The following is a 57,671-nucleotide window of genomic DNA, read 5'->3' on the forward strand; positions in this document are numbered from 1 at the left end:
CGCTTTCGCGTTGTTGCCGGAAAGAAATTGCTTGCGTGCAAGTTGAAAGTTTTCGCATGGTTTGTTCACGAAAGCAGCTAGGATGTCGGCATCCACCAAAACCTTACTTGCCGCATGATGCATAGCGTGCTCTTCACCATGCGTCACGATAGCTGGACTTGCGAACGCGATGACCATTGCCATCGACGATACAGCCAACTTGACTTTCGATGCTCGTAACACTTTCTTGTCCTTGAATATGTGCAATCGGCGAACCTACTTTGTGCTTAGTCAAGGCATCGTCATTTAGTCGCGAGACGCTCCAATTCGGCAGCATGAGATTCCACGTTTTGGCTGGTGATCGGATGGCGTTTTCGCCCAACCCGCATACTTCCCCAGGGTATTGGCGATTCTGCTCCGATGTTGGCGACGAGTCAAACGCGGTCTTTTGCGAACAGAGTTAGATCGCGAGGTGTTTTCCCATCCTCGCGGTTCGTCACCGCGGTCACGACGCCTTAAAGTATCGCTTCAATCGCAGGAAGTGTTTTTCCAATACATGCCAACTCAACACGGAGACTAGGTATGTCAGCACGAACATGAATGCGACGTAACACAGATGAGCGGAGACTGGGTCCTTACCGCCAATTTGATCGAAGACGCTGGCCGAAAATGGCAGCAAGCCAATTGGTGGAATCAAAGGGCTTTGGAAGATGTACATTGCGTAGCTGCACTTCCCCAGCGAGCGCAGCAGCGACGATCGGAGCAACCGTCCGAGATTCATGCGACTTTTGCGGAGCAGTGTAGTCCAAGGGCACGGACCAGCGGGGCCCTTGAGCCGACGATTCATTCAAGTAGCAAACCAGCGTGCCTCCGTTGCGTCCGATGGTTCGCCAAGACTATATCCTGAACCATTCGCGATGGCGGCGTAACCGGAATATAGCCAGTCAGGGCGGATGGAATACCGTTTCATCGACCGGAACGGTCTATCGGTGTGGATCAGGATCTTCCGTCGAGTCTCGCTTTTCAACGTTTGCATCGCGAAAGATCCATCCACCTGGCGAAAAAAATACAGCCAATACTCCGACGGCAACGGCGAGAATATCGAGGAGTGCTTGAACAAGCGGCGAGAGTCCAAGTTTGTGTGTCTGAAATGAAACCGTGAACGCAACCATTAGTGCAAGGAAAACCAACATCCCCAGACCACCCCTGCTCGCAATCATCGCGCCGCTCGATCGCGTTTTGGCGGACATATAATGCAGGACGATTCCGGCGAAGATCATCACAGCAGAGATGATGAACACGACGAATCCGGTGATCGCTAGCCACACGCCGAAGGTTGACGGATTGTCCACTGGGTGGGCCTATTAATTTGTCGGTGTGCGGTTGGGTCCAGCGGAGCCGCACAAGCGACTCAACCATTTCAATTGTGTTAGCTCGCGACCTCAATCGCAACCCGTGGCTACCCTGTCCGCAGACATCTAGTACGCGCACAAGCGATAGAGCGTGACGAGCAAAATCGCCAAACCTCGAACCCCATCCAATTCTGGAATGTGTTTCGAGGTGGCGTTTGTTGGCTCAATGGGCGAACCACTCATGCTTTCATGCTCGATCCGTCGTGGGTTTGACGTTGGAACCGTCAATCAATGCTGATGACCAGCATGCGGATCAGTCACGACCGGAGCTAAACCGGCTGTGGGCGCGGATGCTGCGTTGGATATGGGCATGGGAGGTGCCTGATTGCTGCCAGGTGCTGCGGGCTGGCCTTGTAAGGGTGCGTTTCCTGACGTGCTGAGCTGCATCATCGTGGGCAATGATGTTGGAGCTTCGCCAGGTTTGCTCTGGCAGCAACTCGAACCGCCATCGGCGCAGCAGCTTGATCCTCCGTTTGCACAGCAGCTCGGCACTTTGCCGGTAAGATTGGTAAACGGCGACGCTGCCAATGACGAAACAGGTGAGTGCTGGCCCGGCATGGTTGTTCCAGCATTCATGGGCATCGCAGCAGGCGGTGCTGCGTAGTTGACGGGCGGGTTCGAGTAGACCGGGACATTCGAGTAAGCAGGGGCAGCGGAATAGCCGCTTGGGCCATACTGACTCGGGGCTGGTTGATAAGCGGGCAATGCGGTTGGACAACCACCTTCCGCGTAGTAGGAGGCGATCGGAGCGCCCGTGGCGACTGGCGTTTGAGCACCACCGGAGCATCCGCAACCGGCATCCGCCTGCGCGGGGACACCGATCAATCCAGCCAATGCTGCCGCTGCCATGAACATTTTCATCATCAAAATCTCTTAGTGGGGTTTTGGAAACGTGAACTTGGCCGGTTGGATGCACCAAGTCGTCGAATCCTTCACAGAAAACTGAGATGGGTCAGACTGCCGCACTTTGCTGGCATTTGCCCTTAGTGGGCTTCCAGGAAATTGACGAATGCTTCGGATGCTCCGGTCTCAGAAAAGATTCTGAATTCACGTGAAGAATCCGGTAAGGCCAAGCATCTAACCCGGCAACGTGCGATATATCGTTTCGTGATCGCCCAAGCGTGTCGATTGACGGCCCGGTCGCGAAAGATTGGTTTCCTAACCCTGAATCGAAGGATTCTCCGAATGACGATCAAACGATCACCTCTCCTGTTTTCGCTGGCCCTCGGACTGATTGCCGGCAGCTTTGGTTCCGCATCCGTTTTCGCCCATGAGGGGCACGCTGAGGCAGCGGGCCACGATCACCAGGCCATGATGAAGGCTGAGAAAAAGATCGAAACGGCGTTGTCGACGCTCTCGGCAGAAGACCAAAAGTACGCGAAGGCTCAGCGTTTCTGTCCGATCATGACCTACGACCGCCTCGGCTCGATGGGCACGCCACTGAAAGTGATGATCGAAGGCAAGCCAGTTTTCCTGTGCTGCAAAGCATGCATCGATGACGCTAAGAAGGGTGGCGAAAAAACGGTCAAGACGGTCATGAAGTTGCGTGAGTCAACGGCGACGCTTGCTAAGCTGCCGATGGAAGAACGGATGGCTGTCGAAGCACAAAAGTATTGCGCCGTCGCGAACACGAGCTTCCTCGGCTCAATGGGCGCACCGCTGAAACTAGAGATCGACGGTAAGCGGGTCTACTTGTGCTGTGGAGGATGCACGAAGAAGGCGCAAGCGAATCCAGCCGGAACACTGGCTAAGGCGCAAGAGTTGATCAAAGCGGGAACGCTGGAAGGCCACGATCACGCCGCTCATGGACACGGTGAAGGTCACAAGCACTGATCTGAGTTTGGGAGCTAGGAGTTGGGAGCCGATCACTCCTCCACTCGTTGTCTCCCACCTCCTCCACTTTCTATGCCGCAGCGACGGGAATCTTCACGGGTTCCACATCGCTGCGGTTTTTTATTTGTTTGGTCTGAAGAATACGCGGAAAGAAGCATCTAACTCACTGAGTACGACGGTTCAATACAGTTTAAGGCGACCGAGATGAAACACTCTTCGCACATGTTGATTGGCTGTGGATTGCCGATCCTCTTGATCTTCGTCTTGCCGCTAATCGGCGTCAGTGAAGGAATCACGCTGACTGTCTTCATCGTTCTGATGCTCGGCTGTCATCTACTGATGATGCGTGGGCACATGACCGACCACATACACCATCAAGAGGAAAGTCATGAATAAGCTAAGTATCCCCAGATTCGGTTTCGCGGTCGCAGCGGCTTGCACGATCGCGTACGTCGGTTGCGTTTTCGTAATGATGACGGTGCCGCAGGATACCGCGATCAAGTTCTTCAATAGCGTCATGCACGGCGTCGATGTCACTTCGATCATGCGATGGGACATGCCGATTTGGGAAACCGTACTCGGGACGATTGAGACATTCGTACTTGGGTGGTTGTTCGGGGCGCTGATCGCAGGGTGCTACAACTGCTGCGGGAAACCCAACAAGGCTGTGTGACCGAACGCTGGTCAATGTTCGTCCACAGAGGAACGGTTCCAACCAACAACTCAGTGGTGTACGCGATTCGCTTCCGTACACCGTACGCCTTGGCCTGGTATTTGCGACAAGTTTCGATTTGGGCATCAACATTGGTTCGCAACAGGACACCGGAACAGAAATGAGTGAATCTGAATCAACAAGTCAATACGAAGAAAACAGTCTCTCGTTGACCGGATCGGTCGCGATGGGCACCGGTGTGATGATTGGGGCTGGAATTTTCGCGCTCACCGGGCAGGTGGCTGAGCAAGCCGGTGGCCTCTTTCCGCTCGCGTTTCTTGCTGCTGCGATCGTTGCCGGCTTCAGCTCGTATTCGTACGTCAAGATGGCTCAAAAGTATCCATCGGCTGGCGGCATCGGAATGTTTCTGATGAAGGCTTACGGCAAAGGCACCGTAACGGCGGGTATGGCGCTGCTGATGTACTTTTCAATGGTCATCAACGAAAGTCTCGTCGCGCGGACGTTCGGAACCTACTCGCTGCAATTGATGAATGTCGAAGACACCGCGTTTTGGACGCCGGCGTTGGGAGTTGGCCTACTGATTGTCGTGTTTCTAATCAACATCATGTCCACGAGTTTCATCGGCAAGTTCTCGCTCGTGACGGCGGCCATCAAAATCGGTGGCATTCTGATTTTCGCTGGGGCCGGTTTGTACGTTTCTGGATTGTCGTTCGAGTCGATCGGCGTGAACGAACGAACGTCGGGTACGAGTTTTCTATCTGCGACGGCGTTGGCATTACTTGCCTACAAAGGCTTCACCACGATCACCAACAGCGGCTCGGAAATCAAAGAGCCAACCAAGAACATTGGTCGCTCAATCATTTGGTCGCTGTCGATTTGTTTGATCATCTACCTTCTCGTCGCATTGGCCGTATCCGGCAATCTGAGCGTCTCGCAGATCATCGAACACCGCGATTACGCTTTGTCGAAAGCCGCCGAACCCGCGTTCGGGCAGTGGGGCCGTTACTTCACGGTGGGTCTGGCCGTCATCGCGACGATCTCGGGATTGCTCGCCAGCACGTTCGCTGTGTCGCGGATGCTGGCGATGCTGAGCGAAATGAAGCTTGTGCCGCACAAGCATTTCGGGATGCCCGGCGATATGCAACAACACACGCTCGTTTACACCATCGTGATCGCCATCGCGCTAACGATCTTCTTTGACCTGGGACGCATCGCATCACTCGGAGCGATCTTCTACCTCGTCATGGACGTTGCCATTCATTGGGGCGTGCTACGGCATTTGAAAGAAGATGTCAAAGCGAATACCGCCATCCTTGTCACTGCGATCGCGCTCGACATTGTCATTCTCGGCGCGTTCGTATGGATGAAGGCGTCCAGCGACATGTTGGTGATCTGGGTTTCCATTGTCGGCTTCATCTTGATCTTCGCCGGTGAACGTTGGTTCCTGGCCCGCGTCGATGATTCCGATGATGAACATCAACACAACGACCAACAGAAAAAGCAACACGCAACATAGGAGTACGCCATGACCACACGGACCAACCATTCACCCTGGCTTTCCATCCTCTGGATTCTTTGCCTTGCGATCCCGCTGGTGTTCCTGCTGACGGCCAGCGGCGGTGGCATGCACAGCGTGCTTTGGATGTGGATCATCCTGTTGCTGTGTTTTTACATGATCGCGAGCATGGCGGTTGCCGGCCGGACAGCGGGAAGGACCGACGAGGAATCCGTCGCCGACGACGGTGTGCGGTTGATTCCCAACGGCGAACACCCACCGGCCATCGCGTCGGTGATGGATGTCCGAGTCGCGACGCGGCAGCAGGGCGTCGGATTGTTTCGCGGCCGGTTGAACATGCCAGCCGACGAAGCGTTAAAGAGACTCGAAAGCGAACTGGGCGAGAACGCGGTTCCGTTGATCCAGCAGGACGACGAACTCGGTACGGCAATCGTATTGATGAATCGACCAACCGAAGAAGCGACGTTGGAGCGTCCGACGCGGCTTTGGCTGCATTGGTTGCTGTTCGCGTTGACGTTTTTGACGACGACCTACGCGGGAGCGTTGCATCAGGGCGTGAATCTATGGGAGCAACCGGGGGCTTTCGCCGTCGGTTTGCCGTACTCCATCGGTTTACTACTAATCCTCGGCGTACACGAACTCGGTCATTACTTCACCGCGAAACATCACGGGCTGAATGTCACTCCGCCGTTCTTCATCCCGATTCCGTTTGCATTGGGGACGTTCGGGGCGTTCATTCAGATGAAGTCGCCAACGCGAAACCGTCGAGCATTGTTCGATGTCGCCGTGGCTGGTCCTTTGGCCGGTTTGGTTGTTGCGATACCGGCACTGCTGGTCGGTTTGCAAAGTTCGGAAGTTCTTCCGCCCGAAACCGAAGTCGTTGGCGGAATGCTCGGCCACGGCACATCCGCCGGATCGTCAATCCTGTTCGCGCTGCTGTCGAAGATCGCATTGGGCGAACAACTGCAAGACGGCTATCTCGTTCAACTCAGCCCGCTGGCGTTTGCGGGATGGCTGGGCTTATTCATCACCGCGCTGAACTTGATGCCGATTGGGCAGCTCGACGGCGGCCACATGGCAAGAGCGATGTTCGGGCGGCGAGTCGGCGAGACGATCGGAAGTGTCGCAATGTGGTCGCTCTTTCTGCTTGCGATCTTTGTTTGGCCCGGACTGCTGTTCTTCGCCCTGTTCATCTTCTTCATCGCCGGACGCGGCACACCGCCGTTGAACGACATCACGCCGATCAGCAGCGGCCGTCAATGGGTGGGTTACGCGACGTTCGTCATCCTGGCGATGATTTTGATTCCGCTGCCGCACAAGTTTTGGCAGGCGGCGGATATTTATTGCCCGTACCTGTAAATTGGAGATTGAAGAATGCCGACTGAAGATTCGTTTGTACGAGACTGCTTTGGAGGTGAAATGATTGCGTTACTGGATGTTGGCGGCGAAGGCCGATACGCGACGGCAATGAACCTTAATCCGAGTGCCGAGAAAACGCTCGGTCTTGACAAGGGACAGCCGATCCCGAATCGAATCGACGGACGAGCGGAGGACATTCCGTTGCCGGATTCGTCGGTCAAAACGATCATCGTCGAACGCACACCACTTCGCAACGAGTCGATTCAAGAACTTGCAAGGGTTGCCACGGACGATGCAACCTTGGTCTTTCGCCATCCCGTTGATGAACACTCCGATCCGCACGCACGGGTGAAAGAGCAAATCAACGGCGAAGTCGATATTGACCAATTGGAACTCGATGGCCAGTTGGTTCAACAACTGACGATCCGACATGTGAAGCAAGCAGCACCGCCCAAACGCTATTCGCATCGTTAGGTGCGTTTATGCAAGATGCCACCGCCCCAGTTTAGTCAATTCAGTAGCCCGCTTGAGCAATTGTCGCGGTCGTTTCAGGCATTGACAAACGTTCCAGTCTCGGGGCTTTCAGTGGCGAATCGCCATCAGCAAATTGTACCGTTCCCAGCAGGAATGCCGCAAAGCGATACAGTCTGCTGACCCTTGACTCACATTTTCACTACGTCCCAACTCGCATTGAGCCAGCGATGCGATTCGAATTGCAACGTTTTGCAACTTGACTGTTTGCATCCGTCGATGTCTTCCGGTTGGTGGAGATTTCAATCTTCTGTTTGGTCGACATCGACTGCCCATGCGTCGCGACCGGCTTCGTAGGCTTCCCATGCGACGTAGGGGACGATCAACAGTGCAGCGATCGGATCGGCCCACCACCATCCTTGCCACTGGACCAAGCCGATGCCGATTAGCACGACGATGGTTTGGTACTCGCAGATCATCGTATCGATCGCGTCGTATTTCAGAGATGGTGAATCCGTTTTTTTGCCATAGTAGTGCTTACCCCATGCGAGCATCGGGTTGACGACCAGCGAGACCAACAAAATGCCGATGCCCCACCAAGACAGCGACGCGGATTCTTGGCCAATGAGCTTACTGATTGCTTCGTAGCAAATAAACAAGACGGCGATTGTGAATGCGGCGGAGAGGACGCTAAGGGCGATCTTCTTTCGCTTTCGCACTTCGCGATCACTGATGCCTTTCTCTTCGCCGTGAAGGCGCCAGATCATGAACGCGGCTGAATTGCATTCGACAATGCTGTCGACACCCCAACTGACCAGCGCGGAACTGCCCGTGGCGAAACCGGCCGTCAGAGAAATCGCGACTTCGGTGATATTGTAAATCAGGCTCGTGATCTCAACGTATCGACCACGGCGGATGCCTTGAACGTTGTTCGTGTCGTTGGTTTGGTCGTCATTTGTGTTAGGTGTTTCGCGGTTGTTTTCCATGTTGAGCTCTCCGCTTAGAATTTCGGTTTGTAGGCTAGCAGACGCAGGGCATTGAAGACGACGACGAGCGTGCTGCCTTCGTGCAATGCAACTGCGGGGCCGATGTTGAGGCCGAGGATTGTCGCCGGGACGAGGAACGCGACCATGCCGAGACTCATCCAGAGGTTTTGGCGGATGATGCTTCGTGTTGCCCGACTGAGGCCGATCGCGAGCGGCAAGTGGTCGAGGTTGTCTGCCATCAAGGCAACGTCCGCTGTTTCGAGTGCGACATCGCTACCTGCGGCCCCCATCGCGATACCTACCGACGCAGATGCCATTGCCGGTGCGTCGTTGACTCCGTCGCCCACCATCGCGACGCCACCTTCGCTTTGCAGTTTCTTGATCTCGTTGACTTTGTCGTCGGGCATCAAGTCGCCTCTTGCTTCGTCGAGGCCGACTTCTTTCGCGACTGCGTTGGCGACTTTCTGATTGTCGCCTGAGATCATAATCATTCGCTTGATGCCGAGTTCGCGAAGCCTTGCGATGGTTCGCTTAGAGGCTTCTCGCGGCGTATCCATCAATCCGATGACGCCGAGGTAACGATCACCACGCCGGACGATCATCGTTGTGCGACCGTTTTGTTCAAGGGATTCGACCATCTCGCGAACGCTGTCTGGCAGCGGTGGCCCGTCGACTTCGGCGAACAGATCGTCTTTGCCAATATGAACGACGTCTCCTTCGACCGTCGCTTGGATGCCGCGTCCCGTGATGCTCTGGAGATTTGTTGCCTCTGGAATTTCTCCCCCACTCCCCGGCTCCCTATCTCCCAACTTTTTCTTCCCGTCGCGGACGACCGCTTTGGCAAGCGGATGTTTGCTGAGGTCTTCGACGGCGATCGCGAACCGCAATAACTCCGTTTCGTCGACGCCGTCAGCCGTACGAACGTCAGTCATTTTCGGTTCGCCTTCGGTGAGCGTTCCGGTTTTGTCAAACGCGATCGAATCGAGACTACCGAGGCTTTCCAGTGGTCCGCCGCCTTTGATAAGAATCCCGCCGCGAGCAGCTCGGGCCACGCCGCTGAGCACTGCACTGGGTGTCGCAATCGCGAGCGCACATGGACTGGCGGCGACTAGCACAGCCATCGCTCGGTAGAACGATTCGCTAAATGTTTCTTTGACAACGAGCGGTGCGAACAGCAACAATACGACGCCGGCGATAACAGACGGCACGAAATAACGCTCGAACTTCTTGGTGAACTTTTGCGTTGGCGAAACCCGCGTTTCTGCTTCGCTGACCATCGTGACGACGCGCGCGAGCGTGTTCTCGGATGCGAGTTTGGTGACTTGGATTTCGAGCGATCCCGATTGGTTGATCGTTCCGGCGAATGCACGATGCTCGGGCGGAAGCGACTCGGGATCGGATGCGGCAGCGGCAACGTCATCGACGGGCCGTTTGTCGACAGGCACGCTTTCGCCCGTGATCGGTGCTTGGTTGATGCTGGACTCACCGGCGGTCACGAAACCGTCTGCCGGGACTCGCTCGTCCGGTTTGATGATGACGATGTCGCCAACGACCAGCTCTTCGACGGAGATTTCTGATTCGTTCCCATCACGTCGAACTCGCGCAGTTTTCGGGGCGAGTTCGGACAAGGCTTCGATGGCACGTTTGGCTCGCCCCATCGCGTAGCCTTCCAAGGCATGACCGATGCTGAACAGGAACAGCAGCAACGCACCCTCGGCCCACGCTCCCAGCGACGCAGCACCGGCGGCAGCCACAATCATTAGGAAGTCGATCTCAAACTTGCCGGCTCGGATTTTCTCGATCGCTTCGGTGACGGTGTAGTAGCCACCGAACAGGTAAGCGGCGATGTAGCACCCCAGCGGAATCCATTCGTTCCATTCGGTGAACGTTTCGATTAGCCAACCGACCAACAGGAATGTGCCGCAGAGGATCGCAAAGATCAACTCTGACTTCGGCCCGAAGATGCCGCCGTGCGAGTGGCCATGCCCGGCATGGTCGTGATCGTCCTCGTTACCTTCTTCGTCGTGCTTGTGATCCGCATGATCCTCGGCGACGACGCTCGAGTTTGCCGCCCACTGCCTGAACGCTGTTTCGATGGCTTCTTCGGACGTTTGCTGCCGATCGTATTCGACGCGGACGGCACCGTCCGGCGCAACGACCGCTTCGAGTACCCCGTGGATTCCGGAGAGTCGCGATTCAACGGCCGATGCTCGGCGGGCGTGCATGGCATCCGACTTGCCAAGCCAATGTCCGTAGCGTTGGTCCAATTGCGCTCCGGTTCGCTTTGCCAGTGCCCTGACGTCGCCGGTGGAAACGACATCGCTATCGTAGTGGATGCAAATGCTCTGCGGATTATCGCCGGTCGCCTGAGTCACGTGAGCCTCGTCGATCCCCGCTCTCGAGACAAGCAAATTGGTCAGTCGCTCGACACAGCGATCATTCGCGTCGGTCACCGATGGCAACAACACGCTCATTTCAATCTTTTGTTTATTCATCTTTTTCGTTGTTCAGGAGGACAAGGTGCGCGTCGGTGCCGGTTTGAATTAGGAACAACGCCCGGTTGGGAAGCCGAGGTTTGGACATGCGATCGCGGTATTCTTCGAGGTTGGTAATGGCATGATCGTTCACGCGGGCAATTCCCATGCCCGCCGCCAAGCCTTCACGGTAAGCAGCGCTTTCCATCGCAACGTAGGTGATTAAGACGCCATGGGTATTCGGCAGTAGATTTAATTCCTGAATCAGTTCTTCACTGAGGTTTGCCAGTCCAAGCCCGAATGCTTTGTCAAAGTGCTCAAATGTATCCTCTGCCGCAGCGTCGATCGGGATTCTGGGTTCGTCGATAGAGGGCTGGTCCTGTTGCATCACCGCTTTGATTTCAATGGTTTCGTCATCACGAACGACCTCAAAACGGTGTCGCTTACCGGGCGTGGAATCAGCGGTGAATGTCTGCGGGTCGAACGAATGGTCAATCTGTTTGTCATCAAAGCTGACAACGATATCGCCCACTCTCAATCCGGCGACGCTGGCCGGGGAACCGGGATAAACATGCTTTACATAGAGGCCAGTATCAGCCGGCAACCCGAGCAGCGTTGCCATGTCAGCGGACAAGGGCTGAGTATCAAAGCCGAAATGGCCTCGTTGGATAAAGCCAAGGCTTTTCAGTTCGTTGGCGATCTCTCTCGCAACGTTCACCGGCGTAGCGAGTCCAATTCCCTGGAACTCTCGGGTGTTACTCAGGCATCCTTCTATAATGCCGACGACTTCGCCGCGAAGATTCAACAAGGCACCGCCCGAGCTTCCCGGGTTTGTTGACGCATCATTTTGGATCATCGGTACTGGAGAACTCGATAGCCACCGGTTTGTTGAACTGACAATGCCCACACTCACTGACTTTTCAAGATTATAAGGTGAAGCTAATGAGACGACCCAATCTCCGACTCGAAGTCGATCAGAGTCCCCGAAGCGAACGGGTGTCAAGTGATCGGTGTCGCTGAGCTGAATCACGGCTAGATCGGTCACCGGATCGCCCACCACTTTCGTGGCGTGTATTTTGCGACCGTCTGCGGTTCGCACGAAGACCGCGTTGGCACCTTCGACAACATGGTTGCACGTCAACACATAGCCTTCGGTATCCATGACAAGGCCAGAGCCTTGATCGTCGGGTGACTCGAACGAGTCCGAAGCATGTTGGCGAGAATTTCCGTGATGTTCCCGGAGTTGCTTAGCGGCTTCTCGCAACCGCCATGCGGGCGTCATGCGTGGGCCGCGCAAAGCATAGACCGTTACAAATCCCTGTGACGCTTCAGTCGTCAAATCGTGAACAACACGCGAAAGTTGATCCGCAGATAGCTGCTCGGCGTCATGGCCCAGCGGTGTCGGTTCCACCGCAACCAGATCGCGTGTGAAAAGCAAACAAAGCATATAAAGAATCGTTGTGGTAAACGGTATGAGTGACTGGTTTATTGATTGCATCGTAAATAACTGGCCTATTTAGAAACGTCTTAGTTACTTGTTAACTGTTATCTCGCTATGGACTTCCTGAACGCCAGGCGTCGTGCGAGCGACCGCGACCAGCAGCGCGCGGTCGTTGATGTCGTCAACATTACCGGACAACGTGATTTGTCTTGCCTTGCCGTTGGAAACGCAGACGTTTGCGAAACCAAACCGATGGACGATTCGTTCTACCTTTTGATGCAGTTGTTCCTTCATGCCTGAGTCTTCTCCGGACAATGTTGCTGGCTTGCCTCGATGCGGCGGCATTCGGCGATCAGGAACGTGACATCGTCCTCGATCGGCGCAGTCGCTCGATGTGAGGCAATTTCTGTTTCCAAATGGGCGACAAATTCTTCGATGTCACGCGAGTAGCTGTTGCTAAACATTTCCGACAATCTTGATCGGCCGAACTGCTGTTCATTGGGATCATGTGTTTCCGCGACGCCGTCGGTGGCCAACAGCAACCGGTCGCCGGGCACCAAGTTGTGATGGCTCGTTGTCCAGCAAGCCGAAGGGTCGATGCCCAGCGGAATGCCAGTCGCGTCCAGTGTGACCAGACGCTGCTGCGTCATCAGCAAAATCGGTTCATGCCCCGCACTGGCGCAAGACAGTTCAGCCTTGTCAGGATTCCAACGCAGGATTGCCGCCGTGGCAAACTCACTGTCGGACAGGTATCGCGGAAGTATCCGATTGACGCGATTCATGATTTCGCCCGGCTCGGTCGTTCCACTGGCGGCCGAGTCGATCACCATCTTCAGAACCGCCGCGCTGATCGCAGCCGGAATGCCATGCCCGACCAAATCCGCGATGTAGATCAACCACGACTTGTCGCGCATTTCCATGACACCGTAGATATCGCCGGCGACATCTTCGGCTGGCTGGAAGTGGGTTGCGAACGCTAGGCCGGGAACACAAATACGTTGCGGCAGCAGGTGATTCTGAATGTCACGAGCGCGTCGCATCGCGCCGCTTCGGTCGGCTTCCGCATGGCGCAGCGATTCCGCCATCTGGGCAATCTGAAAACTTAGGTCGTTCAGTTCGCGACTGCGAAACGAAAGTGGTTCCATCTGGAATTGGTTTGACTGGAGTTGTTCAACCGTTGCGGTCAGTCGCTTTGTGGGGTTGGCGATCAAGCGGACCAAGACGACATCAACGATGATGGCCGCAAGTGATGCCAGCCCCAGGATTCCGCTGAGGTGCATGAATGTTTCCCCTCTCGCACTGCGTCGAATCTCGGCGGCCCGCTCGGTCACGGCGACTTGCAGGTCACCGGCTGAAAATCGACCGACGATCGCGTCTTGCACCCGACCGATCTCCGGTTCAGTATTCTGTTCGCTGTCAGGTCCGGTGTGCGTGTGCAATCGCTTGCCGTTCCACCGCACGTCGATCCAGTGACCTGGCGTATCCGGTCCAGCGGTTTCTGCACAACTGCTCTCCAAAAACGTTGTGATGGCCGTGGCGTCATCGGGTTCACTTAAACGCAACAACGCGTTGCCAATCACGCTCGCTTCGTCGCTAAGCGTGATCCGCCGAGCGTCCGTCGCACGCCGCATCTCCCGCCGATAGTCGGTCACCAGTAGGAGTGCGACGAGAACGGCTAGCGGCACGTTGACAGCAAACAGTAACAGCGTCACCGTCGGATAGGATCGGCGGCGAACCTTGATTGAGTTGTCAACCATCAAACGCTTCCAGCAAGACGTCGTTGCACGATGTAAACGATCTCGTCGCAACGCAACTCTCGCTTGCCGCTTGGGCCAAGTTCAGATGGTTCGTTTGGCGAAGGGAAATTTAGCAACACCACAGGGACCTGCTCCATCAAAGGATCGTGGTGCATGACCTCGATGACTCCGTCTCCGCTGCCCCATATCAGGTGTTGGTCGATGACCAACATGTCGAACACATCCGATCGAAGCGCCGACAGGCAGGACAATCCATCGGTGGCCTCGCTTGCACGGTAACCCGCCGAGCGAAAGGCGTCTGCGTAACGACGGCGCTCATCGGCATTGGTGATGGCCACCAAGATGTTCGCAGGTTCGGGTGTGCAGGCACGAGTTGAAACGGCCTGCGCTGCACGCGACTTGGGCTTTGGACGCCATAAGGTGGCGATGTCTTCTTCGACGACCGTATCTTCATCGTCGGGCGACGAAAGCTCGCCTCGCGAAACCGCAATCTCGCGAGGGGCGTCGATCGCTAAACTCACGCGATTGCGAGTCGCTTTAGCGATGGTGATTGTTGTATCGGAACCGGGCAAACAGATCGACTGACCGACTTTTCTTGAAAGAACCAACATGATTTGAATATCCTTGAAGGGATGGCGGAACTATTCCGCCGTGAATGTTGTGGTGCCGGAATCAATTCCGGGCGACGTGACGCGTTTCTCAATCGAGCGGGTGGCTCAGATCAGAAAACGACACAGTCGCGAACACAGCTTCGGGGATGTTTCAAACCGGACCGCAACGATTTTCTCCGGCTGACTGGACAAGTCAGTTGTCACGCGTTGCCTGTGCGGCAAATGAAAACACTTCGTTGATGGCTCGATCGGTCTTGGCGATGCGACCGACTCGGCATACGCGGGCGAACTGTTGTGACAGCAGGAACATGGGACGCGGGGTGTCGAAGTCTCAACGTCCACCGTCGTCGGCGTCGGGCAGTGGCAACCGCAGCACGTCGCGGTCAAAGTGGATTGGCAACATTCTGCCGCGGCAACTCGTGTGTCATCACACCGGCCATGACACACGGGACTGATCAGGGCCGTGGTGAAAACCATCACGGCGGTTAGACACACCATGATTTCACGGAGAATCCGCACGCTTCGCGACCGCCGAACATTGCCTTTTCCGCTCATCGGAACACCACTCTCGGGCACGAAGGCGCGAAAGAATGACACCAAAATGAGATCACTCGGAGATCAAATTGACTACACTTCGGCAGGTTGATTCTGCCGAAAAACGCATCAAGCCCGTGTTTTACGGAGGTTTCACGCTTTGGCACACCGCCTGCGTTATCAATCAAGCGTTCCCTCCCCTCTCCTCCTAAAGGATTTGAACCATGAAACGCTTTTTGATGATCGCCTTCGCTGGCACCGCCCTGACATTCCTGATTCCATCTGCCGAAACGAGCGCTGCCGACGTGCGTCACGGCGGTGGTCACGTTTACAACGGCGGCCACGGCTATGTCGGAAACTATTCCAGCTACGGCCACGGCTACACCAGTGGCCAAGGGTACTACGGTGGACACGGCATCACGCGCCGCCACAACGCGACTCCCTATTACGGTTCGGCATACGGCAGCCACTACGCACCGAGTTATCGTTCGTACCGACCAGCCTACCGTGGTCACGGCGGTGTCCATCTTGATGTCGGACGCCTGCACCTCGGCGTCGGTGGACATCACTAAACTGAAGATTGTCGATTGAAGATTGCAGATTGAGAATGTGAAAATGGGAAGCGGGCGTCGTTCGTCTGCTTCCCAATTTCTTTGGGATTGCATTTGAATCACGTTATTGCCTCCTGGGGTCCGACCTTGCCCGAATCGCGCCGTCGATACCGGCGTTTCATGTAGCGGGCGATGCCGTACAGCACTACGCCTGCAGCCAAGATGAAATACCAGGAGGTTTCAACGGCGACTTTGCCCTGCTGGATACGGTGCATGAGCAGTTCAACGCCCGGAAAGGCGACGGCAATGACGGCAACGGCGGCTGATTCGGCGCGGATCACCTTGGACCAATTCATGGGCAGTTCCGCGCTCCGCCACCGCTTGAGTCGCGGAATGAATGCCGGTGTTCGGTTCGACCATCGAATGAACTCGCGTCCAAACTTCTGCCGAAGAAAAGCTTCTTCCGTGAACATGATCCGCTCGTAATACAACGCGAACGACATCACGTAGATTGCGACGAGCCAAGGTGCAAGAGAATGCAGGACAATCCCCAAGGCAATCAGGAAGTTGCCTAGATACAGCGGGTGTCGCAGCACCGAGTAGAATCCAGACGTATTGAGCGATTCAGCGATCTGCTGCTTCGTGTTCCGGCCCGACGTGCCGTCGGCGGCATGTCCGACCGTATGACAGCGCACGAACAAACCAAGCAACGAAACTCCCACACTGAAAATGCCCCAAGCCAGATGCAGATTCGGATGGGCCTCGATCACTGGGTAGCGTACGGCAGCAACAAAAATTAGCGGTAGGAACACGAATGGAAGGTAGCTACGCCAGCGGAACAGCCAAATTCCTGATCGTTCAAATTCTTCAATGAGGGGCATGGATTGCGCTCTAGGAGGCTGTCTCTTTGGATTGGTCTGTGTTCGTCACTTCCTTGTCCACTTCGTTGCCATCGTCCTTCGGCTCAAACCAATGGTAGATCGATGGCAGCACGATCAACGTTAGTAGGCTGGACGTGATCACCCCGCCAATCACGACCGTCGCGAGCGGTCGTTGCACTTCAGCACCGCTGCTGGTGGAAAATGCCATCGGCAAGAAACCAAGAGCGTCAGTGGTCGCGGTCATCAGGACGGGCCGCAGTCGATCGACGGCACCGGTGAATACAGAATCGTCGATTCCTTGGCCGCGCTCTCGAAGTGCGCGGATGTGTTCGATCAGAACGACACCGTTCATCACCGCGATGCCGAACAAGGCAATAAAACCGACACCGGCAGATATGGAGAACGGCATGTCGCGAACCCACAACGCGAGAATGCCGCCGACGGTGGCAATGGGAACGTTCAAGAAAATCAGCAATGCCAATTTGACAGAATTGAACGTCAGGTAGAGCAGTGAGCAAATCAGAAACAGTGCCAGAGGAACGGCGATAGACAATCGTCCGACTGCGTCCTGCAAGTTCTTGAATTGTCCGCCCCAAGTGACTCGGTAACCCGGTGGCAGTTCCACTTGTGATTCAACCGCCGCCTGGGCTTCGCCCACAAAACTGGCTAGGTCGCGACCACGCACATTGACTTGAACGAGGAACCGTCGTCGGATTTCATCGCGACTGATTTGGGCGACCCCGGGACCGACCGTGATTTCGGCAAGTTGCTCCAACGGGATTTGCCGGCCGCTCGTGTCGGCGATGCGTATCTTCTTGAGCGACTCTAAATCCTCGCGATACCTGGGTGCCAGTCGGACCATCAGCGGGAACCGCTTTTGACCTTCAAACACTTCACCGGCACCTTTGCCACCAATCGTCGCGACCGCGTCGAGCACGTCGCCGGCATTGATGCCGTAGCGAGCGATTTGGTCACGCAGAATCTTCACTTGAATGTACGGCAAGCCTCCTGTTTGCTCGGGCTGCACATCGGCCGCACCGGGTACCTGGGAAACAACCCCCGCGATCTCGTTGCCGATTTTCTTGAGCGTTTCAAGGTCGTCGCCATACAGACTGATGCCGATGTCACTGCGGACGCCCGAGAGTAATTCCTGAACACGCAGTTCAATGGGCTGAGTAAAACTGAAGTTGTTTCCGGGGATGCGTTTGTTGAGCGCTTCGCTCATCGCAGAAATCAATTCCTGCTTGTCTTCGTACCGCCACTCCTCCCGCGGTTTCATGATCACAAAAATGTCGCTCGCTTCAACGCCCATCGGATCGGTCGCAATCTCGGGACGCCCGGTTTTTGACACGACCGATTTAACCTCCTCGCCGAATTCATCCAGCAACGTTTGTTCGATGTCCGTGGTCATCTCGATCGAACGTTCCAGTGAGACGCTAGGAAGCCTGACGGCCTGAATCGCCATGTCACCTTCGTCTAGCTTCGGAACGAACTCAGCGCCAAAGCGGCTCGCGATAAAGATGCCGATTGCCAGCGACGCGGTTGCGATACAGACAATGGCCACCGGATGCTTCATGCTGCGACGTAGCAGTGGTTCGTATCCACGTTTGGCCCAACGAATCAAGAACGGGTCTTTTTGCGTGAACTTGCGAGCCAAGAACAGCGAGGCCAACACCGGCATCACGGTCAGTGAGACGATCAACGCACCGACCAACGCCGACATGAAGCTGAATGCCATCGGGCCGAACATCTTCCCCTCGATGCCCTGCAGCGACAGGATCGGAATGAACACGATAATCACGATCGCACCGGCGAACAGGATCGGTCGGGCAACCTCATGGCTGGCCTCGCGGAAGACTTTCAACGGTGCCTTTTGCAGATCGGGATTGCGTTGCTTTGCTAATCCGACCTGTCGAATCACGTTCTCGACCATCACCACGGACCCATCGACAATGATGCCAAAGTCCAAAGCGCCCAAGCTGAGCAGGTTGGCCGATACACCGAAGTATTTCATCGCCATGAAGGTGAACAACGCTGATAACGGAATTGCCGAGGCCACGATCAAACCGGCCCGCCAGTCGCCGACGAGCAAGAACAACATGATGATGACCAGGATCGCTCCGCCGCTGACGTTTTCGATCACCGTATCGACCGCACGTTGGACCAACTCCGTGCGGTCGTAGAATGGGTCGATGTAGACGCCTTCGGGAAGAGACTTCTGAATCTCGGCGACTTCCGCCTTGACGTCCTCGACGACGACCCGCGAGTTCTCGCCGATTAACATCATGACAATTCCGACAACGGCTTCGCCACGTCCATCCCGCGTGACGTAACCTTGTCGCAGCAGCGGTGCGAACTTCACTTCTCCAATGTCGCGAATGAGGATTGGTGTGCCATCCTCACGGCTATCCAAAACGATGTTGGCGATATCATCGAGTGATTCGACCAAGCCCTCGGCGCGGATCAATCGTTGTTCTTCGTAGTGCTGGATGTACCCTCCACCGGCGTTGGCATTGTTGCGGTCCAGGGCATCGAAGACCTGCTGCAATGCGATGCCGTAGTTGAGCATTGCGTTGGGGTCGATTTGGACCTCGTAGGTCTTCAGTTCACCACCGAACGTGTTGACTTCGATGACGCCCGGAACACCCCGTAATTGAAACGCAACGTTCCAGTCGAGTATCGTTCGCAAATCCTGTAGGCTGTAGTCGTAACCCTCTTCGGCACGGACCTCGAATTGGTAAATTTCACCCATGCCCGTGGCGATCGGTCCCATGGTCGGCACGCCGATGTCGGAAGGGATTTCAGCACGCGCCTGGGTCAACCTTTCACCGACGAGTTGTCTGGCCCAATAGATATCGGTGCCTTCCTCGAAGACCACCGTAACGTTGGAAAGTCCGAATCGCGTAACGCTGCGAATCTCGGTGACCTTGGGAATACCACTCATCGCGGTTTCGACCGGGAAGGTCACAAACTGTTCCATCTCAACCGGCCCGAGCGCCGGCGAAGTGGTCAGCACTTGGACTTGCACATTCGTCAAGTCAGGCACCGCGTCAACTGGCAGCCGAAGCATCGAATAGATGCCTGCAACGACCAGCAGTACGACGCCCAGCAGGACGACGATGCGATTATTCAGAGAGATGTCAATGATGCGATTTATCATGATGAATTAGTGACCGTGGCCGATCTCTCCTTTCATCAATTCCGACTTCAATGCGAATCCGCCTGAGGTGACAACTTTGTCGCCAACCTTCAATCCTTGGCGAATCTCGATGATGCCGTCGGACAATGTACCCGTGACAACCGGGACTTTACGAAACTCAGTTTCACTCTGCTGAACAAAAACAACTTTCGTGTCCTCAACTTCCTGGATGGCCGACTCGGGTATCGCCAGGATGTTCTGCGAATCCTGAGACGGGATTTCAATCTCGACAAACATTCCCGGCTTCAGGTGCCGATCTTCGTTGTCGGCAACCGCCTGCAGACGCAGCGTCCGCGTATCGGGATCAAGGACGTCGCCTCGGTAAAAAATCTTCGCGGTGTGCGTGTGCAGTGAACCATCACTGGCCGTCGGTGCACGAAACGTCAACGTGTCACTAAGCTGCGCGATCGCGGGCAAGTCTTTTTGATAGATGTCAGCTTGCACCCACACGGTCGACAAGTCGGCCAGCCGGAACATCTCGGTGTCAATTCCAACGCGTTCGGCCAGCACCACATTCTTGGCAATGATGGTTCCCGCGAAGGGGGCGACGACTTCGTAGTGCGAGATGTGCCCTCCCTTTTTGTTCGGCTGAATATCCTCAAGCTCAGCATCGTCATAACCGAGGATATTCAGTTTTGCCTTTGCGACTTCAACCGTTTGTTGAGCTTGTTGGACAGCCTGCTCTGCCTCCAGCGCATCTTGCGGAACAGCAAATCGCAGTTGTTCGAGAACCGCATTGAAACTTGCTCTCGCGGTGTTCAGATTCGCCCTTGCTTCGATCAGTTGTTTACCAGCGATTGCACCGGTGTTGGCAATGGGTTCGATCCGATCGAAATCCGTTTGTGCCTGCACAAGGGCAGTGTAGGCACCGAGTAATTGCTCTCGGTATTTCCCAATCGGCTTGTCACCAAGTGTCTTTTCGATTTCCTCCGCCGATGCGTTGCGGTCGAGCGCCTCAATCAACTGCAGGGCATTCGTTTTCACCCGTTGGGAAAAATCATTGGCTTGTTTGGCAAACTTTTGCTGCAACCGAGCTTGGTACAGTTCGAGTTTTGCCGTGCCCACTTCGCGGCTGTCGATGATTGCCAGTGTTTGGCCTTCGTCGACGCGATCACCTAGATTGACCGACACCTCGTGTGCCCGTCCTTCGGTGATGGAATAGATGTTGGCACTGCGGTCTTCGTTGAGCGTTAACTTGCCCGTTGCCCACGTCTGGATATTGACGGTTTGTCGAGTGACAGGCTCAACCTTTAGTTTGGAGGCCTCCCACATTTCCTTTGGCAGCGTGACAACGGCTTCTTGGCCTTCCTCTTCGTGGCCTTCTTCCTCCTCTCCCTCATGGCCGTGGCCATCGCCTTCACCGGCGGAGTCCTGCCCCTGAGCCACCGAAGCACTGGACCAATAGGGGACGCTAAAATAGACGGCACCACCGGCTAACGCCGCAGATGCGAGACAGGCTCCGATGAGGGTCCAATTTGGAGACGCTTTCTTGTTCATGATGGCAAACGATTCGGGCAACGGATGATTTCGTGTCGATCGAAGTCCTTTTCGTCGAAAATAGTAGAAGCAATTCAAAAAGCGGTTCCCGGCCTCACGAGGCTAGTCGTAAACAAGGCCGGGAACCTTGCCGATCACGGTGACACACCGCGAGCGACTGGGGCACTCTCATTAGTGGTTGTGTCCTTCATGGCTACCATGGTCATGTCCTTCGTGGTCATGGTCGTGCGAAATCTTCCCGGTGAACGACTTGCCATCAATCTGCAAGATGACGGCTCCCTCGGCTCCGGATTCCATCCACTGGTCCATCTCGATGCTGGTGGACGTGAAACGCGAGGACTTGCCTGATTCGTCTTCGGCCTGTGGGTTGGCAGGAAGCTCGAACGACTTCACTTCGCCATCATGCTTCAGACTGACGGTAAGTTTTTCGGCTTCGATCGCGACCGGTTTGGTTGCAGACCCATCCAGCACATAGAGTGCTACTGCACCGCTGCCGTGCATCATTTCGATGTGAAACGCTTCTTTACCGAGTTCGACCAGCTCGCCGCCGTGTGGTCCATGTTCGGGATGTCCACCCATGTCCATCATCGGCGGCAACTCATCCATCACGATCGGTTCGGATGATTCCGGTGCTTCAGAGACTTGAACGTCTTTTTCCGAGCAGCCGACGAAGGTAGTGCAAGCAAGGGCCAGCGTGAGTAGATGAGTTTTCATTTTTTCTTAATTGGGAATGAGGAATTGGGAATGAGGAATGGAACGGGGGATAGGACGAAGTTTCCTGTCCCCCATTCCCGGTTCCCCATTTCTTAATGAGCGTGCTTGGTCTCGAAGCCGTGCTTCTTCAACCAGCTCTCCCATTGGTGGGCTTCGTTGTGACTCTTGAGAGCCAACTGCTGCCACTTCGGGCAGCGGTAATTGACGTCGGTGTGACCGCCGTGCGAGCCGACCTTCACTTCGCAGCGAAGCGTCTTCAGCGTTTTGACCAGTTTGTCGCCCTGGTCACCTTCGGCATGCGTGGTTTTCCACTTTTCCAAGCGGTATTCGACCAGTTCTTTTGCCGCCGCGTTTGGCTCGTTAGCGTGAACCAACATGCTGCCCATCGCGACCGATGCGACCAGAGCTGCGACTGCGAGTATCCGTACATTCAACATTGACATTCCTCCGTGGGAGTCTTCTCGAAACAAACAACCATCGTTTCGGCAACGCACCGAAACGGCAAACTAATTTGCCCATTGAAGCGGGCAATCACGAGGAACCGTTCCTCGTACCAGTGTTTCATCTTTCACGTCGCGACCACTGGTTCGGCAGGCGTGTGGACGGTGCCGCTGGATTCCGTACTCTCCAACCCTTCCAAATGGTCTCGCACGATTTGCTTTCCGGCACCCTGACCGATCGTCCAAAACAACGCCGGTCGGACGAAGAATTCCGCCAGCGTGCTCGTTAGCAATCCGCCGACAATCACAGTCGCGATCGGGTACAGAATCTCTTTACCGGGTTCGCCCGCCGCGAGTGCCAGCGGCAACAATCCGATGCCAGACGTCAGTGCGGTCATCAACACCGGAGCCATCCGTTCTTGGCCCGCTCGGCGCACCATTTCGCGAGTCCATGATTCGCCCTCGTGCTCGACCAAATGGATGTAGTGATTGAGCAGCAAGATGCCGTTGCGACTAGCAATCCCGCATAACGAGATAAAGCCGACCATTGCCGCTACAGTCAGGTTTTGATCCGTGATGACCAGCGCCGCGACTGCTCCGATGAAAGCGGTTGGCAGCGCAACCAAGACTTGCATGGAGAAATTGATGTTACCAAATAGCGTGTATAACACCAGGAACATACCCAGCAGCGCAACGCTCGAAAGAATCAACAAACGACGCGAAGCTGATTGTTGGCTCTCAAACTGTCCGCCGTATTCGAGAAAATAACCAGGCGGCAATTCCATATCGGCGAGTTCGGTTTTAATGTCTCCCACAGCGTCGACGACTCCGCGTTCGGAAACGTTGGCTTGCAGCACGATCCGGCGACGAACCTGTTCTCGCTTGATCATGTTTGGACCGCCGCTTTCATAGATATTGGCGACCGAATCGAGCGGCACCATCCCGCCGTCGGGAAGCGGGACCGCGAGACGTTTGAGCTTGCTGACATCTTCGCGGTACGGTTCGTCCATGCGGACCATCAGGTCAAAGGTTCGCTGACCCAGCAGCACTTGGCTGACGACCGTCCCGTTCATCGCTGTTTCGACCAACTCCATTACGTCAGCAGGCTGCAAACCGTTCTGGTTCAGCGCCGCACGATTGAGTTCGATACGAAGCTGCGGAATATTGGTCTGTTGTTCAATGACGACGTCGGTCAATCCCTCGACACCGGCGATGCGTTGCTTCATCTCTTCGGCTTTGTTCCGTAACACGTCCAAATCGTCACCGAAGAGTTTGATGCCGATCTGAGCTTTGACACCCGAGATCATGTGGCTGATCAAGTGCGCGAGCGGTTGCTCGGTGCTGGAGACAACGCCGGGAATGTCCTCCATCGTCTCGCGAATTGTTTCGAGCGTCTTCTCGCGATCGGCATCGTCTTCCATTTCCAGGAACAACTCGGTCACGTTGACACCTTCGGCATGCTCGTCTAGCTCGGCTCGGCCCGTTCGGCGAGCGACCGACTTGACCGACTCAATTTCCATCAATCGTTCTTGCACGGTGACGCCGATCTTGTTGCTGGTGGCCAACGATGTTCCCGGCGCGAGCAGAGCGTTCACCTGAACGGCACCCTCGTTGAACGGCGGCAGAAAATCACTCTCCAGTTGTGTCACCGCAAACACCGCGAACGCGACCATCACAGCAGCCACACCAAGAACAGGGCCGGCGAATCGCGTGCTGAATCCGATAGCGAGTCCCGCCAGTCCCTTCAGGCCCTCAAGCAATCGGCCCTCTTCGGCCTCCTCGCCGCCGAGCATCCATTCCGTTACCAGCAGCAGCACCCAAACCGTGGGCGTCAAAGCGATCGTCCACCAAAACGGATCACCGGGCATTTCAAATGGCAAATGCAAAATGTGAATCGCTCGCGGCACGACCCAGTACATGGTGAGTGCGGCGATGCCTAACGCCAAAACTGGAACGACAAACCGCCAGACCTTTTTGCCGACAAGCAACAACGACGCCAGCACGGGTGTGACCGTCAATGAAACGCCCAGTGAGGCGACTAGCGAAACCACATAGCCCATCGCAAGCGGCACGAACAGCTTGCCTTCCATTCCTTCGAGTGCGAAAAGTGGAATGAAGACGAGCACCACGATTGCCGTTCCGTACACCACGCTACTTCGTACTTCGATGCTGGCTTCGTAGACGACTCGCAGCACCGGTCGCGGATATTCCGCATGGCGATTCTCTTTTAACCGCCGGAAGATGTTCTCAACGTCAACGATCGCATCATCAACCAATTCTCCGATTGCGACCGCAAGGCCACCAAGCGTCATCGTGTTGATTGACAATCCGAACGCAGCGAATACGCAAGCAGTGGAAATGATCGAAAGCGGAATCGCCGTCAGCGTGATGAACGTGGTGCGGAAGTTCAGCAAGAACAGGAACAAAATGACCAGAACCAGCACACCCCCATCGGCGAGAGCTTCAATGACGTTTTCGATTGCTCTGTCGATGAACGAACGCTGCGAGTAAACGTTGGCGATCCGAATATCGTCTGGCAACGAAACTTTCAGTTCTTCCAATGCTGCGGCGATCGCGGTGTCGACCGCACGTGTGTCACTGCCAGGCTGTTTGTTGATGGTCAAAACGACGGCTGGCCCACCTTCGACCGTACCATCTTCGGTTCGCAGGAAGGTCGACGAGTCACCTCGCATGACTTGCGGGCCTTCGATGACTTTCGCGATATCGGCCAGGGTGATCGGACGACCTTCGCGCATCGTGATCGTGACCTGACGCAGGTCTTCAAGGCTGCTGATTCGCCCCAACCCTCGGACCAACAACTCGTTCGCACCGCGTTCGTCAAGATATCCGCCGGTCGCGTTCAAGTTTGACCGCGAGACGGCTCGGTGGACTTCATCCATCGAAATGCCAAAGTTTCGCAGTGCATCCGGATCAACCAGCACTTGATACTGCATCCGCCCACCGCCCATCGTGAAGACTTGCGAGACACCAGGAATCGTCAGCAAGCGTTGACGCACAGCCCAGTCCGCGAGCGTGCGAACTTCCATCGGTTCGGTCACATCGCCTTCACTCCACATGCCGTACATCAGAATCTGGCCCATGATCGACGAGATCGGCGCGAGCGTCGGCTTCACACCATCAGGCAGATTCTCCGAGGCAAGCTGTAACCGTTCATTGACGATCTGACGATCGTTGTAGATGTCGGTATTCCAAGCGAACTCCACGTAGATCACGGACAATCCGATACCGCTACTGCTACGCACCGCTTCGACGCCGCTAGCTCCATTGAAAGCGGTCTCCAGAGGAAAGGTGATCAGCGCCTCGACCTCCTCAGGAGCCATTCCAGGCGCTTCGGTCATCACCACCACGCGCGGACGGTTCAAGTTCGGGAACACGTCAATCGGCAACTGCAACGACTGCCACGCCCCCACACCGAGCATGATGGCCGCGACCGCGAGAACAATCAGGCGATTGTTCAACGAAAATTGAATGATTCTGTCTAACATTTTGATCCCTCAGTAGTTTTGGTTTGGCAAAGCGAACAACTCAGTGGTTGTGCCCTGCGTGGGGATCAATGGCACCGCCAGACTTATTCTTCAGCGCCATTTGCAACTGGTGCGCGCCGCTGACGGCGATCGACTGTCCCGGCCAAACTTGGCCATCGTTTTTGATCGCGACGTTAAGGGAGTCCGACGCTAAAACCTCAACCGCGACACGGTCGAAGTGATCATTGTTTTCAACGAACACAAATCGCTCGGGACCTTCCTCGGCGACCGCTTCCTTAGGGACAACAATTGCATTGTCAAAACCAGCGACCGGAACACGAACCTGCAACCGTTGGCCAGGTTTGTAACGCCAACTGACATACTGTTGCTCACCAATCTTTTCTGACCGCTCGATCTCATTGGTTAACGAAACGTAGAACGGTAAAGCCCGCGAAACGCGATCGACCTCGTTGCCGATGTAGACGATCTTCAAACCTTTGATGAGTTCGGGCTTACCTTCTCGCGATTCGATGACGGCTTGCAGCTCCGCTCCGCTTTGCGAAGCTTCCTGCAGGGCGAGACCGTCTCGTTGGTAGGCGTGTCCTTCGATTAAAATCTGGCTGTAGTCAGAAAGCTGGCCGAGCTTCTGGCCCGCTTGGACCGATTCACCTCGGCTGACATCCAATTGGGTTACCAGGAATTCTGCGTCGATATGTGCCGGATGCGGTATCGGCGGCGGCTGCATGGAAGCAAACCTCGCACTCGTCGATACAGTCCGATTCTGTGCTTGGGAGTTTGCCGACGGCCATTGCGGCGAAGACTCATGCAGCGATTCATGATGCAGTGAACGATCGGCATGGAGCGTCGGAGCGAAAATCGTGACCTCGCGAATCAGCTCTCGCGTTTGCTCGATACTCTGAACTTGGCTTTGAGTTAAACCGTGCAGCAGCATGGATTGTTTCGCCGCACCCAAGTTGGCCATCAACTTGTCACGCTCGTATTCACGTGTGAGCAGGGTCTTTCCGGCGATGGCCCCCGTCCCGGAAAGGGAAGTCAGCCGAGTGATCTCGCGTTTTTCAACATCCAGTTCGCCTAGTGAGGCTAAGAATTGTTCTTGCGTTTCGACAAGGTCTTGATGGGTCAACCGCAGGGTAAACATCGGCCGGCCGCTTTTGAGCAACTCACCTCGCGACACGTTGATCGCGTTGATCACGCCAGTCAGGGGTGAAGTGATCGCGACGTGTGTTCGCCCGGGCCAGTCGGCTACCGCGGCGGGAACCTCGATGTATTCATTGAACTGACCGACCGAAACGGCTTGCGTCGTGAGCTTCAAGTTGGCACGAGCTTGAGCACTCAGTTCGATCGAATTTGATTCGTCGTGGCCTTCGTGCCCATGGTCATGTCCCTCGTGGTCATCATGCCCCTCGTGATCGTCGTGACCGCCTTCGCCGTGGTCGTGTCCTTCATGACCGGCTTCTTCGGCCGCAGCCACCAGCCCCAACTTTTGCGGAAAGTCGGTGAAGGCAAACCCACCAACGACGATCGCGATCGCAATCGCGAAGACCGTCAACACAGGGCCAAGCAAACGCTGTAGCCAATTTTTCAATTTGGACATGGGGAAACCCTGCAATGGGGAATGAGGAATTGGGAATGAGGAATGGAGAACTTGCAACGCGAGTGCGAGTTGCAATGCGCGCAGCGAGGTCCTCGATTCATTCATTCAAAAGGATGATCGGGGTAAAAAGATGGAACGAGTTGAGTTCGAGAACGGTTTCCCTATTCCCTATTTCTCATTCCCTACTTCCCCAACTCAAATGATCCACGTGCAGAGAGAAGCACAGTGGGAGAGCGAGTCCGTCGCGACATTTACCGATCGCTGTTGCAACCGACGGGCCGCGAGCGAACTGACGAAACTCATCATCGGATCGTGCTCGTAGCACACAAACGCAACCACAGGAGCGTCGATGATGAAGACGACGTCACTCGAAGGCACAAAGCTGCATTCTACTTCGCCGTGGCACCCCGGATGGTTTCCATCACAAGGCTGTGACTCGCAAGCACAACACGGAGCCACCAATTGGCTAACATTGTCGTACGCTTCGACCGTCTCGTCCTCGCCCGAGCAATCGTGGTCGTGACTACAACAATGGTCGGATTGGACACTTGGTAAATCGGTGCTCACACGAGCATGATCGCACCCGCCATGGCCATGGCTCCCACAAGCAGCAGCGTGATGCAGCGAACACCCGAAAATCAGGTGCAGCAGCAATGCGGCGACGGTGGTGAGACGACAAACGGCGGACACAAAAAGCCTTTCTATAGTGAGATTCCTGGTATTATCGGATCTTACAGCGAAAAGGTCCATACCGATCAGGTGACGGCGGAAAATTTTCGCTGAACTTCCCAGACCTCCGGATTAGCGAACGCATTCGCTCGTCGAAGCAGACGGGCCAACGGGCTACTGTTGACTGAACGTTAGGCCCCGTAGGCTGTCATCGCCGCTGTTGTCGACGACTGGGTCCAATGATCCCGTCAGGACATAGCCGTCAATGCGGGCACGGGCTTGGCCGAGCAATGCTTGGGCGGCGATGTATTGCAGGTTGGTCTCGAAGTACGTCCGCTGAGCGATCAGCACTTGCACATAGTTGGTTTCGCCAGCCTTATAGGCGATCTCCGACAGATCGAGCCCTTCTTGTGCGTTGGGCAGAATATCATTCGCATATTGATCGACGGCGGCCAGAGAGGCGTCAAAATCGCCGGCGGCGGTCGCTAACCGTGCCTTGATCGCGTTTTCAATCCGCTCGACTTCACGCGACGCGCGAACATATTCTGCTCGGGCCGCAGAGATGTTCCCCTGGTTCTTGTTGAACACCGGGATCGGTGCACCAATCTGAAAATTGATCAAACCGTTGTCGGTTGCGTTGTCATAACCACTACCCAACGAGACATCCAGGTTGGGAATCGGCTGAACTTCGTGACGACAGATCAACGCTCTGGCCCGAGTCACTCGCGACTGGGCCGCTTGGTACTCGGGATTAGCAACGACAATGTTCGCCGCGACGCTATTCCAATCCATCGGCACTTCGTTTCGCGGCAACTCACCTTGCAGGTCGGTTGGTGCCATCTGGGGTGTTCCGGCGAATGCTACCAACTCACGCCAAGCGGCGTTAAAGCGGACTTTGGCTTGACGCAGTTGCAGGTCAATCTCGTTCTTCAGCACTTTGGCTTGCACGACATCCAGTTGTGACCCTTCCTCCGCTCGCTTCCGCAATTCAGCGAATTCAAGCCCCTGGTCCGATACTAATTGAAACTCTTGGATCAATTGCACGCGACGCTGTGCCGCCAAAGCGTCGTAGAATTTAACGCGAATATCTGTGGCAACTCGGTATTTCTGGGCTTCCAGATAAAACAGTTGAGCACGCATGGATTCATTCAACACGCTGCGATTGAGTGCCAACTTGTTGGCCGTGACGATTGTTTGTGAAATGAAAAACGTGTGCTGGTCGGTTCCCTGATCGGCGAGTTGATTCGCTTGGTATCCGATGCTCGGATTGGCTCGCAGGCTCACTTGCGTGCGATATCCGGCCGCTTTCTGCGTGGTCGCAACCAACTCAGCAATGGTCGGGTTGTTCTGAAGGGCCAGCGACTCGAATTGCTCCAGCGTCATGCCGGTAGATTGGCCGAAATCTACAACCGGGCTGTCCAAAAAGATGGGTTCAGCCACTGTTGCCGTCCCGGAGTCTTCAAGCGACATCGCATCACGCAGAGACATCGGCGTGTCGTCCTCGTTGCTGTCGTCTCCTTCACCGTCCATGCTTTCGGTGTCGATTTCGGTATAAGCGACGGTTTGCACGCGGGGCTTTTGAGATGGAGAATGTGGTACCGGAGGCTGCAGCTCGCTGGTTGCAACTGCCACTGCGGTCACATCGGTCGCTTGCCGCAAACTCGGCGTCGAAGCGACATGTTGCCCAAGAGTCTGACAGCCGGTCGTGAAACCCAATGCGGACAACAACAGCAGACGCCTAGCCCGCTTCGCCGTGGCAGAAATTGTCCTGCCGCGGGTTGTCTTGATACAGAATGGTCGTGTATTGGTCACCGAGTATTCCTCCTTGAAATAGATAAAACGACCAGCCTGCGGTACCCATCGGTTCCGCAACTACCGAATTTCAAGCAGAATCGTCCCAATCCGACATCGGACGCTATAACCAAGTACCGGTCATGAGGATTGCATCAGTCGCAAGACCGGATGGAGGGGCGCAGGACAGATTCTGTTCCAATCCCTTGCAATCGCCCAACAGCAAGCAGTCGGCGAACCGCTGCCGTCGACCGGCTCAGTGATGGCCGCCGTGGACGTGAGTCGTCGCGTGAGGGACGGCATCAACATGCGTCGTCGTATGAGGTACCGCGTCGACGTGTCCACCGCGTTGCCGATAATCGGTGTGCGTTGTGGTGTGCGGCAAGTAATCGGTGTGGGTTTGAGTATGCAGGTGCGGCTGCGGATAACTGGGGCGGAAAGACTGATAAGGTTGAGCGTATCCAGACTGCTGCACGCCGTTGTGAATGTGGGTTTGGCCCTGACTGGGATAGGCAGTTTGCTGCTGTGGATAACCCTGCTGGACATAGCCTTTCTGCTGAATGTAATGACCTCGAGGGTAGCTCGGTTGCACATAGCCTTGCTGAACAACCGTGCCCGGCTGAATTACCGTGCCCGGCTGAATTACCGTGCCCGGCTGAATTACCGTGCCCGGCTGAATTACCGTGCCCGGCTGAATTACCGTGCCCGGCTGAATTACCGGTCGTGCCGCGCGACAAACGCTGGGTCTGGTACGGCTGCGTAGCAATCGGGTGACTGCCGTGCGGTGTGACATGATCGAAAAGTGTTTGAGTGTGCGGAACACGATCGACGTGCGTCGTCGTGTGAGGAACCACGTCGACGTGCCCCTGGTGTCGAACGTAGTCGTTATGAGTGGTGGTTTGTTAAACGTTGTGCCCATGCGTCGTCGTGTGAGGAACAACCCACTGAGCGCTAACTTGGGAAGTTCCCAAGAACGCCATCACCAATCCCACTGCCGTTGAGAAACATTTCATCTGATCGATTCCCTGAAAAGTGTAAATGGGGTTGGGTGATACAGTGCCGCCGTGGAACACGCCCCCGCGAGTCCTACTATGCCCTCGCGGGGGGAATGTCGCTACCAGCCCACAATCTAAGATGCATTGGATTCGTCCGCTGTACGAGTGTTGCTGGGAGGCAGTTGCTCAAGACTTGACGCGGGATTCGTCGATTGAGTAATTAAACAAATTCTGCGTTGGCATCGCGAAAAAAGATTGTTCCGGCGTGCCATCCATGCCGATTCATCCCTAAAACGCTTCCTATCCGATGAAACAACAAGAAGCTTCTTCATGTTGAAAAGGTCTCACAAACGAGTCGCTCGCACAGCCATGATGTGGCTGATGGTGGCGATGTTTGCGATGCCGACATCGTTAGTCCCAATCTGCCCCTGCACAACGGTCGCCGGCGAAAGCCAGTGTGGATGCGGTGCACTGGTCACCCAGTGCGACTCGACACAGGGAGCAGGTTGCTGTCACAACAGTCGCGCAAAGCAATCAAGTGAGATCGCCGCCGAGCGTGAATGTGGGATTGCTCTTTTCGGTTGTCACTGCGACGAACATTCCCCATGTCAGTGCCAGTGCGATCAGCGGAATGAGCAAGCCATCAACAGCGGCGATCGAATCGTCGTTCGCCAAGCGGCTGAGCGTGTCATGGCGGTATCAGCGACGCTGCTTCCGTCATCAAATTTCAATGGTTCGTCCATGCGGACGCAGCCTTCGCCTTTGACGCACGCCAAAACGGCGCAGCAACGCTGCGCCACTCTCTCGCGTTTTCTGATTTGAACGCCGCTCTCTGAGCTTTCTGTCGCGTCAATCAATCAGTGGTCAATAAGACCGCTGATTCATGCGCTTCGATAATTGAACCTGCCCGCCCCGGCATCGGTTCACACGAAGCGAGCGTATCGTGAACCGCATATTGCGTATCGTGCTGCGTTCCAAGCAATCACCGATAGCGTGGCAACTCTGCCACGGACTATCACCGTTTCAGTTTTGTAATTCCAAAATCGAAGGAAAGGATTCTCGATATGACCAAGTTACTTTTTAGTTTGATGTTGGTGGCCGCCTTGGCCGTTGTCACGTCCGTCGGCTGCGCATCAACCGCCGGAGGAGGTGGTGGCGGTGGAAGCCACGCTGGACATAGTCACTAGCGGTTGCATCACGAACGAGTCGGGTTTGTCCATCGAACGACGCGCCCAATCTCGATTCCCCGGCAGCTCAATTCGCCAGTGGCTCGATTCCCCAGTGGACCAGCCGATCGTTGGCGGCCAGGACGCCGTGTGCTCCAAGCAACGGAGTGCTGGCGGTCGGTTGGTCCCTTTACCTCTTTAACAAATCGCCAAGCTCTTCTCTCACAAAACAAATCACATGACCAATTTTCATCGGGCGACCTATTGGTCATCCATCATCAAGTCACCGAAGCAGGACTTCCTGGCTTCGATCGTTGTCTTCCTGGTCGCCTTGCCGCTGTGCATGGGAATCGCGATCGCCTCGGGGGTTCCCGTCGCTGCTGGATTGATCACCGGCATCGTCGGCGGTCTTGTCGTCGGCTGGTTCGCGGGCGCTCCGCTGCAAGTCAGTGGCCCGGCGGCGGGGCTTACCGTGATCGTCTATCAAGTGGTCAATGAACACGGCCTGCTTGCCCTCGGCGCGGTTGTGTTGATTGCGGGGACGTTGCAGTTGATCGCCGGAACACTACGGCTCGGGCGATGGTTCCGAGCAGTTTCACCGGCGGTGATTCATGGCATGCTCGCCGGCGTTGGTGTGCTGATCGTTTCGAGCCAATTCCACGTCATGTTAGATGATTCGCCCAAACAAAACGGGCTAGCCAATCTCGCCTCGATCCCCGCCGCCGCTTACGAAGCCCTGGTCCATCGAGATCCGGCTGCGGGCATTGGTGTGATCGCGATCGCTTGTCTGATGGCATGGAAAACGCTTGCCAAAGGACGTTTCGCATTGGTTCCCGCACCGCTGATTGCCATCGTGGTCGCGGCGGTGATGGCTGGAACGATGGGACTGCCCGTCGCTCGTGTGCAAATGCCAGATTCACTGAGCAGCGCGATTCATCTTCCATCGCTCGAACTGCTTCAATCTGTACCGCTCAACGTATTGCTGCAAGCGGGTGTTTTAATCGCCATTGTTGCCAGCGCCGAAACGTTGTTGTGTGCAGCGGCCGTGGAGAAAATGAAACCGGAAGTGAAGACCGATTACGACCGTGAACTCGTCGCTCAAGGGATAGGCAACATTGTCTGTGGCGCACTGGGTGCATTGCCGATGACGGGCGTCATCGTTCGCAGCAGTGCCAACGTCGAATCCGGTGGACAAACTCGATCGTCGGCGATTTTGCACGGAGCATGGTTGCTCGTCTTTGTCGTCGCGTTGGGTTCCATGGTTCGCTTGATTCCCACCGCCGGGCTTGCCGCAATCTTGGTCTACACCGGATTCAAACTGATCAACGTGCAAGAGATCAAGCGACTGAAAAGTTACGGATGGAGTGAAGTCGGCGTCTATGCCGCCACGCTGTGCACGATCATTGCGACTGATCTGTTGACAGGTGTGATCGTCGGAATTGCGTTGTCCGTCGCAAAGTTACTGATCCGCTTTTCGCACTTGAATGCATTGATTGTTCATGGCGAAGGTGATTACTGCCTTTTGCACCTCAGTGGAGCGGCAACGTTTCTTCGCCTACCCGTCCTGGCGTCCTCTCTCGATCGCATCATGCCCGGTCAAGAAGTCCATGTGGATTTCGAGCAACTCGATCACATTGACCACGCCTGCATGGACCTGCTGATGTCGTTTGCACAGCGACACGAGCAAACCGGCGGCACGTTGATCATCGACTGGGGAACCCTGCACGCTCAGGTCCATGGTATTAGTCAATCAACCAAGGTCGATTCCGAAAGCGACCACCATTTGCGTCGTCGCATCGCGGCGTAACCGACCTGCTTACCAACCTACCTATAGGAGACTCTGATGCAAAAGATCAACGAAGGCGTGTACCGATTTCAAGACGAGATATTTCCAAGCCATCGAATCCTTTTCGGGCGGCTTCGTTCCGGTCAACAGCCTCGGACGCTTTTGATCACCTGTTCGGACTCCCGCGTCGTCCCGAGTCTCGTGACTCAGTCCGATCCTGGCGACCTGTTCGTTCTACGCAATGCCGGCAACCTAGTTCCCCACCACGGTGTCGACGGAACAAGCGATGATCGTGCCGCAGCGGCAACCATCGAGTACGCCATAGACGTACTGAAGGTCCGCAATGCGATCATCTGTGGCCACTCGCACTGCGGAGCCATGCAAGCGGCCATGCAACCAAGCCAATTACACCGGTTGCCTGCAATGCGGCGTCATTTGGCAACACTAAATATCGAATACTGCCTCGCGGAACTGGATCGGGACGGAATCGAAGATCCCACGCAACGCCTTCAGGCAGTCGTCGAAGAAAACGTGCTTGTGCAAATGGCCAACCTAGCGACACACCCTACGGTCGCGCTCGCGGTGAAGGAACGACGACTTGCCATCCACGGCTGGGTCTATCACTTCGAGAGTGGCCGTGTCGAAACTTACAGTCCCCAACATGCCGCTTTCATCCCCATCACTCGCGCCGAAGGCGATCATTCAGCAACAGTAAAAGCAGCGGCTTGACCACAAGCCTTTTCATTCATCTATCCAGAACTCAATTTTCAACGGCCAACGGAATCCAAAATGAACTACACACCAAAACTGATCAGAACCACGCCGCTGTTGTTGGCCGTCGCGATGCTTGCATCCAGCGCCGGTTGCTCGACCTTGCCGTGGCGTTCCAAGAAGCCTGTCGAGACCGCCGACTACCAAGCCTACCTGGATCAGTCGGTTTCTAACGCATCCTATGAACCTTCCTATCAAACCACCGCCGTCGACGGCTCAACACTGCCGCCGCCGGTCATCAGCCCTTCGGATCGCGTCGCTGACGCGGGCGGTGGTTGCAATGACGGTTGCTGCCACTAACACCCGGTAACCCTGATCGCATAGTCAGATCACACGCCCGATGACAGAGATGGTGGCGGTCCATCCATCTGGATTGGCTCATTTCGCGATCCTGCAGGCTCAGGAGCAATTGTGATCGGTGTGCCGCCGAATCGGCTGACGAGTTCGGCAGCCAATTGGTCGCGGCTCTCTAGTTCCAAAGCACGATTCAGATCGCGGATGGCGACATCCGTTTGCCCAAGGTAACCGAATTGGTAACCGCGCAAGAAGCGTGCGTAACCGGCTTCCGGGTTTGATTTAAGAAAACTCTCCAGCCGTTTCATCTGGTCAACGAATCCGTTCCCCTGATAGTACTTACCATAGTTCTTGACGACATAGCCCCAGTCCTCTGGATTCAGCAGCGACGCCGCTCGATGAATCGCACCGGCCGCGCCCTGATAGTCCCCGACTGCGAACAATCCCTGAGCATACAGCAGCATCAGTTTCCCATCGTTTGGTGATTCAACCAACGCATGATTTGCTAATCGCACCGCTTCACCGTAGTTGGAATTTCGGAACGCTTCTTCGGCCTGCCCACGGTACGCGTTATCCCGACTTTCAGCGGAACCGACTCTTGTAACCGCATCATTGGAATCAAGTGAGATGGCGGGCTTCGCCGCCGAATAATTTGTCGTGCTGGGCGTGCTTGTCACAGCACTTGGCGGAGCGATGACCGACGGGACAACGCTCGATGGCGTTTGGGTGTAATAGTCGTAATAAGGAGTGTGGAGATGCGTCGAACCAACGGATGAATAGCCGAAACCGGAATAGTAAGGCGAAGCATAGACGTCGATGTGCGGATGGAAGGAATGCCCGATCCCATAGTGCTCATGACCGATCCCGTGATGGCCGGAGTAGTGGTTGACATGTCCACCGTGATGCACGCTTCCATGTCCGATGCCGTGACCGATGCTGTGTCCGATTCCGTGACCAATGCTATGACCGATTCCGTGGCCAATGCCATGACCGGCATGTCCGAAACCGTGGCCACCGTGACCAATGCTGTGGCCGCCGTGGCCGAAACCATGCCCTCCGCCGTGATGACCATGCTGGGCTTGCACGCTCCCGAATCCGGCAATCGACACCACGAGCGACGCAATGATCGCAAGAGAACTTCGGCTCAATAGATGAATCGTTGTCATGGTGGTGTTCCTTATGCTTGCAGAATGGCGGCTGGCTGAATCGGGCCACCAGCGTGATGTTGTCTCGCGTTCATCCGAAGTGGCACAACTTCCAGTATACCGACATCAACGTTTAGCGTGGTGGATTTTGCCAAGCGATTGACAGCCAATCACTTTATCTAACCGGCAAATCACGGACTGTTCGCACAGCGATGTGTGACTGTGTGGCAACCGACTGATTTCGACAGGTACGCAACTTGCTCCGCTTCCTTGGTGCAATTGGCGTCTGAACAGATTCCGCCGCCCGTCAAACCAACCAATCACGTCGTCAACTAAGCACTGCTTCTCAAACCGCGATTCCTGCAACGCCAAGACATTGAACTGCGTTCATTGATCGGACGGAATCACTTCGTGGCCACCTCGGGTGCCCAATGCGTGCCAGATCGTTAGGTCGATTGAATCTGTATAAAATTGAACCGATCCGTCCACCAAGCTGGCCGGCACCCCGCCGGGGTGATAGCTTCGCGCCGTTACTGAGGCGTAAGTCGGTTCCGTAATCGTCTTGCCCTCGCGGGAAGAGTTGAAATCAACGTCGTACTCTGCCCCTCCCGAGTTATAGAGCAGCTTGGTGTTGGGACCGAAAGTGGTGGTGAACCCGCTCTGGTGGATACGCGAATCGATCCATTCAGTGTGTCCCGAGTTCATTTTGAAGTTACCGCCATAGGCGACGACCGCTTGGGGCAGCGTGGGTGTCGCTTCGCCAAGCGCCGACGGAGTTAAGCCATCACGAAGGTAAGGATTGAACGCCTTGACTTCCGCCAGGGCAAGCGTGTTGCTGGTGCCGTCAAGCACATCTCGAAAACCCGTTTTACTGTTGGGAAAAACCAGCCCGGTTCCCGAACGCTTGCTGACCGGATCATAGATGAACCACTCGCCCATGTTGACGACGTAATTCATTGGATAATAGGCGAAGTCCGGGTCGGTGGCCGAAGGCGACGGCCGGGACTGGTCGTTGACTTCGCTGGGACAAAGGTAGGTGGGAACCCTAACGCCCGCGACCTCGCCTTGCGCGCCATAAGGCACTGTCCAGTCGATCAAGTCAGTCAGGCCAGATTGTTCCAGGTAGGGCAAAAGGCGTGCTTGGAACGACCACGAACTACTCGGTTGATCCGTTCGGTACAGACCACCAGAAGGAAACTGATTGAAAGCGCCGTGATAATTGTGCATGGCCAAGCTGACTTGCCTCAAATTGTTGGAGCAACTCATCCTACGGGCCGCCTCGCGAGCAGCCTGGACGGCCGGCAACAGCAATCCGACCAAGATACCAATGATCGCGATGACAACAAGTAATTCAACCAGGGTAAAGCCGCTTCGGCGGCGTGAGACTTGGGCGAGTTTCATTTTGAGGAAGTCCAGCAAACGTGAGGGTACAGACGGTTAGTTTCCGGCGACACAACGTCTTTGCTGGCTGGGATCAGACTGCCTTCAGTGAGACTCGACCTGGCTGGCTACGGTTTAGTTGTTATTGAGAATCAATCTCAGTAAGTTAAGTTGTACTGATATGAGTGGTTGTCGCAAGGGCGACAGGAACGAATCTGCCAAATTTCCGATCAGGGAGACCCGCTCTGCTTCAGCAATGCCGGCATCATGATGCTCCAGAAACGAGGGAGACGACTTTTTGCCGTCTCCCTCGTTTCGTCGGCCCACAAAACTCGCGTTTAGTGATCTTCATGCTGGGTTTCAAAGCCTTGTTGCTTCAGCCAACCCATCAACTGATCGGCCGCGGCGTGGTCGGCCAAGTGGACGTCACGCCAGGTCGGTGCTCGGAACGCGATATCCGAATGACCGTCGTGTTGGTCCACTCGAACTTCCGCGCCGAGCTTCTTCAACGTGTCAATCATTTGCTTCTCGTTGGCTGAGCCATTGCCGTGCATCCGCTTCCACTTGACCATGCGAAACTCGACCGCTTCGGGGCCCTTGGCGTAGGCCGGATCGGGATGGGCATGTGAAACGTCGAAGCCAGATTTCGCAAGGAAACCGGCCCACTGCTCGGCCATCTTGTGATCCTTGACCTTCATTTCCGTCCATTTGGGTTGACGGTATGAAACGTCGTTGTGACCGGAGTGACTGTCCTGCTTGACTTCGCAACCGAGCTTTTTCAGCGTCGCGGCCAATTGCGCGGCTTTATTCGCGTCGTCCACATGCTGTGACTTCCACTCCGGTAAATAGAACGCGAGCGTTTCACCGCCGTGCGAGTGGTCGCCGTGATCGTGTCCGGCATGATCATGCCCCGCATGGTCGTGGCCTTCGTGACCGGCTTCCTGTGCGGAGAGGGATCCACTGCCAAAGGTAAGTGCAGCGCAAGCGGTCAAAGCAAACATCGTTTTTGTCAACTTCATCTTTCAATCCTACATCATTGGGTTTGGTAAACAATTTTTTCAAAGAGCACGCCTCCGCTCGATTGCGAAAGCAATGCCTATTGCACGACGGTCTTGGCAGGGCGCAGAACGTCTGCGCAGAAACCTGACCATGGGTCGGCGATCCGAAAGAACGACGCGCAACAGCAATCAACCGTCACGCATCAAAGGGCGGAGAGACTCGCCGTTAAATTTGCCAGGATTGAAATAGCGCGCAGCGCTGCCCAGCGGGCAAGAATTGAAACTTGAATCTGACGCGGGGGTCGGTTGCTAGAGCGACTCGCGGCTGGATGACCGGGGTCGGGGTTCCAAACGCGACCGAAGCGTTCGTCTGCACGTCAAGCTGCAATGAAACCAGTCTTGCATCAACAAAAACACAACGGCCTTCGTCACATGGCTGCGAATGATCGCAGGGATTGCCATCGTGGTGCTCGTGATCCAAAGCCAAATCGCCAATCGGATGATCGTCATTTGCGTTTTCGTCGTGACCCGCCGAGCGATCGTGATCAGAATCCAACGAGCTGTGGCAACCGATCTCGTCATGCCCGCCCAGCGGAGACGTATGATTGTGATGCGCGCAACATCCCACCAACGCATGCACATTGAATGCGATCAGTGTTAGTAGATGGATGCAGGACGAAAACAAATCAGCGTTCTTGGTGGAAGTACGAAATGGGTGGGACTTGGACGAGCGATTGTTCGTTTTCAAGGCGAATAAGTCAATACCGATCAAGCTTGGCGAAGCGCATTGACGATCGGGACCGTAGCGGCTTGAACAGCGGGAGCCAATCCGGCGGCTACGCCCACGACCAATGACACAGCCGTTCCTGTCGCCGCCAAGCCAATGGAAGGGCGAAAGGCAATGGTGGCCCCCTCGGCTCCGATTGCGAACCCTCCGATGGCCAATGCTGTCATCGCTAACCCCGTGCCCGCGATGCCGCCGACGAGACACAAAATCGTGCTCTCGGCGAGTACCAGACGCATCGCCCGCAGTGGTCGAACTCCAATGGTTTGCAATACCGCGTATTCCTTAATGCGGTCCTGGACACTCATGACGGTGGTGGTAGCGACGAGGGACAAAACGAGTCCCACGCAGGCGTAGCCGAGCCAGTGAGCGAAACCGATCAGGTCGACGAGGTCCGAAAGCGTGCTAGCCTGAAAGGCGCCTTTGCGTCGTGTTTTGGTTGCGACCGATCCAGCTCGCAACGTGGCGTCGATTTCGCTTGCGACTTGATCGGGATCAGCATCGTCGGTCAGCAAGACTTCGTGTTGCGTTACCAGCCCGGCTGCATCCAGGCCGCGGGTGTATTGAAGAAACGCGAGACTCGTATAAATCAAATTTTCTTCCGAGGGTACGGTCGAAGAGAAAACGCCAGCAACCTTCACAGAAATGTCGCCGATGGAGAATTGGTCACCTGTTTTCAGTCCTCGCCGCTGAGCGACATTGCGACCGACAATCGCCGCGTCTCGTTGCTTGGCGAAGGTTTCCCAATTGCCGTTGGTTAACGTCAAGGGCCGCGTTGATTTGATCTGCTGTGGATCGGCACCGTTGAAGACGACAATGTCCAAACTCGCGCGGCAGTTGTTGGTCCAAACCTGAATCGGCATCACGTCGCGAACGCCGGAAACCTCCTTGATCTTGCGGGAGTAATCCTCGGGCAATCGGCTGGTCGTCGGGCAGAAACGGTTTTCTTGAAACACGATCAAACTTCGGTCGGCATCCGATCCGGTTGTCAGCCGATGCAATCCTTCCTGGACCGAGCCGACGAAACAGAACACGAACATCGCGACCGCCGCACCGGTGACGGTAAGAAGCGTTCGCGTGCGATGACGCCAGAGTGTTTTGAGGACGTAAGTGAACATTTTTGATTGACGATTGAAGATTGAAAATTGCTGGTTGTAAAACTGCTAAGCGGCACCCGACTCCTTCACTCCCACCTGCATAATTCCTCCTCTCCCAATCTCCCCCTCTCCTATACTCCCACTCTCTCTTTCCAAAAACTTCCCTCTGTCCAAAACCATCTGCCTTGATGCGATCCTAGCCACATCGCTGTCGTGCGTGACCATCAACATCGTGATGTCGAGTTCCTTGTTGAGACGCTGTAGTAAGCCCTGGACTTGCTCACTGGTTTCCGTATCCAAGCTACCGGTCGGTTCATCCGCAACGACGACTTTGGGATGCGCCACGATCGCGCGGGCGATACCAACACGCTGTTCTTGCCCACCGGAAAGTTGACGCGGATAGTGATCGGCTCGATCGCTGAGGCCCACCGCTTCCAGCGCCAATTCGACTCGCTGCCGACGTTGCGTCGAGGACAATTTCAGCAACAGCGTCGGAAGCTCCACGTTCTCATAAGCGGTCAGTACGGGAATCAAGTTGTGAGTTTGGAAGATGTAGCCGAGGTTAGCGGCTCGCCAGTCAGCCAGTTTGCTTCGCGACAACCCGGTCACTTCGGTTCCAGCAACCGTGATCGTTCCCGAATCGGGCCGGTCGATGCCGCTGACCAGATTCAAGAGCGTGCTTTTGCCTGTGCCACTCGGCCCCATCAACGATACAAACTCGCCCGCTTCGATGTCCAAATCAATGTTATCGAGAGGAGTAATTGTTTCGTCACCTTTGCGGAAGCTTTTGCTAACGCCACGTAGTTCTACCAATGCCATTTATTTTATCCCGATTGTTTGATCGTCGCCGGTGACATGCACCGGACTTCCTTGTGTTAATCCATCCGACCCGCTGGCAATCAATTTGTCCGTGACCCGCAGCCCTGACTTGATCTCGACCAAGCCATCGGGGCCATCGTTGCCGACTTCCACTGATCGTTGGCGGGCTGTTTCGTCCGCGTCGACCACCCAAGCGAATGAACCGGACTCGGTCGATTGAATCAGTTGCTTCGGTGCAAACATCCGCTCCGCTTCCGTCGCCTCACTGGCCGATCGTTCGACTTGCGGAGCCAGGAACGTTGCCGTGACCAACATTTCGGGACTGACACTGGGCGGCGGATCAATCAGTTCGACCTTCACTTCCAATGTGTTCTTTTGAATGTTTGCCGAACTGGTCGATTGCAGAACTCGTCCTCGGATAGGTGCGGATGAAGAAGCCGTTTCGATTTCGACCGGCTGCCCCGGCGTGACCATTGGCACATCTTCCAATCGAACATCAGCCCGGACTTGCAAGCGATCGGGGTCGTACATTTCAATCACCGTGCCCGAGCTTTGTCCCGCCATGGCATCCAGTCCCATCACGCGAGTGCCCGGCGCTGCGACCAGTCGCAAGACTCGTCCGTCCATGGGTGCGCGAACTACGTTTCGCTCAAGCGCCAATTCAGCCTGTCGCACTCGCAGTTTCGCTTCGTCTCGCAGCGCGATAGCGGATTCAACCTTTGCTTCGGCTTCCTGAAACTGTCGATTCTCTTCGACCAACAACTCGCGTTGTCGTTGCAAGGCGTCCACTTTCCGTTTCAGCGTATCGACCTCCGACTGCAAGTTAGGTTGTCGCTGCCGCAACTCTTGCATGTTCGCATGTGCGGCGGCATGTTCACTTTCCGCCTGTCGGACGATCCGTCCTGCAATGGCGTTTTCAGCCGCCTGCTTCCCTTCCATGCTACTGTGCGCGAAGTTAACATTCGCTTCGGCGGCTTCGATCAAAAATGGCAACTTTGCCACTTCCGTCTTCGCTCTCGCGAGTGTGCTTTGGGCATCCGCCAGCGGAACCTCCAGATGCACCGGATTGTCAATCCGAATCTTGGCCGCGTTTCGTTCAGCGATCGCACGGTTCAATTCTCCTTCGCGAATCGCCAGCGAGTTTTTGGCCTGCTGGACATCCAACTCCGCGTCAATGGCGATCAGCTTAGCGATCGCTTCGTCTTTTTCGACACGCTGTCCTTCGACAACAAGCAATTCTTCAATGACCCCGGGAGCCAACGCCGCCACACTGATCGCCGTCGGTCGCGGTTCGATCCAACCCGGCGATTGAAACAGAGTGGTTCCCGCCTGCTGCACCTCCGCTCGCTTGACAATCACAGGCACGACCGTGACCGACCGCTGCGGCATCAACTGTCGTCCCGCCGCCGCTGCCAGCAGGCCGACAAAGCCAACGATGATCGCTAGCGGCAGCACATAACGAGTGCCCCAACGCTTGCGACGCGGCTTCGTCGCTACCGACTCGCTCGCGGGCGAGCGATCGAGAGCCAGTTGACTGAGATCGAGGGGAGCAGCCATGGCTAGTCCTTCTTTAAGAAAATCTTACTAGCCGCAACAGTCAGATTGCCTTGGTCGTCGCGCCGAGCTTTGCCTTTGACAACGACCTTCGACAGTTCTTTGACATTCAAAAATTCACGAGCGTCCTGGGTCACTGGTTTGCCGGAATCATCGACAATCTTCACCGTCGCGATGTTCTGCTTGACCGCGTCGGTTTCGCAGCAGTAATCCCACGGCGTCGGGCATCCTTCCTCGTCCGCACAGTACGGAACTTTGGGATCGACAATTGTGAACGCGGCAAGACCTTTGACGAACGGTTCGCTCGAACCGCCGATCAAGCCCACGAGCGTGACGTCCTGGCCGTCCTCGGTTTTCTCTCGAGCTTCACCAACCGGCATCGCACCAGCGGGTTCCGTTTCAGCTTCATACTGCGTCTTTCCAGAATCCAGGTCATAGCGATTGTGACTCGGCCCCTCCGCAACGCCGGTTCCGTCTTTGCAGCCAACCGCCAGTAGGGCCACCAACGAGAGGCTCAAACAAACAATCATCTTCATTTCAATTCTCCAAAAAAGGATAGTGCTAAATCTTCAATCTCAAATCAACAATTTGCAATCATCTCAAACTGCTTTCAAACTCGTTGCGACTTCGGCTCGCAACGCTTTGAGCGCCGGGGGTAACGCACCCAAGACGCCTAACAACAATCCAACGCCGCAACCGATCAAGATGGCGACGCTGTCGATGCGTATCGTGAACGCACCCATTGTGAATCGGACCGCCATGCCATTGAGCATCGTCAGAGCGATCACACCGGACAGCAATGATCCCGCTGCCGCCAACAAAACACCTTCTTGCACTAGGCTGATCAAGATCGCTCGACGGCGATATCCGACCGCTTGCAACGTCGCGATTTCTCGAATTCGACCAGCCACCGCGCCGTACATCATGTTCAGTCCGGCAAAAATTCCCGCGCCGGATACCAGTACCACCACGAACCATGCCAACAGGCGGACCGGTTTGTAGTGCTGTTGAAGCGACGCGTAGTAATCCGTTTCGCGAATCGCTCGCAGTTCAAGGTCGGTGCGTTCCTTGCAAAACAACTCGACCTCGGCTGCCGAACTTTGTGGCGACAACAACATCGCCACCAGACTTAAATCTTGTCTTTTGGTAGCCGTCTGGAAGTCGCCAAGCTTGCACCAGATCTCAGATTCGTACGCCGCACCACCTGCGGCAAACCGTCCGCTGATCTGCCACCGACGACCTTCAAATTCAACGCTCTGGCCGATGGCCATCGCATCGTCCGAGCTACCAAGCTTGGCCGCCGCGAGCCTTCCCACGATGACTTCGCCATCGCCGGGCCAGTCGCCTTCAGTCAATTTGACGCGGCGGCGAACCAGCGGAGTGGACAACGTTACGCCGCGAACCAACCCCAAACCTCCGTCGCCTTCATCGGTCTTCACTCGCGTTCCCAGATACAACTCCGGCGAAACGTTCGTGATGCCGAATCGCTTCACGGCTCCGTCCAAACTGGCGGTCAACAAAGACGGAGTCCGTGCGGCGATCGACGAGTTCTCAATGTTTTCTTCCGAGTTCACGGAATACACCAAGACGACATCTTCATCTCCGCTCACTGTCAACGATTGCTCCAAACCACGGATGAACCCGACGACGACAAAGACCAGCATCACCACCGTTGCCAAGGCAACGAGTGTCAATGCCGTCCGCATCGGCCGCCGAGCCAGATTACGAACACCGTATTCCCAGGGGAGAAGCATTTTTAATTGAAGATTTGAGATTGGAGAATGAACATTTGGAATGAGGAATGAGGAATGTCGTTTTCTCAACTGCCATTCCTCATTCCCTATTCTCTATTCCTCATTCCTTCGGCTTGGAAGTGAAAGTGCCGTTAGGAGTGACCATCTTCGTCGGCGTTTTGCCAATGCTCTCCATGATTTCCCAGATACCTTTCGGGCTGAGCCGAACGCGGTCTTTGGGGATCAACGTGACGGATTGCTTTTCGATGCTGCACTGCACCTTGGCGATTCCTTCTACGCCATCAAAACGCTTGGTGATCTTCTTCACACAACCGCCACACATCTCGCCCACCGTCATCACGGTGTTCGTTTTTTCTCGCTCGGCACTCGACGCGACCGAGGCCGTCAAAACGGAAGCGACCATCAATACAACCCCGGCGACGAGGCCAGTTCTTCGGGACAAACTCAACATGCCAAAACTCCTTTTGGAAAGGCACACACGGACAACATGACTCAATCACGCGCGAACGTCGCGCGCAGACTGTGAGCCATGAAAGATTCAAGACAGAGAGACGGAGAAAGGGTCGATCTTCGTCAGCAACCAAGTGCGTACACTCAGCTCGCCTGCGAAGAGAATGATCCGTCTAGATCAGCCAGGATTGGTACGCAATGCGCGCACTTCGGCCACAGAAAAATGGACTCGGTGACTTCCGCCACTGATGTTCAGCAGCAGAACGCATCGACGACAGACAACCTGCCGGTTGAAGTGACGCGGGAATGAATCCCACGAAAACTGCTGTTAGACTTGGCGATTGGTCGCCAGCTTCAACGACTGCACCATCACACAGGCAATCTTGACAATCGCATTCTCCCGACGGAGGCGATTCGGGTGAAGGTGCGTCGTGCGAACAGCATTCGCACGACGTGGACTTATGCACGTCACCACCGCCGTTGTTCGCCTGACAGGCGAAACAACGAATCGGGCAAGCCAGCAAGCTGACAAGCAAGACGATGGTGAGGGTTAAGCGGAACATTGCTGGAGTTTACTTAGAACAAAAGTCTGCGACTAGGCTGATTATCGGTCATCGCACTAATCAAACTTGGGCGTTGCTACTGTCCAAACAGCAAAAATCCCAGGGTTTGTCGGGTTTCTTGGACTTCGGCAGCGTCCCCTAGAAAACTTTCCGAATCACTGGAAATGTCGGACGCCGGTAGCTTGGTGAGCACCTCGTCGTAGAACTTCGCGAACCAAGCTCCCCGAAGTAGTTTGCCTGTCATCAACGATTGCGGCGTCCAGAACTCGACCCTCGGATGTTCGTCCAAGTTCAGTAAGTCTGCGTTTTGAACCCGCCAATCGCCAATGGCGGCGAGTCGCAGATCTTGAGCTTCCGCAAGTTGCGGATCATTGCCTCCGACGATTTCCTTGAGTTGACTTAACCGCGCCTTCAATTTGCTTTCATCCAATTCAATCGGCTGCATCGCACCGACCAACCCAATGATCGGTTTGCTCGGGTCTATCTTTCCCCACCACAAACTGGTTTCGGGGAAGACGGTCGCAAATGTGTCGGCAATCATGGTGAACTCACGCTGCCCCATCTGATAAACCGGCAGCCACTGGCAAAACAATCCATCGTCGTTCAATCGCTCGGCCGCAGCAACGTAGTGCTCGCGAGTGTAGAGGTATCCGGTTTCACTTTCCCACGGCACGAACAAATCCGAAACGATCACATCAAACCGCTGGTCCGTTCCCAACAGAAAATGCCTTGCATCATCCGTCGTCACATGCACGCGATCATTGTCCAAGACGTGGTCGTTTCGACGGCCGAGTTCCCGTGCCGCGGCGGTCACGTCGGCTATCAATTCGACAATTTCAATCCGCTCGGTTTCTTGATGATGAACCGCGCCAGCGGCCGTGACTCCGGTGCCCATGCCGAGAAACAGGACCTCCTGCGGATAGGCATGCAACAACATCGGCAACCTCGCTTGTCGCCGCTCCCGCATCGCATCTGCACCGGTGCCACCGAGTCGGTAGTGTAGATTCTGGCGGATGTACCAAGCATCGCTCTCCTTGCTGCGAGTCACGTCAATCCAACCATAGGCCGACTCTCGCCGCGTCAAGAACACTTCGTTGGCATCGCGCCCCAGCGTTGACCAAGACGGCATCGCCACCGCAGTCACCGCGATGCACAACACGCCGAACGTTACCGCGGCCACGCTTGGATATCGTCGCTGCCGAGGCCAAACCAAGATCGGCACGGCCATCAACAGCACCGACGCGGTCAAAAAGCCGCCCCACAGCCCAATCGTGGGCAGCATGATGAAGCTGGCCGAAAGCGATCCCAACGCCGCTCCGATCGCGTTGACCATCGCCAAAGTTCCGATCACTCGCCCCGTGGCATTTCGATCACTCAAGACTTGCCACGTCGCCGGAAAGATCATTCCGCAAACGGTCACGGGGACAATGATGAAACCGAGCACCAATGCAAAACCGCGAAGCAAATGTTCGACGAACGAATCACCGACCGTGAAATAACCAAGCCTCGTCACATTGACGAACAACGCCAGGGTGATGCAGCAGGTGATCGCACCGGAGACACCGCACCAGAACAGAATCAACTCCGCCCGTGTTCGCTTGACCAGCCATGCGACGATCGCCGAACCCAACGCCAGCGACAACAGGAACACGGCGACGACATTGCCGAAGGTGTAAGTGCTGTTGTGAAAGACCAGTGAAAAAAGCCGCGTGTAGAGAATCTCGAGCGCCAACGTGATGAAGCCGCTCAGCCCCGCAATCGTCATCATCGCAATGGGACTCGCCGATCCGCTCACGTTCACCGAGCCGCCGATCGGGTTTGGTGCTCGCATGGCATCACGTCGCGAAAGACCGATCGCAAGCACACCGATTCCCATCCCGACGCCCGCCGCCCAGAAGCTACTATGGCTAACGCCAACTCGAACCAGCAACAGATAGGTGCAGATCAGCGTTCCCGCCATCGCTCCGGCGGTGTTCCAAGCGTAACCAATCGCTGCGCCACGCGACGGATTGCCAGAACCCAGCGACAGTGCCTGCGACATCAACGGCAACGTCGCACCGAGGGCAATGGTGGCGGGCAAGAAAATCGCGATCCCAATGCCGGCGCGGCTGAACCATTGCCACGCTTGACTCTCGTCGCTCATCCACCGAATCACCACCGGCGACTGCAATGCGTCGAACAACGATGGCACGAGCAACGCCCAAGACGCCGCCAGAATTTCACACCCGCCGAACCATCGCAGTGGGCGTCCGAATTGACAAAGCCGACTACCGACGCCGTATCCGGTCGCAAGCCCAAAGAACAAACTCGCCAACACCACGCTGCCAGCCAACACCGTGTGACCGAACAATAACCCCGCCTGCCGCGTCCAGGAAATTTCGTAGACCAGCGTCGTCGCTCCCGAAATCAGGAACAACCCATGCAACAATGTCGTCGTGCGACGACTCGCGATGAATCGACTTGTTTGCTCCATGCTTCATCCTTGATCAGTCGTCGCGACGCGCGTCGAAATACGTCCTGTTATTAATGATGGAATAGGTAGTGCCCCGGGTGCCAGCGATGATGTCGCACCTGAGGTTGAACCACTCGATAGCTTCGCTGTAACGGGACTCCGTACGTGCCAACACCGCCATAATAGCCACCGCCGTAACCGTAGTAACCCGACGAATACGATGGCAACGCCGGACGCAGAGCTTGCACGCCTCCGTGGTGCCCGAATCCACCGTGATGACCGACATGATGACCGCCGAAATGCCCATGATGTCCGCCCACATGTCCGTGGCCACCGAAATGCCCATGGTGGTCGGCGCGAGCCGTTGAAGGACCAACGAATGTGAACGCAGCAATCGCCACCAAAGCGATCGCCCAACTCTTCAAATTTCTCATTTTCAATTTCTACAGGGAGGAAGTTCGCTTTCGCAAACCGAACGATTAATTTGCTCAAACAAGAGCAGGCGAAGTCCGTGCCAAACGCCTCAAATTGGCGTTTTCCCAATGTTCTGTCGCATTCTCACAGCTCGCACATGGGCAGGCAGGTCAACTTGACGACACTCCGGTGTTGATTTGGTGACACCCAAGACTCCGTCCTCGATGGCCCCATCGCAGACGCCGAATATTTTCAAGATGGAGTTTCACCATGCCTTTTCTGTACTTTACCCCTCGCCGCTGGCTACAAACACGTCGACTCCATGACGCTGGCATAATGGTTGCATTGCCCTAAGGAGTCTCCGATTCTCCCAACCTGAAGGAATGATGATGCCCCGACGTTTCAACCCAACAATGTTCTTGAGCCTGATCATTCTCTTGGTGTCAATCACATCGGTCGTGCAGGCACAATTCCATGATTCACCAGCCTTGTACGGAGACTATCGCCCTCCACATTCTCATCATGTCGACCCGAATCATTATCCGCATCACTTCCACAGCCATTCGCAATGGGACCACGGGTTCTTAATCGACGAACCCGCGGTCATTCGTCGCTCCATCGAGCCGATCGGCAACAATTACGCGTTTCAGAAATCACTCGCCTGCGAACATGCCGCCACCGATGCGACTTTCGGCGGGTGCCCGAATGCCATGCGCTGCCCGCACGACGCTCGAAACTTCGCTAGCCTTCACGAACCACCGCTCGGCTACGTTCACGCTCACGGTTCAACATCGCCTGCAACGCGTCATCCCCAGTGGCAGACCCCACTGCGGTCGACCGTCCCCAACGCAAACGCTGTCGACAACCACTATCACGATGACCACAACCATTCGGGTCACGATCATGGGAGCCATGAGCATGACGGTCACTCGCATACCGGCGACGCAGCAACGCATCTACCATCCGATCGTGATCCAATCACTTCACCCTCGCTTTCCGATGCAGCAAACGCACCAAGCACGATTCGATCACCGAGCATTTGGTCCACTGGGCCTCGGCAACCCGGCACAAGCGACAAGGAAACACAAATCGCCGAGCCCCCGATCGTAATGGACGACCCGCCGCCCCGTATTTGATTTGCGTATTCCGGTATTCACGCATCGCAAGGTAATTTAGTTCGTTACTGTTCGACTTGTCATTTCGACAAGTTAAGCAACTCTCGTTCGACGAACTCACGAATCTCATCCCGCACGCGACGGTAACAATCCAATGCCGCCTCCTAGCTGGCAGCTTCCTTGGCGAGTTTGGGCGGATCGTCGAAGCCGATGTGGACAAGCTTGGCTTTCGTCAAGAACGTCGGACAGTTCTCATCTGCATGACCGCAAACGGTGATGACTAGATCAAGGGGGACGTCCGTGAGCGAACCCGCCAGTTTCGACGATTGGTCCGAGATGTCCACGCCGACCTCTTTCATTACTTGCATCGCATTAGAATTCATTCCGTGAGCCTCGATGCCGGCTGAGTACGCTTCGATGGTGTCGCCGTGAAAGTGTCTCACCCAACCTTCGGCCATCTGACTGCGGCATGAGTTTCCGGTGCATAAAAACAGCACATTCTTTTTCGTCATGTGTTTTGGCCCTTTGGGTAAATCGACGATTGTTTATCGAGTGAGAGAAGAATCCGCCGCGACGATGCGACGCAATCCAGCGAGACCGGTTGGTGGTTCGCTTTGCCAGGGAACCAGTGCAACACGAGTCGCCAGCGTCGATTTGACTTCCTCGATGAACGGCAGCTCGTGATGTTGCCGCCGACGCAACGTCGGGTCCGATACCCCAAGCGGAACCAGACTCTGATTGATGACCCAGGCGAACGGTTCGATCTCCGCACGACGCAAATCTTGCTGCAACTTCGCCGCTTCATGGACCGGTGTTGCTTCGGGCAAGGTGACGACCAGAACGCGAGTCAGCGCCGGGTCACGCAAACGCGGCAACAGGTTTTCAACGGACTCGGGCATCCCGCTCGCTTGCCGAGTTACTTCGCGATGATACGCGAGCGCCGAATCGAGCAACAAAATCGTGTGCCCGGTCGGGGCGGTGTCCAAAACAACGAAGCGGTTGGTGCCTTCCGAGACGGCCTTCGCGAAAGCACGGAAGACCGCGATCTCTTCGGTACATGGCGAACGTAGATCCTCTTCCAAAAGAGCCTTGCCTTCCGCATCCAGATCGCCGCCGGCGGTTCGCATGACTTCCGCGGTGTATGCGGCCGTTTCCTCGGCGGGGTCGATGCGACCAACCGAAAGCCCCGTCAATTCTTCCGCCGCGATGGTCGTTGCAAGGTGGGCGGCGGGATCGGTCGTCGACAAGTGCACGTCGAAACCACACTCGGCCAAGGCAACCGCGACGGCCGCCGCGACCGTGGTCTTGCCGACACCGCCTTTTCCCATCGCCAGAATCACGCCATGTCCCGTCGCCGCCAGTTCGTCGATCAACGAACCGAGCCCGTCAGGATATGAATCAATCGACGCCAAATCATCGACACCACAATCGCCGATCGACGACGGACGACCCACTTCGCGAAGAGAACCCACACCCATCAAACCGTTCCATGTTAGCGGTACCATCGTCCGCTCGAGCTTGGCTATCGAATCGGGTATTTCGGCAATCGCTTGATCGCCGCGCTGCTGCATCGCTTTTGCGATTTTGTCGTCCTCGGAATCGGTCGTGAACACTCCGTTGACGATCAGGTGTTGATTGTTTACGCCAAGGTTCTGCAGTTCGTCGCTCGTTCGTGCCGCCTCGCGAAACGCCGATGTTTCCGGCCGAGTGACCAGGACCAACGTCGTCAAACTCGCATCCGCCAACGCATCGACGGTCTGTTTGTAGATCAACGTCTGTGCTTGCAAGCCAGCCAGCGGTCCGAGACAAGACGTGCCGGTCGTGTTGTTTTCGATGTATCCCGACCAAGCCGACGGCAATGTCAGCAGACGCAACGTGTGGCCGGTTGGCGCGGTGTCGAAGATGACGTGGTCGAAGTCGGTGGTAGATTGTTTGTCACCCAGCAACTTCGCAAACTCATCGAACGCCGCAATCTCCAGCGTGCAAGAACCCGAGAACTGTTCTTCTATGCTTCGCACCGCCGCGTCAGGCAACACTCCGCGATAAGGGCCGACCATTCGTTCGCGATACTGTGTGGCTGCGGCTTCGGGGTCAAGGTTTAACGCAAACAAGTTCGGCACCGATTCGATCGGCGTCGGTTCACTGCCAAGAGTCGTCCCAAGAACCTCATCCAGATTGGATGCCGGGTCGGTCGAAACCAATAACACCCGCAATCCTCGATCCGCCAACTGAACCGCTGAAGCGCACGCCATGGACGTTTTGCCAACGCCACCTTTGCCGGTGAAGAACAAGTTCCTCGTTGGCGTTTCTAAGAATTTCATCGCAAGTCTCACTGTGTGTCAACGAATGGAGCGTCTACAAATCGAATCAGCAGCAACCTGTGTCGCCGCCACAGCATCCCGAGTCTGACGCCACCGGCAGCGTCGCTTTGGGTTTGACCGACGTGCCCGTCCACATCGCCAAATTTTCACGCGAAGGGTACTCTCTACGACTGACCACACGATCGTCGACGATCACCAACGGCAGGCATTCGACGCCTTCGTCAGTAAGCATCTTTTGCACCGTCGCGTTCTTGACGAACTCGGTCGGGTCTTGAGCCAAGTTGAAGCGAACGACGTCGTGGCCTTGCGCTTTCAGCCAATCGAGATCAGCGGAAAACTTTGGCAAAGCGGGATCGACTTGCGGTCCGCAAACACCTGTCGAGCAGCACATAGCTTTGTCGTAAATTTGAACTTTGGTCATTTCGATTTCTCCGAATGGAAGAGGCTTAATAGTTGGTTGAGACAGCGGTTTCGAGTGCGATCCTTGCCATGCAGAGGCGGTAGCAACTTTCAAACTCGGGGCACTCCCGGCAATCGTCCCACTGCGGAACGTCCTTCTCGATCTGTGGACGGGCACGCATCATTCCGGCTGGTGCGTCGATACGCAGCGAAAACACCTTTCCTTGATGCTCGCCTACCTGAATACGATTCGGGAAAATCGTTCCGAAGCAATCTTTGTGTTCGGTGTTGTTCATCAGAAACTCTCCTAATTAGCTACCAAATCCGGTTTTCTCGATTCACTTTCGTCGGCAGTCTCAGCGGGAAACCAATCCTTTGTTCGTACGCAGAAGTTGACCAAGCCCAACATTAGCGGCACCTCGATCAACACTCCGACGACGGTCGCCAGCGCCGCACCCGACGACAATCCGTACAACATCGTGGCCGTTGCGATCGCGACTTCAAAATGGTTCGACGCGCCGATCATGGCTGTGGGAGCGGCGGATTCGTAAGTGAACCCCATTGCTTTGCTGATGCCGTAACCGAGTGCAAAGATCACCAGCGTTTGAATCGTCAATGGAATCGCGATCCACAAAATGGTCAGCGGGTTTTTGACAATGGTTTCACCTTTGAATGAAAACAGCAGCACAAGTGTTGCCAGCAGCGCGGTGATCGTGATGGGCGTCAGGAAATGCAAGAACTTGTCGCGAAACCAAACTTCGCCTTTGGTGGCAATCAGCCATTTGCGAGACACGTAGCCGGCCACCAGAGGCAACGCGACATAGACGCCGATCGAAAACAAGAGTGCTTGCCAAGGAACGGGAAGCTGGCCGACGCCAAGCAGAAATCCCCCCAAGACACCGTACAGAACCAGCATCGTCAGCGAATTGATGGCGACCATGACCAGCGTGTGGCCGTCGTTGCCCTTCGCCAAGAATCCCCACACCAAAACCATTGCGGTGCAAGGAGCGATGCCGAGCAGGATGCAGCCCGCCAAGTAACTTCGCCAAAGTGGGACTTGCAGCATCTTTACGCCTTCAACCAATACCACTTCGCCAGCACCGTAGGATGCTCCGACTTCGAGATTGCTGCCCAGCGGCGCTTTTACATAGTCAACCGCATCGGGACCGATGAAGCCCAGAAACAATGTGCCGAGGAAGAAGCTTGCGATCGCGTACATCGTGAACGGCTTGATCGCCCAGTTGAGAAACAGCGTTAACCCAACAGGCTTGATCGACTTGCCCGCCTTCACCACTTCGCCAAAGTCGATCTTGACCATGATCGGGTACATCATGAAGAACAAGCAAATCGCGATGGGGATCGAGATCACCGGAGCGTCGTTCACGTGAATCGCCATGCCATCGAGCGACTTGGCAACGCCGGGGGCGATCTTACCGAGCAGGATTCCGGCGACGATGCAAAGCCCGACCCAGACGGTCAGGTAGCGTTCAAAAAAGCCGATGCCCTTCTCTTCGGTCGGGCAGGTCTCGGGTTGGTTCAATTCGATGTCTCCGATGCTATTTCTCAAAATCGTCTATCGCCGCTAAACGATAGCGGGCGTCAAAAAAACACTCCGTCACAATCCAGCGACGAAGTCTTTGAGCCGTTCAAGCCGGTCAGGGTTGATGCAGTAGCAAACCTTCGGCCCGTCAACTTCGCCCTGAATCAGCCCCGACTCTTTCAGAATCTTCAAGTGCTGGGATACGGTCGATTGTGCCAACGGCAACTGATCGACGATCTCGCCGCAAACGCAGGCTTCACGACCGATCAGCAACCGAACGATTTGCACCCGTGCCGGATGGGCAATCGCCCAAGCGAGCTTGGCGAAATCGTCGGCCGTCGGATCCGCCTTGAGTTTCACCGGGGTCGAGTCGCAACGTTTTTGGGTGGATTTCTTTGCCATCGGATTACTTTATCGCCTATCTACGATTAACGATAGGCAGGGTGAAGCTTCGCGTCAAGTGAAGAGGGCAGTCGCAAACTCCGGGCAACCAGGAATCGCGAATGAAATCCTCGCTGTTTCAAAGACGCAACTGCTAACTGCGCAGAAGCCGTAATCCGTTGGCGATCACCAACAGGGACGCTCCCATGTCGGCGGCGATGGCGGCCCACAGCGATGCCACGCCCATCAAGGTCAGCACCACGAACAACGCTTTGAGCGCCAGTGAGAACCAGATGTTTTGTCGAATGATCGACAATGTTCGTCGCGAGTGCCGGATCAACCAAGGCAGCTTCGATAAGTCATCCGACATCAGCGCGATGTCCGCCGTTTCGATCGCCGCATCGCTGCCTGCCGCGCCCATCGCGAGTCCCAACGACGCGCGAGCAAGCGCGGGTGCATCGTTGACGCCATCGCCGATCATCGCAACATGCTCGTAACGCGCAACGAGATCCTCGACAGCCGCGACTTTGTCTTCGGGCAACAACTCCGCGTGAACTTCGTCGATACCGGCTTCTTTGCCGATCGCCTTGGCCGTGCCTGCGTTGTCGCCCGTTAGCATCACGATTTGTTTGATACCAACTGCGTGCAGTGCCTTGATCGCGTCGCGGGTCTCTTCGCGGATCGCATCAGCCAGCGTGATGAAGCCGCAAACGTGTTCGTCATTGCCGATTACCACGACGGTTCGCCCGGCGTCCTGCATCGCCCCAAGCTGCTGATGAACTTCCGGGGTTTCCTGTCCGCGTTGTTCCAGATAGCGATGCGAACCCAGCCAATAAGTTTTCCCGTCCATGACTCCCGTCGCTCCTTTGCCTTGGATCGTCTCGAACGATTCGGCTGGCGGCATCGTCATGCCACGCTTCTTGATTTCATCAACGATGGCTCGCGCTAGCGGGTGATTGCTGTTGAGTTCGAGCGCTCCGGCCCGCGATAGTAATTCTTCCTCGTCGTGCCCGTTCATCGGAACGACGTCAATCACTTCGGGAGCCCCCTTGGTCAGCGTCCCAGTCTTGTCCATCGCGATCGCGACGAGTTTTCCCGGAAGTTCAATGAACACGCCCCCTTTGACCAAAACTCCTTGGCGAGCCGCAGCGGCCAACGCAGCAACAACCGAGACGGGCGTTGAGATGACCAGAGCACACGGGCAAGCGATGACCAATAACACGAGCGACCGATAGATCCAAACCGACCAAGGCTGTCCGAGTAGCAAAGTCGGAATCAGAAGCATCAAGAGGGCAACTGCCATCACCACCGGGGTGTAGATCGCGGCAAATTTCTCGACCCACTTCTCCGACGGTGCCCGCTTTGATCCGGCATCGCCGACCATCTGAATGATGCGGGCCAGCGTTGTGTCCTCCGCCGCTTTGGTGCTCCGCATTTCCAGCAAACCGTCGCCGTTGATCGTGCCTGCGAACAACTCGTCGCCGGCTTGCTTCTCCACCGGCACGCTTTCACCGGTGATCGGTGCTTGATTGACATCGCTGTTGCCAACGACGACTTCGCCATCAAGAGGAATCTTCTCGCCGGGACGAACCACGAGCGTCGATCCGACCGGAACATCAGCGGGCGGAACGTCACGAACTTCACCGGATTCGTCGCGCAGGTGAGCGACCGGCGGCGTCAGGTCCATCAGCGAAGCGATCGCCCGTCTCGCCCGACCGATGCTCCATGATTCCAATAGAAGCGACAACGAGAACAGGAATGCGACCGCCGCCCCCTCAAACCATTCGCCGATCGCGATCGCACCGACCACCGCGATCGACATCAACAAATTCATGTCGGGTCGCAATGTAATCAGCGACCGCCAAGCTTTCGGCAGCACCAAATACAGACCGGCCAAAATACCAACGAGATAGCAAGCAATCGCGGGCGTCGCGACAGCATCATCGAAGCCTCCCGAGAGCAGATGAATCACTAGCCCGATCCCACCGGACACACCGCTGATCGCGGTCATGATCGCGCGTTGATGGTTTGACCAGAACGATTGTTCGTCGGATGACTGCCGAGCGTTCTCCCATGTCTCGGCCTCCAACCCCGTCCGCTCGATCGCGGCGACCACGTCACCGGCGGTAACGTCAACGCCATCGAGATCAACCGTCAGGCGGGCGTTGAGCAGGTCGAAACCCAACCGCTCATCACCGCCGAGCAGCGGCACCAATTCACGTTTGATCAGCGAGACTTCCTCGGCACAGTCCATGCCGTGAATCTTTAGTTGCATGTTGTTTTCATCACTCATCGTTGTCATCCTCGTCGATTTGAACTTGCTAAATGACTCGATAAAGCTTCCAACAGCTCTTCACGGCTTTGCGTTCCAATCAGTCTTTGGACCTCAATTCCATCAACGAACACAAGCAGCATTGGGTATTTGTCGATGTTGTATTTCTCTTTGATGAACGGGTTTTGTTCGATATTCAGTTCTGCAACTTTGACTCTATCTGACAACTCCGATGCAAGTTCACGAATCGTCGGCTTCATGGCGATGCAGGGCTGGCACCAAGGCGCCCACATGTCGACCAAAACAGGAAGCTCGCTGTCGAGGACCTCGCTTTGAAAAGTCTCGTCGCTCAATTGAATGGGATCAGCACCATTCAAGGATGCCGTGTCGCTCACCGGTGACGAATCGCGACCGCATCCGGCGGCGAGCAGAACAAGAACGAAAAGAGTCCCCGTGGAGTAATGATGATTCGTAAATGGCATGAGGCGGTATTCGCTTCGGACAATGATTCGCCAACGACCGCCGATGCGAGGGATTCCTCGCATCGACGGCAGATGAACAATCAGTCGCTGTCGACTATTGCTTCGGTTTAGACGTGAACGTTCCGCTCGGGCCTTCGAGCTTCACCGGTTCCTTGCCAGCTTTTTCGATCGCTTCCCACAATTGCAGGGGCGACAGGGACACGTTGCCCTTGGGGACCACGATCGCGGTCTTGGACTTGACGTCCGTCTTGACGCTGCCGACGCCGGATACTTCGGTCAACTTCGCCGCCACCTTCTTTGCACAGCTCTCACAGGTGAGAACCTTCAAGGTGATGGTGGTTTTGGTCGTCGATGCGTTAACCGCATCAGCGGCAACGCGGCTTTGAGCCGTCATGCAAAGGGCAACGGCGAACGTCAGGGCAAGGCAAAGGGAGGTACGGTACATTTTCAGATTCCTTTCAGGTAACAAACATTAACTTTCGGTTGGTCGGTCCTTTCGGATGGTGGGCTAGGTGTCACATGGCGATCTCCCTTGGTTTGGAGGACGAAATGGGTGAACGGGAATAAGGTCAAATTGAAAAACGTGGCTGGGGGCGAGCGACCTAGCGGGCTGGCCAAATGCGCTACCGTTTTTCCCCCAGCCACTACGATCAAATGGCTATCGCCGTGGATGGGTCGAGGTTTCAACTTTCGCCAAGGGCACGGCTGAATCCTCACTGTTCTCTGTCGGGGAAACGTTCAAACAATCGCCCTCGCAGCAGGCTTGCGAAATGCAAGCCGTCCGGTGGGGCACAGAACATCCACACATGCAGCCGGGCTGAACGAGCAGAAACGTAGCGAACGACATGGTG

The 57,671-nt window shown here is 55.7% G+C and carries 53 protein-coding genes and 1 pseudogene (1 of these 54 only partly in view); 14 read left to right on the top strand and 40 right to left on the bottom strand.

The features are described 5' to 3' along the window. The 3 genes from RE6C_RS12960 to RE6C_RS12975 form a co-directional block, all read right to left on the bottom strand. Positions 1-198 carry the start of a hypothetical protein gene (locus RE6C_RS12960; protein ID WP_236618180.1) on the bottom strand. Its footprint begins 567 nt before the window's first position, so 198 of the gene's 765 nt are visible here — the first part of the coding sequence; the start codon lies at positions 196-198; the stop codon falls past the left edge of the window. A gap of 286 nt (positions 199-484) precedes the next feature. Continuing rightward, positions 485-760, bottom strand: coding sequence for a hypothetical protein (locus RE6C_RS12965; protein WP_039961940.1), 276 nt, complete (start codon positions 758-760; stop codon positions 485-487). A gap of 859 nt (positions 761-1,619) precedes the next feature. Beyond that, positions 1,620-2,240, bottom strand: a complete 621-nt coding sequence (locus RE6C_RS12975) for a hypothetical protein (protein ID WP_160167202.1) — start codon at positions 2,238-2,240, stop codon at positions 1,620-1,622. Positions 2,241-2,576: 336 nt separating this feature from the next. On the opposite strand from RE6C_RS12975, the gene RE6C_RS12980 reads away from it, so the two are divergent. The 6 genes from RE6C_RS12980 to RE6C_RS13005 all read left to right on the top strand — a co-directional run bounded on the left by RE6C_RS12980 (position 2,577) and on the right by RE6C_RS13005 (position 7,246). Next, on the top strand, positions 2,577-3,224 hold the full coding sequence (locus RE6C_RS12980; RefSeq protein WP_236618181.1) for a hypothetical protein: 648 nt from the start codon (positions 2,577-2,579) through the stop codon (positions 3,222-3,224). Between the two features lie 204 nt (positions 3,225-3,428). Further along, positions 3,429-3,620 (top strand): hypothetical protein, encoded by a 192-nt coding sequence (locus RE6C_RS12985; RefSeq protein WP_039961943.1) that lies wholly within the window; start codon positions 3,429-3,431, stop codon positions 3,618-3,620. Then, on the top strand, positions 3,613-3,897 hold the full coding sequence (locus RE6C_RS12990) for a DUF5676 family membrane protein (RefSeq protein WP_039961944.1): 285 nt from the start codon (positions 3,613-3,615) through the stop codon (positions 3,895-3,897). The genes RE6C_RS12985 and RE6C_RS12990 overlap by 8 nt, the downstream gene beginning before the upstream one ends. Before the next feature lie 160 nt (positions 3,898-4,057). Further along, the gene (locus RE6C_RS12995; protein ID WP_039962022.1) at positions 4,058-5,413 is read left to right on the top strand and encodes an APC family permease; all 1,356 of its coding nucleotides are present in this window, start codon (positions 4,058-4,060) and stop codon (positions 5,411-5,413) included. 9 nt (positions 5,414-5,422) lie between these two features. Next, positions 5,423-6,772, top strand: a complete 1,350-nt coding sequence (locus RE6C_RS13000) for a site-2 protease family protein (RefSeq protein ID WP_008657176.1) — start codon at positions 5,423-5,425, stop codon at positions 6,770-6,772. Positions 6,773-6,787: 15 nt separating this feature from the next. After that, positions 6,788-7,246, top strand: a complete 459-nt coding sequence (locus RE6C_RS13005; RefSeq protein WP_008657177.1) for a class I SAM-dependent methyltransferase — start codon at positions 6,788-6,790, stop codon at positions 7,244-7,246. 299 nt (positions 7,247-7,545) lie between these two features. Here the strand turns inward: RE6C_RS13005 and RE6C_RS13010 are convergent, their stop codons facing one another. Genes RE6C_RS13010 through RE6C_RS13035 form a run of 6 tightly spaced genes read right to left on the bottom strand, consistent with a single transcriptional unit; the run spans position 7,546 to position 14,512 of the window. Beyond that, complete coding sequence (locus tag RE6C_RS13010; RefSeq protein ID WP_008657179.1) at positions 7,546-8,229, bottom strand: cation diffusion facilitator family transporter; 684 nt, start codon at positions 8,227-8,229, stop codon at positions 7,546-7,548. Positions 8,230-8,243: 14 nt separating this feature from the next. Then, positions 8,244-10,724, bottom strand: coding sequence for a heavy metal translocating P-type ATPase (locus tag RE6C_RS13015; RefSeq protein ID WP_008657180.1), 2,481 nt, complete (start codon positions 10,722-10,724; stop codon positions 8,244-8,246). Continuing rightward, complete coding sequence (locus RE6C_RS13020; RefSeq protein WP_315852350.1) at positions 10,717-12,201, bottom strand: trypsin-like peptidase domain-containing protein; 1,485 nt, start codon at positions 12,199-12,201, stop codon at positions 10,717-10,719. Before RE6C_RS13020 ends, RE6C_RS13015 begins: the two co-directional genes overlap by 8 nt. A gap of 33 nt (positions 12,202-12,234) precedes the next feature. Further along, complete coding sequence (locus RE6C_RS30350; protein WP_008657182.1) at positions 12,235-12,438, bottom strand: BON domain-containing protein; 204 nt, start codon at positions 12,436-12,438, stop codon at positions 12,235-12,237. Beyond that, positions 12,435-13,901: a PP2C family protein-serine/threonine phosphatase gene (locus tag RE6C_RS13030; RefSeq protein ID WP_008657183.1), complete on the bottom strand. Its 1,467-nt coding sequence runs from the start codon at positions 13,899-13,901 to the stop codon at positions 12,435-12,437. Before RE6C_RS13030 ends, RE6C_RS30350 begins: the two co-directional genes overlap by 4 nt. Further along, positions 13,901-14,512 (bottom strand): carbon storage regulator, encoded by a 612-nt coding sequence (locus RE6C_RS13035; protein WP_008657184.1) that lies wholly within the window; start codon positions 14,510-14,512, stop codon positions 13,901-13,903. Before RE6C_RS13035 ends, RE6C_RS13030 begins: the two co-directional genes overlap by 1 nt. Positions 14,513-15,270: 758 nt before the next feature. Between RE6C_RS13035 and RE6C_RS13040 the strand changes: the two genes are divergently transcribed. Beyond that, the gene (locus RE6C_RS13040) at positions 15,271-15,618 is read left to right on the top strand and encodes a hypothetical protein (protein ID WP_008657186.1); all 348 of its coding nucleotides are present in this window, start codon (positions 15,271-15,273) and stop codon (positions 15,616-15,618) included. A gap of 98 nt (positions 15,619-15,716) precedes the next feature. Here RE6C_RS13040 and RE6C_RS13045 read toward each other — a convergent pair whose 3' ends face one another. The 7 genes from RE6C_RS13045 to RE6C_RS13075 form a co-directional block, all read right to left on the bottom strand. Beyond that, entirely contained in the window at positions 15,717-16,478 is a 762-nt protein-coding gene (locus RE6C_RS13045; RefSeq protein WP_039961948.1) for a methyltransferase family protein, read from the bottom strand. A gap of 10 nt (positions 16,479-16,488) precedes the next feature. Next, positions 16,489-19,638, bottom strand: coding sequence for an efflux RND transporter permease subunit (locus RE6C_RS13050; protein ID WP_008657189.1), 3,150 nt, complete (start codon positions 19,636-19,638; stop codon positions 16,489-16,491). Between the two features lie 6 nt (positions 19,639-19,644). Continuing rightward, positions 19,645-21,174 carry an efflux RND transporter periplasmic adaptor subunit gene (locus RE6C_RS13055; protein ID WP_236618183.1) on the bottom strand — a complete coding sequence of 510 codons (1,530 nt, stop codon included), beginning with the start codon at positions 21,172-21,174 and terminating at the stop codon, positions 19,645-19,647. A gap of 171 nt (positions 21,175-21,345) precedes the next feature. Next, positions 21,346-21,888, bottom strand: coding sequence for a hypothetical protein (locus RE6C_RS13060; protein WP_008657191.1), 543 nt, complete (start codon positions 21,886-21,888; stop codon positions 21,346-21,348). A 92-nt stretch (positions 21,889-21,980) separates the two neighbouring features. Then, positions 21,981-22,325, bottom strand: a complete 345-nt coding sequence (locus RE6C_RS13065) for a hypothetical protein (RefSeq protein WP_008657192.1) — start codon at positions 22,323-22,325, stop codon at positions 21,981-21,983. A 131-nt stretch (positions 22,326-22,456) separates the two neighbouring features. Next, the gene (locus RE6C_RS13070) at positions 22,457-25,834 is read right to left on the bottom strand and encodes an efflux RND transporter permease subunit (protein ID WP_008657194.1); all 3,378 of its coding nucleotides are present in this window, start codon (positions 25,832-25,834) and stop codon (positions 22,457-22,459) included. Positions 25,835-25,874: 40 nt separating this feature from the next. Further along, positions 25,875-27,428, bottom strand: coding sequence for an efflux RND transporter periplasmic adaptor subunit (locus RE6C_RS13075; protein WP_008657195.1), 1,554 nt, complete (start codon positions 27,426-27,428; stop codon positions 25,875-25,877). A gap of 573 nt (positions 27,429-28,001) precedes the next feature. Here RE6C_RS13075 and RE6C_RS13085 point away from each other — a divergent pair. Further along, positions 28,002-28,211 (top strand): hypothetical protein, encoded by a 210-nt coding sequence (locus RE6C_RS13085; protein ID WP_008657199.1) that lies wholly within the window; start codon positions 28,002-28,004, stop codon positions 28,209-28,211. Between the two features lie 60 nt (positions 28,212-28,271). Here the strand turns inward: RE6C_RS13085 and RE6C_RS13090 are convergent, their stop codons facing one another. From RE6C_RS13090 to RE6C_RS33500, 4 genes and pseudogenes are all read right to left on the bottom strand, one after another. After that, a complete protein-coding gene (locus RE6C_RS13090; RefSeq protein WP_008657209.1) occupies positions 28,272-29,825 on the bottom strand; it encodes a TolC family protein in 1,554 nt (517 codons plus the stop codon). 10 nt (positions 29,826-29,835) lie between these two features. Then, positions 29,836-29,958, bottom strand: a complete 123-nt coding sequence (locus RE6C_RS33240) for a hypothetical protein (protein WP_008657211.1) — start codon at positions 29,956-29,958, stop codon at positions 29,836-29,838. Positions 29,959-30,144: 186 nt separating this feature from the next. Beyond that, positions 30,145-30,480 carry a hypothetical protein gene (locus RE6C_RS32875; protein ID WP_236618197.1) on the bottom strand — a complete coding sequence of 112 codons (336 nt, stop codon included), beginning with the start codon at positions 30,478-30,480 and terminating at the stop codon, positions 30,145-30,147. A gap of 60 nt (positions 30,481-30,540) precedes the next feature. After that, positions 30,541-30,807, bottom strand: a pseudogene (locus RE6C_RS33500) (hypothetical protein); the annotation flags it as partial. A gap of 406 nt (positions 30,808-31,213) precedes the next feature. Here RE6C_RS33500 and RE6C_RS32195 point away from each other — a divergent pair. The 5 genes from RE6C_RS32195 to RE6C_RS13120 all read left to right on the top strand — a co-directional run bounded on the left by RE6C_RS32195 (position 31,214) and on the right by RE6C_RS13120 (position 34,906). Continuing rightward, positions 31,214-31,705: a hypothetical protein gene (locus RE6C_RS32195; protein ID WP_039961952.1), complete on the top strand. Its 492-nt coding sequence runs from the start codon at positions 31,214-31,216 to the stop codon at positions 31,703-31,705. A 242-nt stretch (positions 31,706-31,947) separates the two neighbouring features. Next, positions 31,948-32,070, top strand: a complete 123-nt coding sequence (locus tag RE6C_RS33245; RefSeq protein ID WP_261340118.1) for a hypothetical protein — start codon at positions 31,948-31,950, stop codon at positions 32,068-32,070. Positions 32,071-32,287: 217 nt separating this feature from the next. Then, entirely contained in the window at positions 32,288-33,856 is a 1,569-nt protein-coding gene (locus RE6C_RS13110) for a SulP family inorganic anion transporter (protein WP_008657222.1), read from the top strand. A gap of 36 nt (positions 33,857-33,892) precedes the next feature. Further along, positions 33,893-34,564, top strand: a complete 672-nt coding sequence (locus RE6C_RS13115; protein ID WP_008657223.1) for a carbonic anhydrase — start codon at positions 33,893-33,895, stop codon at positions 34,562-34,564. 60 nt (positions 34,565-34,624) lie between these two features. Beyond that, entirely contained in the window at positions 34,625-34,906 is a 282-nt protein-coding gene (locus tag RE6C_RS13120) for a hypothetical protein (RefSeq protein WP_008657225.1), read from the top strand. A gap of 29 nt (positions 34,907-34,935) precedes the next feature. On the opposite strand, the gene RE6C_RS13125 is transcribed toward RE6C_RS13120, so the two are convergent. From RE6C_RS13125 to RE6C_RS13185, 11 genes are all read right to left on the bottom strand, one after another. Beyond that, positions 34,936-36,066 (bottom strand): tetratricopeptide repeat protein, encoded by a 1,131-nt coding sequence (locus tag RE6C_RS13125; protein WP_236618184.1) that lies wholly within the window; start codon positions 36,064-36,066, stop codon positions 34,936-34,938. A gap of 366 nt (positions 36,067-36,432) precedes the next feature. Beyond that, on the bottom strand, positions 36,433-37,446 hold the full coding sequence (locus RE6C_RS13135) for a DUF1559 domain-containing protein (protein WP_008657230.1): 1,014 nt from the start codon (positions 37,444-37,446) through the stop codon (positions 36,433-36,435). 317 nt (positions 37,447-37,763) lie between these two features. Beyond that, a complete protein-coding gene (locus RE6C_RS13140) occupies positions 37,764-38,444 on the bottom strand; it encodes a secreted protein (protein WP_008657232.1) in 681 nt (226 codons plus the stop codon). Positions 38,445-39,191: 747 nt separating this feature from the next. Beyond that, positions 39,192-40,325 (bottom strand): ABC transporter permease, encoded by a 1,134-nt coding sequence (locus RE6C_RS13150; protein ID WP_008657237.1) that lies wholly within the window; start codon positions 40,323-40,325, stop codon positions 39,192-39,194. A 45-nt stretch (positions 40,326-40,370) separates the two neighbouring features. Further along, positions 40,371-41,123: an ABC transporter ATP-binding protein gene (locus tag RE6C_RS13155; protein ID WP_008657238.1), complete on the bottom strand. Its 753-nt coding sequence runs from the start codon at positions 41,121-41,123 to the stop codon at positions 40,371-40,373. Next, the gene (locus RE6C_RS13160) at positions 41,124-42,680 is read right to left on the bottom strand and encodes a permuted SH3 domain-containing protein (protein ID WP_008657239.1); all 1,557 of its coding nucleotides are present in this window, start codon (positions 42,678-42,680) and stop codon (positions 41,124-41,126) included. A 2-nt stretch (positions 42,681-42,682) separates the two neighbouring features. Then, complete coding sequence (locus tag RE6C_RS13165; protein ID WP_008657240.1) at positions 42,683-43,213, bottom strand: hypothetical protein; 531 nt, start codon at positions 43,211-43,213, stop codon at positions 42,683-42,685. A gap of 63 nt (positions 43,214-43,276) precedes the next feature. After that, positions 43,277-44,431 carry an ABC transporter permease gene (locus tag RE6C_RS13170; protein WP_039961955.1) on the bottom strand — a complete coding sequence of 385 codons (1,155 nt, stop codon included), beginning with the start codon at positions 44,429-44,431 and terminating at the stop codon, positions 43,277-43,279. A 100-nt stretch (positions 44,432-44,531) separates the two neighbouring features. Next, complete coding sequence (locus RE6C_RS13175; protein ID WP_008657244.1) at positions 44,532-44,834, bottom strand: heavy-metal-associated domain-containing protein; 303 nt, start codon at positions 44,832-44,834, stop codon at positions 44,532-44,534. A 686-nt stretch (positions 44,835-45,520) separates the two neighbouring features. Next, the gene (locus RE6C_RS13180) at positions 45,521-47,917 is read right to left on the bottom strand and encodes a spermidine synthase (protein ID WP_008657248.1); all 2,397 of its coding nucleotides are present in this window, start codon (positions 47,915-47,917) and stop codon (positions 45,521-45,523) included. Positions 47,918-47,967: 50 nt separating this feature from the next. Beyond that, on the bottom strand, positions 47,968-48,330 hold the full coding sequence (locus tag RE6C_RS13185) for a hypothetical protein (RefSeq protein ID WP_008657249.1): 363 nt from the start codon (positions 48,328-48,330) through the stop codon (positions 47,968-47,970). A gap of 363 nt (positions 48,331-48,693) precedes the next feature. On the opposite strand from RE6C_RS13185, the gene RE6C_RS13190 reads away from it, so the two are divergent. Further along, positions 48,694-49,446, top strand: coding sequence for a secreted protein (locus RE6C_RS13190; protein WP_008657250.1), 753 nt, complete (start codon positions 48,694-48,696; stop codon positions 49,444-49,446). A gap of 143 nt (positions 49,447-49,589) precedes the next feature. Here the strand turns inward: RE6C_RS13190 and RE6C_RS13195 are convergent, their stop codons facing one another. From RE6C_RS13195 to RE6C_RS13235, 9 genes are all read right to left on the bottom strand, one after another. Further along, a complete protein-coding gene (locus tag RE6C_RS13195; RefSeq protein WP_008657252.1) occupies positions 49,590-49,937 on the bottom strand; it encodes an arsenate reductase ArsC in 348 nt (115 codons plus the stop codon). 33 nt (positions 49,938-49,970) lie between these two features. Continuing rightward, positions 49,971-51,746: an arsenical pump-driving ATPase gene (arsA, locus tag RE6C_RS13200; protein ID WP_008657254.1), complete on the bottom strand. Its 1,776-nt coding sequence runs from the start codon at positions 51,744-51,746 to the stop codon at positions 49,971-49,973. A gap of 46 nt (positions 51,747-51,792) precedes the next feature. Then, on the bottom strand, positions 51,793-52,167 hold the full coding sequence (gene arsD / locus RE6C_RS13205; RefSeq protein ID WP_039961961.1) for an arsenite efflux transporter metallochaperone ArsD: 375 nt from the start codon (positions 52,165-52,167) through the stop codon (positions 51,793-51,795). A 25-nt stretch (positions 52,168-52,192) separates the two neighbouring features. Next, a complete protein-coding gene (locus RE6C_RS13210) occupies positions 52,193-52,441 on the bottom strand; it encodes a hypothetical protein (protein WP_008657258.1) in 249 nt (82 codons plus the stop codon). Positions 52,442-52,452: 11 nt separating this feature from the next. Beyond that, positions 52,453-53,685, bottom strand: a complete 1,233-nt coding sequence (arsB, locus tag RE6C_RS13215; RefSeq protein WP_052034962.1) for an ACR3 family arsenite efflux transporter — start codon at positions 53,683-53,685, stop codon at positions 52,453-52,455. Between the two features lie 75 nt (positions 53,686-53,760). After that, on the bottom strand, positions 53,761-54,087 hold the full coding sequence (locus RE6C_RS13220) for an ArsR/SmtB family transcription factor (RefSeq protein ID WP_008657262.1): 327 nt from the start codon (positions 54,085-54,087) through the stop codon (positions 53,761-53,763). Positions 54,088-54,220: 133 nt separating this feature from the next. After that, positions 54,221-56,359, bottom strand: coding sequence for a heavy metal translocating P-type ATPase (locus RE6C_RS13225; RefSeq protein WP_160167203.1), 2,139 nt, complete (start codon positions 56,357-56,359; stop codon positions 54,221-54,223). Positions 56,360-56,364: 5 nt separating this feature from the next. Further along, on the bottom strand, positions 56,365-56,820 hold the full coding sequence (locus tag RE6C_RS31635; RefSeq protein WP_173401790.1) for a thioredoxin family protein: 456 nt from the start codon (positions 56,818-56,820) through the stop codon (positions 56,365-56,367). A 94-nt stretch (positions 56,821-56,914) separates the two neighbouring features. Further along, positions 56,915-57,265, bottom strand: a complete 351-nt coding sequence (locus tag RE6C_RS13235; protein ID WP_236618185.1) for a heavy-metal-associated domain-containing protein — start codon at positions 57,263-57,265, stop codon at positions 56,915-56,917. Positions 57,266-57,671 lie beyond the last annotated feature (406 nt).

The sequence above is a fragment of the Rhodopirellula europaea 6C genome, from assembly GCF_000338295.1.
Lineage (GTDB): Bacteria > Planctomycetota > Planctomycetia > Pirellulales > Pirellulaceae > Rhodopirellula > Rhodopirellula europaea.

Coding starts and splice junctions, on each gene's coding strand:
- RE6C_RS12965 (WP_039961940.1), bottom strand. CDS start 760: ATGAATCTCGGACGGTTGCTCCGATCGTCGCTGCTGCGCTCGCTGGGG.
- RE6C_RS12975 (WP_160167202.1), bottom strand. CDS start 2,240: ATGGCAGCGGCAGCATTGGCTGGATTGATCGGTGTCCCCGCGCAGGCG.
- RE6C_RS12980 (WP_236618181.1), top strand. CDS start 2,577: ATGACGATCAAACGATCACCTCTCCTGTTTTCGCTGGCCCTCGGACTG.
- RE6C_RS12985 (WP_039961943.1), top strand. CDS start 3,429: ATGAAACACTCTTCGCACATGTTGATTGGCTGTGGATTGCCGATCCTC.
- RE6C_RS12990 (WP_039961944.1), top strand. CDS start 3,613: ATGAATAAGCTAAGTATCCCCAGATTCGGTTTCGCGGTCGCAGCGGCT.
- RE6C_RS12995 (WP_039962022.1), top strand. CDS start 4,058: ATGAGTGAATCTGAATCAACAAGTCAATACGAAGAAAACAGTCTCTCG.
- RE6C_RS13000 (WP_008657176.1), top strand. CDS start 5,423: ATGACCACACGGACCAACCATTCACCCTGGCTTTCCATCCTCTGGATT.
- RE6C_RS13005 (WP_008657177.1), top strand. CDS start 6,788: ATGCCGACTGAAGATTCGTTTGTACGAGACTGCTTTGGAGGTGAAATG.
- RE6C_RS13010 (WP_008657179.1), bottom strand. CDS start 8,229: ATGGAAAACAACCGCGAAACACCTAACACAAATGACGACCAAACCAAC.
- RE6C_RS13015 (WP_008657180.1), bottom strand. CDS start 10,724: ATGAATAAACAAAAGATTGAAATGAGCGTGTTGTTGCCATCGGTGACC.
- RE6C_RS13020 (WP_315852350.1), bottom strand. CDS start 12,201: ATGCAATCAATAAACCAGTCACTCATACCGTTTACCACAACGATTCTT.
- RE6C_RS30350 (WP_008657182.1), bottom strand. CDS start 12,438: ATGAAGGAACAACTGCATCAAAAGGTAGAACGAATCGTCCATCGGTTT.
- RE6C_RS13030 (WP_008657183.1), bottom strand. CDS start 13,901: ATGGTTGACAACTCAATCAAGGTTCGCCGCCGATCCTATCCGACGGTG.
- RE6C_RS13035 (WP_008657184.1), bottom strand. CDS start 14,512: ATGTTGGTTCTTTCAAGAAAAGTCGGTCAGTCGATCTGTTTGCCCGGT.
- RE6C_RS13040 (WP_008657186.1), top strand. CDS start 15,271: ATGAAACGCTTTTTGATGATCGCCTTCGCTGGCACCGCCCTGACATTC.
- RE6C_RS13045 (WP_039961948.1), bottom strand. CDS start 16,478: ATGCCCCTCATTGAAGAATTTGAACGATCAGGAATTTGGCTGTTCCGC.
- RE6C_RS13050 (WP_008657189.1), bottom strand. CDS start 19,638: ATGATAAATCGCATCATTGACATCTCTCTGAATAATCGCATCGTCGTC.
- RE6C_RS13055 (WP_236618183.1), bottom strand. CDS start 21,174: ATGAACAAGAAAGCGTCTCCAAATTGGACCCTCATCGGAGCCTGTCTC.
- RE6C_RS13060 (WP_008657191.1), bottom strand. CDS start 21,888: ATGAAAACTCATCTACTCACGCTGGCCCTTGCTTGCACTACCTTCGTC.
- RE6C_RS13065 (WP_008657192.1), bottom strand. CDS start 22,325: ATGTTGAATGTACGGATACTCGCAGTCGCAGCTCTGGTCGCATCGGTC.
- RE6C_RS13070 (WP_008657194.1), bottom strand. CDS start 25,834: ATGTTAGACAGAATCATTCAATTTTCGTTGAACAATCGCCTGATTGTT.
- RE6C_RS13075 (WP_008657195.1), bottom strand. CDS start 27,428: ATGTCCAAATTGAAAAATTGGCTACAGCGTTTGCTTGGCCCTGTGTTG.
- RE6C_RS13085 (WP_008657199.1), top strand. CDS start 28,002: ATGATCGCACCCGCCATGGCCATGGCTCCCACAAGCAGCAGCGTGATG.
- RE6C_RS33240 (WP_008657211.1), bottom strand. CDS start 29,958: ATGGGTACCGCAGGCTGGTCGTTTTATCTATTTCAAGGAGGAATACTC.
- RE6C_RS32195 (WP_039961952.1), top strand. CDS start 31,214: ATGTTGAAAAGGTCTCACAAACGAGTCGCTCGCACAGCCATGATGTGG.
- RE6C_RS33245 (WP_261340118.1), top strand. CDS start 31,948: ATGACCAAGTTACTTTTTAGTTTGATGTTGGTGGCCGCCTTGGCCGTT.
- RE6C_RS13110 (WP_008657222.1), top strand. CDS start 32,288: ATGACCAATTTTCATCGGGCGACCTATTGGTCATCCATCATCAAGTCA.
- RE6C_RS13115 (WP_008657223.1), top strand. CDS start 33,893: ATGCAAAAGATCAACGAAGGCGTGTACCGATTTCAAGACGAGATATTT.
- RE6C_RS13120 (WP_008657225.1), top strand. CDS start 34,625: ATGAACTACACACCAAAACTGATCAGAACCACGCCGCTGTTGTTGGCC.
- RE6C_RS13125 (WP_236618184.1), bottom strand. CDS start 36,066: ATGACAACGATTCATCTATTGAGCCGAAGTTCTCTTGCGATCATTGCG.
- RE6C_RS13135 (WP_008657230.1), bottom strand. CDS start 37,446: ATGAAACTCGCCCAAGTCTCACGCCGCCGAAGCGGCTTTACCCTGGTT.
- RE6C_RS13140 (WP_008657232.1), bottom strand. CDS start 38,444: ATGAAGTTGACAAAAACGATGTTTGCTTTGACCGCTTGCGCTGCACTT.
- RE6C_RS13150 (WP_008657237.1), bottom strand. CDS start 40,325: ATGTTCACTTACGTCCTCAAAACACTCTGGCGTCATCGCACGCGAACG.
- RE6C_RS13155 (WP_008657238.1), bottom strand. CDS start 41,123: ATGGCATTGGTAGAACTACGTGGCGTTAGCAAAAGCTTCCGCAAAGGT.
- RE6C_RS13160 (WP_008657239.1), bottom strand. CDS start 42,680: ATGGCTGCTCCCCTCGATCTCAGTCAACTGGCTCTCGATCGCTCGCCC.
- RE6C_RS13165 (WP_008657240.1), bottom strand. CDS start 43,213: ATGAAGATGATTGTTTGTTTGAGCCTCTCGTTGGTGGCCCTACTGGCG.
- RE6C_RS13170 (WP_039961955.1), bottom strand. CDS start 44,431: ATGCTTCTCCCCTGGGAATACGGTGTTCGTAATCTGGCTCGGCGGCCG.
- RE6C_RS13175 (WP_008657244.1), bottom strand. CDS start 44,834: ATGGTCGCTTCCGTTTTGACGGCCTCGGTCGCGTCGAGTGCCGAGCGA.
- RE6C_RS13180 (WP_008657248.1), bottom strand. CDS start 47,917: ATGGAGCAAACAAGTCGATTCATCGCGAGTCGTCGCACGACGACATTG.
- RE6C_RS13185 (WP_008657249.1), bottom strand. CDS start 48,330: ATGAGAAATTTGAAGAGTTGGGCGATCGCTTTGGTGGCGATTGCTGCG.
- RE6C_RS13190 (WP_008657250.1), top strand. CDS start 48,694: ATGATGATGCCCCGACGTTTCAACCCAACAATGTTCTTGAGCCTGATC.
- RE6C_RS13195 (WP_008657252.1), bottom strand. CDS start 49,937: ATGACGAAAAAGAATGTGCTGTTTTTATGCACCGGAAACTCATGCCGC.
- arsA (WP_008657254.1), bottom strand. CDS start 51,746: ATGAAATTCTTAGAAACGCCAACGAGGAACTTGTTCTTCACCGGCAAA.
- arsD (WP_039961961.1), bottom strand. CDS start 52,167: ATGACCAAAGTTCAAATTTACGACAAAGCTATGTGCTGCTCGACAGGT.
- RE6C_RS13210 (WP_008657258.1), bottom strand. CDS start 52,441: ATGAACAACACCGAACACAAAGATTGCTTCGGAACGATTTTCCCGAAT.
- RE6C_RS13220 (WP_008657262.1), bottom strand. CDS start 54,087: ATGGCAAAGAAATCCACCCAAAAACGTTGCGACTCGACCCCGGTGAAA.
- RE6C_RS13225 (WP_160167203.1), bottom strand. CDS start 56,359: ATGAGTGATGAAAACAACATGCAACTAAAGATTCACGGCATGGACTGT.
- RE6C_RS31635 (WP_173401790.1), bottom strand. CDS start 56,820: ATGCCATTTACGAATCATCATTACTCCACGGGGACTCTTTTCGTTCTT.
- RE6C_RS13235 (WP_236618185.1), bottom strand. CDS start 57,265: ATGTACCGTACCTCCCTTTGCCTTGCCCTGACGTTCGCCGTTGCCCTT.